The 48,902-nt window shown below is 63.7% G+C and carries 46 protein-coding genes and 2 pseudogenes; 33 read left to right on the top strand and 15 right to left on the bottom strand.

Going from position 1 to position 48,902, the window contains the following annotated elements; all coding sequences use genetic code 11:
• Positions 1-32: 32 nt before the first annotated feature.
• Positions 33-221: a hypothetical protein gene (locus tag ACGLHR_RS28975; protein WP_400097847.1), complete on the bottom strand. Its 189-nt coding sequence runs from the start codon at positions 219-221 to the stop codon at positions 33-35.
• Between the two features lie 88 nt (positions 222-309).
• On the opposite strand from ACGLHR_RS28975, the pseudogene ACGLHR_RS28970 reads away from it, so the two are divergent.
• Positions 310-461, top strand: a pseudogene (locus ACGLHR_RS28970) (ABC transporter substrate-binding protein); the annotation flags it as partial.
• Positions 462-508: 47 nt separating this feature from the next.
• Here the strand turns inward: ACGLHR_RS28970 and ACGLHR_RS28965 are convergent.
• The 3 genes from ACGLHR_RS28965 to ACGLHR_RS28955 form a co-directional block, all read right to left on the bottom strand.
• A complete protein-coding gene (locus tag ACGLHR_RS28965) occupies positions 509-718 on the bottom strand; it encodes an alpha-hydroxy-acid oxidizing protein (protein WP_400097853.1) in 210 nt (69 codons plus the stop codon).
• Between the two features lie 118 nt (positions 719-836).
• Positions 837-1,151 (bottom strand): alpha-hydroxy-acid oxidizing protein, encoded by a 315-nt coding sequence (locus tag ACGLHR_RS28960; RefSeq protein ID WP_400097845.1) that lies wholly within the window; start codon positions 1,149-1,151, stop codon positions 837-839.
• Between the two features lie 442 nt (positions 1,152-1,593).
• Positions 1,594-2,379 carry an HpcH/HpaI aldolase/citrate lyase family protein gene (locus ACGLHR_RS28955; protein WP_400097843.1) on the bottom strand — a complete coding sequence of 262 codons (786 nt, stop codon included), beginning with the start codon at positions 2,377-2,379 and terminating at the stop codon, positions 1,594-1,596.
• A gap of 287 nt (positions 2,380-2,666) precedes the next feature.
• Between ACGLHR_RS28955 and ACGLHR_RS28950 the strand changes: the two are divergent.
• A pseudogene (locus ACGLHR_RS28950) lies at positions 2,667-2,759 on the top strand (integrase); the annotation flags it as partial.
• A 214-nt stretch (positions 2,760-2,973) separates the two neighbouring features.
• Positions 2,974-4,698, top strand: a complete 1,725-nt coding sequence (locus ACGLHR_RS28945; RefSeq protein WP_400097841.1) for a hypothetical protein — start codon at positions 2,974-2,976, stop codon at positions 4,696-4,698.
• A 494-nt stretch (positions 4,699-5,192) separates the two neighbouring features.
• Here ACGLHR_RS28945 and ACGLHR_RS28940 read toward each other — a convergent pair whose 3' ends face one another.
• Positions 5,193-5,912, bottom strand: coding sequence for a GntR family transcriptional regulator (locus ACGLHR_RS28940; protein WP_400097839.1), 720 nt, complete (start codon positions 5,910-5,912; stop codon positions 5,193-5,195).
• Positions 5,913-6,088: 176 nt separating this feature from the next.
• Here ACGLHR_RS28940 and ACGLHR_RS28935 point away from each other — a divergent pair, with 176 nt between their 5' ends.
• From ACGLHR_RS28935 to ACGLHR_RS28910, 6 genes are all read left to right on the top strand, one after another.
• The gene (locus ACGLHR_RS28935; protein ID WP_400097838.1) at positions 6,089-7,309 is read left to right on the top strand and encodes a pyridoxal-phosphate-dependent aminotransferase family protein; all 1,221 of its coding nucleotides are present in this window, start codon (positions 6,089-6,091) and stop codon (positions 7,307-7,309) included.
• Between the two features lie 144 nt (positions 7,310-7,453).
• Entirely contained in the window at positions 7,454-8,758 is a 1,305-nt protein-coding gene (locus tag ACGLHR_RS28930; RefSeq protein WP_400097836.1) for an MFS transporter, read from the top strand.
• A gap of 86 nt (positions 8,759-8,844) precedes the next feature.
• Complete coding sequence (locus ACGLHR_RS28925; RefSeq protein ID WP_400097834.1) at positions 8,845-10,371, top strand: amidase family protein; 1,527 nt, start codon at positions 8,845-8,847, stop codon at positions 10,369-10,371.
• A gap of 108 nt (positions 10,372-10,479) precedes the next feature.
• Positions 10,480-11,928: an MFS transporter gene (locus ACGLHR_RS28920; RefSeq protein ID WP_400097832.1), complete on the top strand. Its 1,449-nt coding sequence runs from the start codon at positions 10,480-10,482 to the stop codon at positions 11,926-11,928.
• A gap of 13 nt (positions 11,929-11,941) precedes the next feature.
• Positions 11,942-12,655, top strand: a complete 714-nt coding sequence (locus ACGLHR_RS28915) for an aspartate/glutamate racemase family protein (RefSeq protein WP_400097830.1) — start codon at positions 11,942-11,944, stop codon at positions 12,653-12,655.
• Entirely contained in the window at positions 12,652-13,416 is a 765-nt protein-coding gene (locus ACGLHR_RS28910) for a fumarylacetoacetate hydrolase family protein (RefSeq protein WP_400097828.1), read from the top strand. Before ACGLHR_RS28915 ends, ACGLHR_RS28910 begins: the two co-directional genes overlap by 4 nt.
• Before the next feature lie 422 nt (positions 13,417-13,838).
• On the opposite strand, the gene ACGLHR_RS28905 is transcribed toward ACGLHR_RS28910, so the two are convergent.
• The gene (locus tag ACGLHR_RS28905) at positions 13,839-14,090 is read right to left on the bottom strand and encodes a hypothetical protein (protein ID WP_400097827.1); all 252 of its coding nucleotides are present in this window, start codon (positions 14,088-14,090) and stop codon (positions 13,839-13,841) included.
• A 59-nt stretch (positions 14,091-14,149) separates the two neighbouring features.
• Between ACGLHR_RS28905 and ACGLHR_RS28900 the strand changes: the two genes are divergently transcribed.
• Positions 14,150-14,557: a PPC domain-containing DNA-binding protein gene (locus tag ACGLHR_RS28900; protein WP_400097825.1), complete on the top strand. Its 408-nt coding sequence runs from the start codon at positions 14,150-14,152 to the stop codon at positions 14,555-14,557.
• A gap of 1,061 nt (positions 14,558-15,618) precedes the next feature.
• On the opposite strand, the gene ACGLHR_RS28895 is transcribed toward ACGLHR_RS28900, so the two are convergent.
• The 3 genes from ACGLHR_RS28895 to ACGLHR_RS28885 are packed head-to-tail and all read right to left on the bottom strand — an operon-like array spanning position 15,619 to position 19,575.
• On the bottom strand, positions 15,619-16,122 hold the full coding sequence (locus ACGLHR_RS28895; protein WP_400097823.1) for a TlpA family protein disulfide reductase: 504 nt from the start codon (positions 16,120-16,122) through the stop codon (positions 15,619-15,621).
• Positions 16,119-17,318 (bottom strand): sialidase family protein, encoded by a 1,200-nt coding sequence (locus ACGLHR_RS28890; RefSeq protein WP_400097821.1) that lies wholly within the window; start codon positions 17,316-17,318, stop codon positions 16,119-16,121. The genes ACGLHR_RS28895 and ACGLHR_RS28890 overlap by 4 nt, the downstream gene beginning before the upstream one ends.
• Positions 17,319-17,343: 25 nt before the next feature.
• Positions 17,344-19,575, bottom strand: coding sequence for a TonB-dependent receptor (locus ACGLHR_RS28885; protein WP_400097851.1), 2,232 nt, complete (start codon positions 19,573-19,575; stop codon positions 17,344-17,346).
• A 591-nt stretch (positions 19,576-20,166) separates the two neighbouring features.
• Between ACGLHR_RS28885 and ACGLHR_RS28880 the strand changes: the two genes are divergently transcribed.
• The 9 genes from ACGLHR_RS28880 (at position 20,167) to ACGLHR_RS28840 (ending at position 27,041) form a co-directional block, all read left to right on the top strand.
• Positions 20,167-20,448 carry a hypothetical protein gene (locus ACGLHR_RS28880; RefSeq protein WP_400097819.1) on the top strand — a complete coding sequence of 94 codons (282 nt, stop codon included), beginning with the start codon at positions 20,167-20,169 and terminating at the stop codon, positions 20,446-20,448.
• 221 nt (positions 20,449-20,669) lie between these two features.
• A complete protein-coding gene (locus ACGLHR_RS28875; protein WP_400097817.1) occupies positions 20,670-21,632 on the top strand; it encodes a hypothetical protein in 963 nt (320 codons plus the stop codon).
• 32 nt (positions 21,633-21,664) lie between these two features.
• Positions 21,665-22,012: a copper resistance protein CopC gene (locus tag ACGLHR_RS28870; RefSeq protein ID WP_400097815.1), complete on the top strand. Its 348-nt coding sequence runs from the start codon at positions 21,665-21,667 to the stop codon at positions 22,010-22,012.
• A gap of 6 nt (positions 22,013-22,018) precedes the next feature.
• Positions 22,019-23,089: a copper resistance D family protein gene (locus tag ACGLHR_RS28865; protein ID WP_400097813.1), complete on the top strand. Its 1,071-nt coding sequence runs from the start codon at positions 22,019-22,021 to the stop codon at positions 23,087-23,089.
• 320 nt (positions 23,090-23,409) lie between these two features.
• Complete coding sequence (locus tag ACGLHR_RS28860) at positions 23,410-23,862, top strand: DUF2000 domain-containing protein (RefSeq protein WP_400097811.1); 453 nt, start codon at positions 23,410-23,412, stop codon at positions 23,860-23,862.
• Complete coding sequence (locus ACGLHR_RS28855) at positions 23,859-24,593, top strand: enoyl-CoA hydratase/isomerase family protein (RefSeq protein WP_400097809.1); 735 nt, start codon at positions 23,859-23,861, stop codon at positions 24,591-24,593. Before ACGLHR_RS28860 ends, ACGLHR_RS28855 begins: the two co-directional genes overlap by 4 nt.
• Positions 24,586-25,308 (top strand): NAD(P)H-dependent oxidoreductase, encoded by a 723-nt coding sequence (locus ACGLHR_RS28850; protein WP_400097808.1) that lies wholly within the window; start codon positions 24,586-24,588, stop codon positions 25,306-25,308. The genes ACGLHR_RS28855 and ACGLHR_RS28850 overlap by 8 nt, the downstream gene beginning before the upstream one ends.
• 50 nt (positions 25,309-25,358) lie before the next feature.
• A complete protein-coding gene (locus ACGLHR_RS28845; RefSeq protein ID WP_400097806.1) occupies positions 25,359-26,159 on the top strand; it encodes an AraC family transcriptional regulator in 801 nt (266 codons plus the stop codon).
• A 105-nt stretch (positions 26,160-26,264) separates the two neighbouring features.
• Positions 26,265-27,041: an enoyl-CoA hydratase gene (locus ACGLHR_RS28840; RefSeq protein WP_400097804.1), complete on the top strand. Its 777-nt coding sequence runs from the start codon at positions 26,265-26,267 to the stop codon at positions 27,039-27,041.
• A 33-nt stretch (positions 27,042-27,074) separates the two neighbouring features.
• Here the strand turns inward: ACGLHR_RS28840 and ACGLHR_RS28835 are convergent, their stop codons facing one another.
• Complete coding sequence (locus tag ACGLHR_RS28835) at positions 27,075-27,509, bottom strand: MarR family winged helix-turn-helix transcriptional regulator (RefSeq protein ID WP_400097802.1); 435 nt, start codon at positions 27,507-27,509, stop codon at positions 27,075-27,077.
• Between the two features lie 477 nt (positions 27,510-27,986).
• Here ACGLHR_RS28835 and ACGLHR_RS28830 point away from each other — a divergent pair, with 477 nt between their 5' ends.
• The 3 genes from ACGLHR_RS28830 (at position 27,987) to ACGLHR_RS28820 (ending at position 30,462) form a co-directional block, all read left to right on the top strand.
• On the top strand, positions 27,987-29,651 hold the full coding sequence (locus tag ACGLHR_RS28830; protein WP_400097800.1) for an ABC-F family ATP-binding cassette domain-containing protein: 1,665 nt from the start codon (positions 27,987-27,989) through the stop codon (positions 29,649-29,651).
• Between the two features lie 58 nt (positions 29,652-29,709).
• Complete coding sequence (locus ACGLHR_RS28825) at positions 29,710-29,892, top strand: hypothetical protein (protein WP_400097798.1); 183 nt, start codon at positions 29,710-29,712, stop codon at positions 29,890-29,892.
• Between the two features lie 291 nt (positions 29,893-30,183).
• Positions 30,184-30,462 carry a DUF2269 family protein gene (locus ACGLHR_RS28820; RefSeq protein ID WP_400097797.1) on the top strand — a complete coding sequence of 93 codons (279 nt, stop codon included), beginning with the start codon at positions 30,184-30,186 and terminating at the stop codon, positions 30,460-30,462.
• Positions 30,463-30,472: 10 nt separating this feature from the next.
• On the opposite strand, the gene ACGLHR_RS28815 is transcribed toward ACGLHR_RS28820, so the two are convergent.
• On the bottom strand, positions 30,473-30,934 hold the full coding sequence (locus ACGLHR_RS28815; RefSeq protein WP_400097795.1) for a CopD family protein: 462 nt from the start codon (positions 30,932-30,934) through the stop codon (positions 30,473-30,475).
• Between the two features lie 276 nt (positions 30,935-31,210).
• Between ACGLHR_RS28815 and ACGLHR_RS28810 the strand changes: the two genes are divergently transcribed.
• Both ACGLHR_RS28810 and ACGLHR_RS28805 read left to right on the top strand, forming a co-directional pair.
• A complete protein-coding gene (locus tag ACGLHR_RS28810; protein WP_400097793.1) occupies positions 31,211-33,196 on the top strand; it encodes a diguanylate cyclase domain-containing protein in 1,986 nt (661 codons plus the stop codon).
• A gap of 28 nt (positions 33,197-33,224) precedes the next feature.
• Positions 33,225-33,686: a GNAT family N-acetyltransferase gene (locus tag ACGLHR_RS28805; protein ID WP_318238530.1), complete on the top strand. Its 462-nt coding sequence runs from the start codon at positions 33,225-33,227 to the stop codon at positions 33,684-33,686.
• Positions 33,687-33,896: 210 nt separating this feature from the next.
• Here the strand turns inward: ACGLHR_RS28805 and ACGLHR_RS28800 are convergent, their stop codons facing one another.
• Positions 33,897-34,502, bottom strand: a complete 606-nt coding sequence (locus ACGLHR_RS28800; RefSeq protein WP_400097849.1) for a hypothetical protein — start codon at positions 34,500-34,502, stop codon at positions 33,897-33,899.
• A gap of 893 nt (positions 34,503-35,395) precedes the next feature.
• Between ACGLHR_RS28800 and ACGLHR_RS28795 the strand changes: the two genes are divergently transcribed.
• Complete coding sequence (locus ACGLHR_RS28795) at positions 35,396-35,830, top strand: hypothetical protein (protein ID WP_400097791.1); 435 nt, start codon at positions 35,396-35,398, stop codon at positions 35,828-35,830.
• Between the two features lie 215 nt (positions 35,831-36,045).
• Positions 36,046-37,119 carry an alpha/beta fold hydrolase gene (locus ACGLHR_RS28790; protein ID WP_400097789.1) on the top strand — a complete coding sequence of 358 codons (1,074 nt, stop codon included), beginning with the start codon at positions 36,046-36,048 and terminating at the stop codon, positions 37,117-37,119.
• Positions 37,120-37,208: 89 nt separating this feature from the next.
• On the opposite strand, the gene ACGLHR_RS28785 is transcribed toward ACGLHR_RS28790, so the two are convergent.
• Entirely contained in the window at positions 37,209-37,910 is a 702-nt protein-coding gene (locus ACGLHR_RS28785; protein ID WP_400097787.1) for a GntR family transcriptional regulator, read from the bottom strand.
• 223 nt (positions 37,911-38,133) lie between these two features.
• Between ACGLHR_RS28785 and araD the strand changes: the two genes are divergently transcribed.
• The 7 genes from araD (at position 38,134) to ACGLHR_RS28750 (ending at position 46,065) form a co-directional block, all read left to right on the top strand.
• Positions 38,134-39,873, top strand: coding sequence for an L-arabinonate dehydratase (gene araD, locus ACGLHR_RS28780; RefSeq protein ID WP_400097785.1), 1,740 nt, complete (start codon positions 38,134-38,136; stop codon positions 39,871-39,873).
• A gap of 39 nt (positions 39,874-39,912) precedes the next feature.
• On the top strand, positions 39,913-40,650 hold the full coding sequence (locus ACGLHR_RS28775) for a ribonuclease activity regulator RraA (RefSeq protein WP_400097783.1): 738 nt from the start codon (positions 39,913-39,915) through the stop codon (positions 40,648-40,650).
• Positions 40,651-40,767: 117 nt separating this feature from the next.
• Positions 40,768-41,766 (top strand): Bug family tripartite tricarboxylate transporter substrate binding protein, encoded by a 999-nt coding sequence (locus tag ACGLHR_RS28770; RefSeq protein ID WP_400097781.1) that lies wholly within the window; start codon positions 40,768-40,770, stop codon positions 41,764-41,766.
• 243 nt (positions 41,767-42,009) lie between these two features.
• Positions 42,010-42,999, top strand: coding sequence for a tripartite tricarboxylate transporter substrate binding protein (locus ACGLHR_RS28765; protein WP_400097779.1), 990 nt, complete (start codon positions 42,010-42,012; stop codon positions 42,997-42,999).
• Between the two features lie 82 nt (positions 43,000-43,081).
• A complete protein-coding gene (locus tag ACGLHR_RS28760) occupies positions 43,082-44,077 on the top strand; it encodes a Bug family tripartite tricarboxylate transporter substrate binding protein (protein ID WP_400097777.1) in 996 nt (331 codons plus the stop codon).
• 43 nt (positions 44,078-44,120) lie between these two features.
• A complete protein-coding gene (locus ACGLHR_RS28755) occupies positions 44,121-45,059 on the top strand; it encodes a 2-hydroxyacid dehydrogenase (protein WP_400097775.1) in 939 nt (312 codons plus the stop codon).
• A 187-nt stretch (positions 45,060-45,246) separates the two neighbouring features.
• Positions 45,247-46,065 (top strand): hypothetical protein, encoded by an 819-nt coding sequence (locus tag ACGLHR_RS28750; protein ID WP_400097773.1) that lies wholly within the window; start codon positions 45,247-45,249, stop codon positions 46,063-46,065.
• A 13-nt stretch (positions 46,066-46,078) separates the two neighbouring features.
• Here ACGLHR_RS28750 and ACGLHR_RS28745 read toward each other — a convergent pair whose 3' ends face one another.
• Positions 46,079-48,259, bottom strand: coding sequence for a TonB-dependent receptor (locus ACGLHR_RS28745; RefSeq protein ID WP_400097771.1), 2,181 nt, complete (start codon positions 48,257-48,259; stop codon positions 46,079-46,081).
• A 59-nt stretch (positions 48,260-48,318) separates the two neighbouring features.
• The gene (locus ACGLHR_RS28740) at positions 48,319-48,645 is read right to left on the bottom strand and encodes a hypothetical protein (protein ID WP_400097769.1); all 327 of its coding nucleotides are present in this window, start codon (positions 48,643-48,645) and stop codon (positions 48,319-48,321) included.
• Positions 48,646-48,902: the final 257 nt, after the last annotated feature.

The raw sequence follows: 48,902 nt of genomic DNA, 5'->3' as shown, positions 1-48,902 counted from the left end.
GCCGCGGTAAACATGCAGTCGCCGCGTAAACATCACTCCACTCGACCCATGAGGTGCATTGTGAAGCGTAGTCCTTGTGTCTGGCTCATGTTGGCGCACAGGCTTTCGATGTTCAGCTCGAGCAAGGTCCAGTCAAGCTGCGCGTACCCGCGGCCTTCACCGCTGTCCCCGGCGTTGACCCGGAAGATCCCGGCCCTATCGAAATAGAACGTCTTGTCCATTATTGACTGATTTACAAGAGATCGGTCGGGCTTAGAGGATGATGTCCGTTTGGCATCGCATTAACGCATTCAAACAGGGTTCACAGATATGAAGAAACTATTCTTCATCCCCACTTTTTCGGCATTGTTCGCGTTTGGCGGTGCGGTGTGCGCGCAGGTCGATGACCAGTCGGATTCGCAGGCGCGCTGATCGGGACCGCGACGCAGCAGGTGCTCGACGAGGTGCGCACCCGAGCGATCGCAGTGTGGACGGCCTGATCCAGTTTTTCAACGAACGGAGCTTGCAGCTAGCCTCGGGCAAGCGCAACTGAGCCCGTCGCAGGCGACAGGCGGACGCGATATCGCAAGATAAGATGCGCGGAAAGCTCTGTCCCCGAACGGGTGCCGGAATCGAACCAGACCGGCGTATCTCCACACGCGGCAACAAGCGCGGGAAGGAGATCGATCGTGGCGATTCCGCCATTCGCGTGACGGCCGCCGTGACTAGAGCAGAGGATGGCGTCGACGCCGACATCGATCGCCCGCTTCGCATCGTTGAGGATGCTGGATGCCCTTGACGGTCAACAGCAGGGCTGGTGAGCGAGCGCAGCCAGACCAGATCGTCCCAAATCACGGTCATCCCGAAGATGGATGCCCAATGCCGCACGACTGCGGCGACATCGTTTTCCGGCGGACTGCGAGCTTGGTGTGGAAATGCAGGTTGGATAGTAGTTCGCCAGAGCGACGCCGCGCAACTGGGGAAAGTTGCTGTCGTTGAGGTCCCTCGCGCCAACCTGTGTGCCAGGTGTACAGGGTCACGACGATGCCTTTGTAACCGGCCGCCTCGGCCCGGCGGACGAAGCTTGCAGCAAGATCAAGATCATTGGGCGTGTAGAGCCGAAAGAAGGCATCGCCGTCACCCGGTTTCCGCGACAGCTTCGAGCGGGTCATTCATCAGCGTGGACGCCATCATCGGCACGACGGCCTCTGCTGCCGCCTTCGCCGTGGCGCCGGAATCCGGCCCGTCCGCCTAGGACACCAACGATAAGCCGGAACCCGTCCGGTCTCCTGTCTGCAAGTCGAATGGCCGTTCATCGGGGCGCAACCGACGTGAGGACGTCCAACCGATGACACGTACGAACGGCCGCTTCTGGCCGGTTACAGCCGTCCAATCCGGCGGCCGTGCTCGACCCGTTCCCGCCAGTCGACCCAAGGCTGCCCAGACGGCGGCTTTCAAGGTACAAGAGACCCTCGCTAAGGAACGTTGGCCGGCACGTAATCGGCCGTCACGGTCACTCGATAACCCACGGCTGAGACGCCGATTACAGCGGCTTCGCGAAGCGATTGGCGATGACCCGCGGCTTAGGAAGGATTTGTTGGTTGCGACGACCTTCTACCGACTTATGCCGTCAACGACTGATGCTAGCCCCCTTTGGAGCAGGGACCAGTCCATGCCGATGACGACCGCGCGGTAGCCGCGTGCGATCATGGCATTGGCCAAGTCGGTAGTCGGCGCGACGCCGCCGAGCAAAACCCGGCTCTTTAGAATTGGGGCCTCAAGTTGTGCGATTGCCGCTTGCACCTCTGGCAGATCCGTCTGGCCCCGGCATCCCATGCTGGTGGCAAGGTCCCCGGGGCCGATGAAAACAAGGTCAAGTCCGCGCGTTGCGACAATGCCTTCAATATTGTCGATGGCATCGACGTGTTCAATCGTGCCAATGGCAAGCACCTCCTCGTCTGCGCAATCCAGATATTCGCGCATGGATAGACCCCATCGTGGCGGGGCGTAGAACGGGCCCCAGAAGCGATCTCCTTTGGGCGGGTAGCGGACAGCCCGCACTGCCGCCTCTGCAGCGGCTTGGGTCGTCGTCATCGGAAAGCAGATTCCCAAAGCGCCGAGGTCAAGAGGGACCTTGGCCTGCCACGCATTCGTTGCCGCAACCCGGACCAGCGGCACGAGCGGGGTGCCAGAGGTCGCGCAAATCATCGCGTGCGCAGTGCCGGCATCGATTGCGCCGTGCTCCATGTCGATGAGGACCCAATCGAGGCCAGCGCGAGCCATGATCTGGATCGTCTGAACCGAAGGTATGGTCGCGATGGCGCCGAGCGTTGCCTGGCCACTTCGCCACATCGATTTCAGCCGGTTAATTCCATTGGCGGCAGGGACGGCAGTTGTCATGATGGCTCCTGGCACGGGCGCCATCGTAGTCTATGCATCTCGTGCCGGCCTTGCAAAGGGGACGTGTTGGGTCAAGAGCGGATACATTGGGAAGCTGCAGTTTTCCGGGAAAGGGTGGAGGTCGGATATGGCCGGGCTTCAGCCGTTCAGCGCGTTGCCTCCAACGCCTCTTTGGGGTCGGTCAGCGACCGCCAAAAGAAGTGCAGACTTGGGCTCCCTTCGTAACAAAGGAGATCGTCATGGAATCACTGCACTCCTCTCCCGGAAATCGCATCCCTTGGAACAATCTCCTGGGACACACCAAACTTGAAAGCACGGCGAGATATCTGGGCATTGAAGCAGACGACGCGCTCGAAATGGCAGAGCAAACGGAGGCGTGAGGACCTGATGGCCGGCGGTCGCTTGCCGGCCAGTTTGAGTCAGCCGATCTTGAACCGTCAATGACGGAAACGGCCGATGGACGGCCGATCACTCTCTGACGGGGACCGTCGGTCCCAGAGCCGTCGATTGGCGAACGCAGCCTTGGGATAAGGCTGGTGGGCCAGTATATTCAAATGTCACGGGCAGGCGAGGGAGCGGAACATGGAGCAAAAAATGGTTCGACTCAGGATGTGGACCTCCGGCGCCTACGCGCTGGCCTCTGCCGGCGCGGACGGCACAGCCAGCGTCGTCGAGCATGACGGACGAGGCGCCCTGCACACGATCGATATCGGCCCGGACGGCTTCGAGGAAACGGTTATCCGGCGCCACATGGAGGCCCGCGGCGTGGTCATGCGCAGGTCCCGGCTGCGTGGCGATTCACGCGGCAATGTCGAGTGGGAGCGGCGACTCGACAGCCCCCGCATCACCCGCACCGAGGTCTGGTCGGCGCCTGCTGTGGGACCGGGCAGATGGACGCGCGAGGACGTCCGGCCGGACCGCACCACGCGCTATATCCGACACAGCAACGGCAGCTTCCGCGCCGTAGCGACCGCGCCGGATGGCACGGAACTCTGGACGGCCGATTGGCAACGCAAGCGGGGCCGGCTGCACGGCGCCTTCTTCCGCAGCGACGGCAAGGCCCTGGGCGATGCCAGCGTGAAAGGCGGTGGCCAGCAGACGATGCAATGGACCGGGCCCGACTCGCAAGGCACCTCGTCCCGGACCTACAAGGGCGCGGACGATACGGTGGTGGAGGTCAAGGACTACACCCAGAGCGACGGCGCGCACGTCCACATCGTCCGCACGTACGAGCCGACTCCGGGGCGCGGCCACGAAACGGGAAGCAGCACCAGGGGCGTGTCGGACGAAGGGATCAATCCCGCGAAGTCGTGGATCAAGATCGACGTCAACGACGACAAGGACAATCCGATGGGGCAGCACGACGACGGGCACAGCTCGGTGGGGTTCGGCACCGAGTCCAATCCCGACGGCACAAGCACGGAATACACCATCAGCAGGCACGAGAAGCCCGACGGTTCGTCGTCCATGGACAGGACGGACTGGTCATCCAACGGCGACACCGGGTCCGCCGCTAGTTCGACCGACGTCAATGGAAACACCTCCACGACTGAAGTGGCCAGGCACGCGGACGGGAGCTACACCATCAAGACGCGTACCGTCGACAAGAACGGCGACGGCACGGAGCAGACGGACTCGGTGGACAAGGACGGCAAGATCACGAACGGCGAGCCGAAGACCGTCAAGGGCGGCAAGATCGTGGCCGGCCCCACCGCCGGCAATGCCGATGGCTCGGAGAACTCGGGTGACTCCGGCGACGGCGATGACAACGCTAATAGCAATGTGGCGGACAACGCCAACGACTCCGCCCCCCCCGACGACGACGACCATCCCGACCCGGATGCGGATGCCCAGACCGGCCTGCCGGCGGGCGACGGGGACGACGGTGGCCAGGAGGGCAATCCGGACGGCCGCCTGGCGGGGATGGACCGGGACACGCTGCTCGCCCTGGTCGGACGTGCGTGGCGCGGCGAGGAAGGGATCGACAGCCTGGGCGATACGAATGCCCGCTACGGACGCTGGCTCGATGCACTTAGGGCCGTCGTGGAGGCAGGCGGCACGGTCGGAAGTACGGGAGAGGAGCTGGACAGCCTGGGCGCGCCGATCCCCGGATTCGACTTTTCCGGCGGCGGGGGTGGCCACCAGGACGAAGACCTCGACAGCCTTGGCCGCCCGGTGATCGACCTCGACATCGTGCCCCGGCCACGTCCGGGTCCGGACGACATGACGCGGCTGGGGTCGCTGCTTGACCTCTGTGCGCAACTCGCCGCGAGCTCCGCCACCGTGGCGGCGTCCGTGAGCCTGCTCAGGCAGGCCTGAGAGGGCCGCGTGGCTGCCTCAATGACCGGAAAGGAACTGATACCGTGAGTTGAGCGCTGACCGACTGGACTCATTGCCTTTCCAGACGTTCGCAAGCGCAAGCTTGAGGGACTGTAACGGGTCGGGAAGAGGCGTCCGCCGCCGTGCCGGCCAATGGCGGCTCATCGGCCGTAACGGACATGCATGCGTCAGATGGTGGCAACGGCGGAGCAAACGAACAAGCCAACGAAGAAAAGAATCACGCCCCACAATAGCCATGTCGGGATGCGCGGGCTGTTTCTCGCGTCAGTTGGTGTGGGCAAAACGGCAATCGCAACCACCTTGCGGGAAGGTACCGTAGGCGGCAAATCCCGAGGATGACCGAGCACCAGCGAGTGCGCACGAGCGACGGGGAACCGACTAGCGAAACCCATCAGGGGCGCTGGCTCTGGCCAAACTGAACAGCCTCGCTCTACTCAAGCCGCAGTGGGATGCGGGTGCTTCGGCCCGCTGCTCTATGTGCCTGACGTGTCGCCGGCCTCACTCGACTGGATGAGTAGCACGGCGTCGCGCTTGTCCAGCAGATGTTGGCGCAGGATCGCGGCAAGCCGCTTGCCATCGCGTGCTTCGAGCGCCGTCAGCATCTCCTCGTGGTCATGGATGGCGCTGTCCCATTTCGGCTTCTGATAGTTCGACCGGTAGCGCAGGGCCTGCAACCTCCGATTCACCGATAGATAGGTCTGACGCAGCGCGACATTGCTGGCCGCTTCGTTGATACGGTCATGAATCTGATGGTTGAAGCTGTAATAGCCGGGCAAGTCATCCTTTGCCCGGCATGCCAGCATCGCGTAGTGCAGCGCTTTGATCTCCGCCAGCTCGACGGCCGTGATGCGCTCGCAGGCCAGCTCCCCGGATAACGCTTCCAGGCCGCTCATCAATTCGAATGTGTCCCGAATCTCCGTCTCCGACAGGCGCGATACCGTCGCGCCCCGGTTGGGCGTGCTTTCGATCAGCCCTTCCGCCGCCAGCACCTTCATGGCTTCGCGCAGCGGCGTGCGGGAGATGCCCAGCGTCTCGCATAACTCGCGTTCGTTGAGTTTCGTACCCGCTTTCAAGACGCCCTCGACGATGAACGTCCGCAGGTGATCCACCACCGTGTCGTGCAAGCGTTGCCGTTCAACCTTGGGTAGCACGGATATGGGAGAATCCGCGCCAGGAGAAATTGAATTTTGCATTCAAAGCTCTAGAAGCATCATTGTGAACATTTTAGCAGACACTTAACACCGTTCCAAAATTTAGCTGGATCCATTTGTATGGGGTAAACACTGCGCAATTTCACCAAAAACCCTCCTGTCTTCACGCCGCTCCTCTGCTACAGTATTTTGTATTCAAAACTCAACAGGAGGAGACTATGCTGAAACTCGACTTCCACCCCGCGGGCCGCCACTTCCTTCAGATCCCCGGGCCGAGCCCCGTTCCCGATCGCATCCTGCGAGCCATGAGCTACCCGACCATCGACCATCGCGGCCCCGAGTTCGGGGCACTTGGCCTCAAGGTGCTGGCCGGGATCAAGCAGGTATTCAAGACGGAGCAACCGGTCGTGATCTATCCCGCTTCCGGTACGGGCGCATGGGAAGCCGCATTGACGAACACCCTGAGTCCTGGCGACACGGTCTTGATGTTCGAGACTGGTCACTTCGCCACGCTCTGGAAGAAGATGGCCGAGAATCTTGGCATCCGGCCCGAGTTTCTCGGCTTGCCGGGTATCGAGGGCTGGCGCCGCGGTGTGCAGGCCGACATGATCGAAGCACGCCTGCGCGCTGACACCGAGCATGCCATCAAGGCGGTTTGCGTGGTCCATAACGAAACCTCGACCGGTGTTACCTCGGACATCGCGGCCGTGCGCAAGGCGATCGATGCCGCGCGGCACCCTGCACTGCTGTTGGTCGACACGATTTCCGGCCTGGCGTCCGCCGATTACCGGCACGACGAATGGGGCGTGGATGTGACCGTCTCCGGTTCGCAGAAAGGACTCATGTTGCCGCCGGGCATCAGTTTCAATGCGGTGTCGCCCAAGGCCATCGAAGCCGCCAGGACGGCGCGGCTGCCGCGCAGCTTCTGGAGCTGGGACGAGATCATCGAGATGAACCGCACCGGCTACTGGCCCTATACACCCAGCACAAATCTGCTCTATGGCCTGTCCGAAGCACTAGACATGATTCTCGACGAGGGGCTGGACAATGTGTTCGCGCGCCATCAGCGGCTGGCCGAGGCATGCCGCCGGGCAGTGCGCGCCTGGGGCCTGGAGATCCAGTGCGCCGACCCTGCCGTGTACAGCCCGGTTCTCACTGGCGTGATGATGCCCGAGGGGATCGATGCGGACGTTGTGCGCAGGAATATCTATGAGCGCTTCAACATGTCGCTGGGCGCGGCGCTGGGCAAGATGAAAGGCCGCATGTTCCGCATCGGCCATCTCGGCGACTGCAACGACCTGACGCTGGTGGCGACGCTCGCCGGCTGCGAAATGGGCTTGAAGATCTCGGGCGTGCCGGTCGCGGCAAGCGGGACATCCGCCGCGATGGACTACCTGGCCGCCCATGCCACGCCCTTGCCGCTCAAAGCTGCGGCCTGACGCCGTCCGACGCAACTGTAGTTCCCATCCGAAGCGAGGAATTCCGCGCGGCTGCGCCGCAGTGGCGCTAATTCCCGCACCGCACTGATCGGGCCAGGATCAGTGCAGCAGCACAGACATACCTGAAAAAACAAAGGAGACGCTGTGGATACTACCCTGCAGGCCGGGACAAAAGTGAGGACGTTCGAGGACGCGGTTTATCGCAAGGTAAGCTGGCGGCTCATACCGTTCCTGATGCTGTGCTTCCTGATCGCTTATCTCGATCGTGTCAACGTTGGTTTCGCCAAGCTTCAGATGTCGCAGCAGTTGGGCTTCAGCGAAACGGTTTACGGCCTGGGCGCCGGCATCTTCTTCATCGGCTACTTCCTGTTCGAAGTGCCAAGCAACCTGGCCCTGCACCGGTTCGGCGCCAAGGTATGGATCGGGCGCATCATGGTCACATGGGGTCTGCTCTCCGCGTGTTTCGTGTTCGTGGAGACGCCTACCGCCTTCTACACGCTACGCTTCCTGCTCGGCCTGGCCGAAGCCGGTTTTACGCCGGGCATCGTATATTACCTGTCCTGCTGGTACCCGGCGCACCGGCGCGCCAAGATCATGGCCATCTACTGCATGGGCTCGCCGCTGTCCGGCATCATTGGCAATCCGTTGTCCGGCTTCCTGATGGGCAGCATGGGCGGTATCGCAGGCTGGGCCGGATGGCAGTGGATGTTCTTCATCGAGGCCGTTCCCGCAGTCCTGCTGGGCCTCTTCTGCTTCTACTACCTCGACAACTCGATTGCCAAGGCCAAATGGCTCAGCGGCGAGGAGAAACGCGTGCTGGAGCTGGCCAAGGCGGAGGATGTCAGGTCGGCAGACCCGCAGGCCCGTGTCGGCAACGTCTTCACCGACCCACGCGTCTGGCTCATCAGCCTGATCTGCTTTTGCTATGTCACCGGCCAGTACGGCATCACGCTTTGGTTGCCGACCTTCATCAAGTCCACGGGCGTCACCGATCCCATCCATATCGGCTTGCTGAGCGCGATCCCCTATGTGGCGGCGATTGTCACGATGTACTTCTTCGCAAAGAGCGCCGACAAGCATCGCGAACGGCGCTGGCACCTGATCGTGCCCTGCATGATGGGGGCGATCGGCTTCCTGGCGCTGCCCTGGGTCATGCACAGTACCGCGCTGTCGCTGGTGTTCCTGTCGATTGCCGCGGCCGGCATCCTGACCTGCACGCCGCTGTTCTGGTCGCTGCCGACCGCTTTCCTGAGCGGTGCCGCGGCGGCCACGGCAATCGCCATGAGCAACTCGATCGGCAACCTCGCCGGCTTCACCAGCGGCTACATGATCGGCTATCTCAGGGACGTGACGCAGAGTGGCACTAGCGCCTATTACATGATCGCGGCAATGCTGATCATTGGTGCCTTTGCCATCTGGACCCTGCCTGCCAAGCTGGTCAACCGATAACAACGGGAAGCGGTGCGCCGGCGCCGCACCGCTTCCCCGCACCCCCAACGCCTCGGGCGCCCGTAGCGGGCGCATGGAAGACTCTCATGAACAGTGCATTCGAATCGAAAACGAACGGCCCCGGCAGTCAAGCGCCGTTCAACCTGATGGAGGCCACCGTTGCCACCACACATGCCGCGATGCGTGACGGCCGGCTGACGGCGCGGCACTTGGTGCGCGGCTACTTGGACCGGATCTCAGCCTACGATCAAAGCGGCCCCCGCATCAACAGCATCCTCCGCCTCAACCCGCAGGCGCTGGCAGAGGCAGAACGCATGGACGCCCAGGCCGCCGGGAAGCCGGCGCAGGCCCTGGCGCCTCTCCACGGCATCCCGGTGCTGATCAAGGACAATATCGAATGCGGTGGCATCGAAACCACCGCAGGCTCGCCTTGCCTTCGGGGCAATATGGCCGCGCAGGATGCGTTTATTGTCCAGCGGCTGCGCCGGGCAGGCGCCATCGTCCTGGCAAAGACCAACCTGCACGAGCTTGCCTCCGGGGGCGAGACCGTTAGCACGGAGCTTGGCCAGACCTTGAACCCCTACGACCTGACGCGAACGCCTGGCGGGTCCAGCGGCGGCACCGGCGCTGGCATCGCAGCCAACTTCGGTTTGCTCGGAATCGGAACCGACGGGGTCAACTCGATCAGGTCGCCGGCCTCGGCTAACAATCTCGTCGGCCTGCGTCCCACCACGGGCCTGGTCAGCCGAACGGGGCTCGTTCCCTGCGGCCTCACGCAGGACACCATCGGGCCGATCACACGGACCGTTGCGGATACCGCTGTACTGCTCGACGCAATTGTCGGGCATGACCCGGCCGATCCTATCTCGAGCCAAGGCGCCTCCCACATCCCCGCAAGCTATACGGCCTTTCTCGAACGCGACGGGCTCAAGGGCGCGCGCATCGGCGTACTGCGCCATTTCTTCGGCGATGGGCCCGAGCATCGGCCCGTCAACGCCGTCATGCAGCAAGCACTGGCCGTCATCGAAGCGCAGGGCGCGGAGTTGGTCGCGGTGGACGACGCCATCAGCCCCGAGGAACTCCTGGCGTCAACGCTCGTGCATCACTACGAGATGGAGCACGATCTCGATGCGTACCTGGCCCGGCTCGCCCCGGACGTGAAGGTGCGGTCGCTGAAAGACATCATCGCATCAGGAGACGTGCACGCAAGCGTGGCTGGAACGCTGACCATGGCCGTGGCGCTGGCGGGCAAGGAGGCCGAATACCGCGAGCGCCTGCAACGCCAGGAGGCGTTGCGCCAGCGGCTACTGGATCTGATGCAAGCGCATCGGATCGATGCACTGGCCTTTCCGCATCAGCGCCGCCTGGTGGCGCCGATCGGCGAGCCGCAAGCCGAACGTAACGGCGTGCTTGCATCTGCCACCGGCTTTCCGGCGATCGTGATTCCAGCGGGGTTTTCCGCCGCGGACCGCAATGCGCCGCAGGGCGTGCCGGTCGGGCTGGAGTTCTTCGGCCGTCCGTTTTCAGAACCCGTGCTGATACGGCTGGCCTATGCGGCCGAGCAGGCCCTGCACGCGCGCCGGACGCCGCACGCGGCACCGGCGCTCGAATAGGCCAGGAGCGGAACGAATCTTCATTGCTGCTCTACAAACGCCAGCCGATCCAGGCGGCGAGAAGTTTGCGGATACACCGTGACGACCTCAAACGAGGAGGAGACAAAGATGGGCGCAGAAGTGGTAGTTCAATCATCGAGTTCCCCACAGCAGCACGAGCTCGACCGGGCGATGGATGGCATCGGCGTGACGGCTTCGCACAAGAAGATCATCTTCATGATCATGCTGGGTGTGATGTTCGATGTCTTCGAGCAGAATGCGGTCGGCCTGGTTGGCCCCATGTTGCGGGAGCAATGGGGCATCTCGGTGGCGCAGATCGGCTTTCTAAACACACTGACATTCAGTGCCGCCGCGCTCGGACGCATCGGCTCGGGCTATATCGCAGATCGCTACGGCCGGCGTACGATGCTGAGCGCAAACCTGCTGCTGTTCACGCTGGGCGCCATCATCTGCGCGCTGGCGCCGAACTATGCGGTGCTGGCCGCGGGCCGCTTTATCGTTGGCATCGGCCTGGGCGGGGAGATCTCCATTGCTGTGACGATGCTGGCCGAGTTGTGCTCGACCCGCTTCCGGGGTACGGCAGTTGGCATGGTTAGCGTGGGCAGCGGTGGTCTTGGCAATATGCTGGCGCCCGCCTTTGGCCTGGCCGTGTTCGCCATGTTTCCGGGACCGGACAATTGGCGCTGGCTGTTCGCCTGCCTGGTGGTTCCCGCGTTCTTTGTCGTGTTCTATCGACGTTTTATTCCGGAGACACCGCGGTTCCTGTTATCCAAGGGACGGGTAGACGAGGCCAACCGCGTGCTGTCGATCCTGGCGTCGGGCCGGCTGGGCAAGCTCGCAGGTGAGCCGACGCCGTACATCAAGGCATCGACGCAGGATGAGGCGCCGCACGTCAAGGTACGGCTGAGCGACGTATTCAAAGGCCGTCTGGGCCGGCGCACGATCGCGCTCGGGATTGCGGTTTCCATGACATACGGGGCGCAGATTTCCGTACTGACGCTGATGCCGACGATTCTGATGTCACAGGGCTACACCATTTCCAAGAGCTTGCTCTTTACCATGGTGATGCAGAGCGGCAGCCTGTTCGGCGCGCTCGCGGCTTCGTACTGCGGCTATCACATCCCGCGCAAGCGCGTGCTGACGGTAGGCGCTGGGCTCGCCTGCACGGCCGGACTGTGCTTCGGTTTCCTGACGTATAACGTGGCCCTGGTACTGCTCTTCGGCGCAGCCTTCACGTTCTGCGTCGTGTTGCTCAACACCTCGATCTGGATCTTCGCGCCGGAGCAATATCCCACCCACGTTCGCGCGTTCGGCACTTCCCTGATCCTGGCGCTCGGCACGCTGGCCGGGGCACTGACACCGCTGATCAGTGGCCGCGTGTTCGAAACCTATGGCGTCGGCGGCATGTTCAGCATGCTGGCAGCGATGTACGCTGTTTTCGCTCTGAGTGTCCAGTTTGCGCCGGAAACCTTCGGCCGCGCCATGGGCGAGACAGCCGCCGACGACGAAGCCGATCTCGCGGTCGGTGCTAGTGCTGCCAGCGCAAGCGGCTCCTGATCGGCGCATCGCGATGAACCACATCCTGCTGATCAATCCGAATACGTCGCAGTCGACCACGCAGATGATGGTTGACATCGCGCGTGCCGCTCTTGCCCACGATCTGGAGATCCGCGGCGTGACGATGGCACGCGGTGTGCCGATGATCGTCGACGAGGCAGATCTGCGCGCCGCCGCGGACGCGGTCGGCGCCATGGATCTGCTCGGCGCCGGTCCGGAGCGCGCAGGCGTGCGCGCTGTCATCGTCGCCGCTTTCGGCGATCCCGGCGCGGACGCGCTTCGGCGCAGGCTAGCCGTGCCGGTGGTGGGTATCGGCGAAGCCGCCATGCGAGAAGCGGCGCAGCATGGGCGTCGATTCGGTATTGCCACGACGACGCCGTTCCTGGCGTCCTCGATTGAAGCCAATGTGCGGCGCTACGGACTCGATGCTAGCTTCACCGGTGTGCGTTTCACCCGCGGCGACCCTCGCATGCTTGGTCTTGACCCGGCGGCGCTGGAAGCCGCGCTGGCAGACGCGGTCCAGGCCTGCGTGGAAGCTGACGGAGCACAAGCGGTGGTGATAGGAGGTGGCCCGCTGGGCCAGGCGGCCCAGGCCTTGAGCATGCGTTTTGCCATTCCCGTGATCGGTCCGGTGCCGGCAGCGTGCCGCAGCGTGCTGCGTGCGCTTGCCGCGAGCGAGTCACGGAGTCATTTTGATCCTTCATTCAAGGAATTGCCCGAAGCATGACATTAACCAACATCGATACGGTCGCACAGGCGCTGCTTTGCGCACGGCGCGAGCACCGTTGTGCCGACGCGGAGCGCTTCGCCACCGCGCTTGACAATCCGGAGCAGGCCTACGCCGTGCAGTCGGTCGTGGCTCGCTCGCTTGGCTGGCAAAAGATAGGCGCCGGGTACTGGAAATCCGGGGGGCCTTCACGCGAGGCGCAACTGACACACGCCGAACTCCCGTCCGACGGGGTGTGGGCCAGCCCCGCGCATGCCGGCGACTGGCCCTTCACGTGGCGCGGCATTGAGGCCGAGATCGCGCTGCGACTCGGGCGTGGGGTGGACGCAGCGCAGGCGGCCGCCCTCGATGGCCCGGGCGCGGCTGCGCTGATCGACGCGATGGCGGTCTCCATTGAAGTCGTCGACTCACGCTGGCAGCAGTACGTCGCCGCACCTGCGCTACTGAAGCTGGCTGACCTACAGGCCCACGGGGCGCTTGTGCTTGGCGAGTGGCGTGACTATGAAGCGCGAGACTGGGCGGCACAGCGTTGCCGGGTGCAAATTGGCATGGAGTCGATCGAGCGCTGTGGCACCCATGCCCTGGGCGATCCGGCCTATGGACTGGTGGCCTGGCTACGCCACGCCACGCGCGCGGGCCGAAGCGTGGAAGCCGGCACCGTCGTCACCACGGGTACCTGGGTCGGCATTCTGAACGCGTCGGCTGGCGACCTTGTGACAGCGGAATTCGAAGGCATTGGCCGGGCCTCGATCCAGTTCTGAGAGGATGGCGCTGATCGCCCGCGATCTTCTTCACTTGCTGGATAGTGACCGGCCGCTATGGACAGATAGTGTTGAAAAACGCGTCGGGGACGGACTTTGTGCAGATTCTTTTGTTTGGGGGGGGGCGACCCTCAACCGATCGACGATCGTTCAATACAGGCCGTTCCAAGAGGCCGGGCTTCCACCGTCCCGGTCGGAGCACCAGTCAGATTGAGTTTTTCGACACTATCGCCGATGAGGGGACGATCGCCAGTCTCGACTTGGATGACCGCTTGCCGGCCCTCATCGGGCCTTCGCCACTGCGTTGCCGATCGTCTCTTCATCGGCCATCACTGCCACGCGCGCGGATACGGCTCGACGAAATCCCAGCCTCTACCCCGGCACCGGCGTAGCTGAAGGTTTTGCCAGCGCGTACCACATAGTCAATCTACGCCTTTAAAGACGACGGGATTCCGAAATTCCACATGGGGGCAAGCAATGACCAAAAGGTCCGACATCATCAGTTCATCCACGAGCTGATGGGACCGGTGTGCGGCTTCCTTAAGTGATTCTGTCTCCACCAGGTCTTTCGTAGAAATTGCTTTCAGGGTCACTTGATCCAGGTGAAGAAGCTGGTCCTTCACAAGATCACTGTCGCCCGTACGACGGCTGTTCTGGCGAGAGCTGGCGCTCAATTGCGATCGACCTCAATTCGCCTTAACCTGTCACGGAACCCCCAACCTGGAACCGCGCGATGCAAGCACATCCTCTGCGCCTCTCTCCCGGCGACGATCTGCGTGTCGCACTCGAAGACGTGCTGCGTCAGCTCAAATTGCGTGCGGCCTTCGTAATCCAGGGCATCGGGAGCCTCAGCGTTGCCCAATTGCGATTTGCCGGGGACGAGGATCCTACCGAGCTGCGTGACAATCTGGAAATACTGACGCTCGCCGGGTCCATATCATCTGATGGAGCGCACCTGCACATGTCGGTTGCCGACCCGCGCGGTCGAGTGTTCGGTGGTCATGTGGCACGCGGTTGCACGGTCCGTACAACCGCGGAGATATTGCTGGCGCTACTCCCCGAACATCGTTTCTCCCGGGAGTACGACCTAAGTTCAGGGTTCATGGAACTGGTCATACGAGACGAACCGCCCCTGGAGTAGCCTCGAGGCATACACCCGGGCCGCTACCATACGCTTGATCCGCGAAGTCACCGTGAACGTTCACCGGGGACTGGGTGGCATCTGAGTGCATGGTCGGGTTCGTGAACGCAACGCAGAAGCAGTTCCCCAGAGTGTCGGTGCACCTGCTGGTCGGTTTTGGCGATGTCCATATAGTACATCGCGCTGACCGCTCCGATGCCACCAACGAAGGCTGGCCAAAGCGGGCGGTCCAGCAATACGCGCAACAGGCGCTCGCGAGCGGGGCGCAAACGGTTCCAGAGGGAAATGTTGTGCTGCTCACCCCCCTGTTCCGGTGGCCGGGTCGTGGTCATATCGGTCCCGCCAAAGCCAGAGCGCGAATCTGTTCCACCAGCCCATGATGGTTCCTCAATTGACGGAATCGGGTGTGTAGCAAGTTCGATTCTACGGACGGCAGGAACCATTGCCCTACCCCTTTAGCAGGGAGGCACCCTCCTTGGCGGCCGAGACCATAACCCTCACTCATCCGGACGCGCAAGGGGCGGCGACCGGCATCGAAAAACATGGACTGCGCCGCTAGGCTAGGGAATCCATGAAATCGAACGTCTTGCAAGCTTAAGCTTGCGTCGGCCGACACGACACTACAAGAGCTCCCAAATACGCACGTCCCTTGCACACCGTCATCTTACGCCGCATTTCCCTGCGCTCTGTGCGTTACGTCACAATCATTGGCGAAGCCAACGCGACGTTGGCGTTGGCTCGACAAGCGGCCAACTAGGACATCGAAAGCCGACGTCACGCGAGACTCGTCAACTATAAGTTGCACTACCCTAATGGCTGCCGCGGCAGTAGCGGTTGGCCGAGGATAGCGTGCGACTGGCCTCCGAAAAAGGATGAAAGGAATAGACGCGTTCCTGGACACTGGCTCGTCCTCGGGACGGATCGCGTCCTGCGATCCGGAGGTAAGCGAGGAGATTCTGTCAGGCGCGCCGCGCGCACCGGCATGAGGCCAGCGCCCCGGTTCGGGGTGGCTGCGGGCATGGATATCACCTTTGGGCACGCCTGTCCTGCCCACGCAAAACTCAGCTTGCGATACCGGCCCAGCGCAGGTGCTTGCTCCAGTCCGACGAACTGATCACGCCGGACACGCCTTGCCTCTGCCCGTCGGCGCGATAGAAATAAGTGCGTGGCATCTCGCCCATCCAGTCAGGGTCGACTGCGTAGCGCAGGCGTTCTTGCGGCTCGCGGCCGAACACCCAGGCATTGCGCGTCAGGCTGACGCGTTGGAGGAGTTGCTGAACCTGTGGCAGCGCTTCGGTGCTGTCCATCGCCAGCGTGACGATGCGCAGCGCCGGATAGCGCGCCTGCAGCTTGCCGATCGCCTCGAAATTGCGCTTGCAATAGACGCAGTCGAGCGACCAGACCAGCAGCACGAAGGGCTTGCCCTTGTGGCCGGCGGTCAGTTGCGCGGCGGTGGCGGAATCGAATACGGCCACGCGTTCGGCCTGCGGGCCGCTTGCATTTGCGGTGCCCGTGACCAGTAGAGCGGCGGCGGCGGCCAGCAACTTGCGGCGGGAGAGCTTCATGCGGCCTCCTTTGCCAGCGGGAAAACCTGGAAGCCTTCGGCTTCGGTACGCCACAAAACGTAGGCGCGGCCTGCGTGCTGCAGCAGATGCGGTTGGTCGGAGTCGCGTTCGGTGCGGGCCACCTGCCGCGTATGCCAGGTCTTGCCGCCGTCGTGCGAGAGCATGGCGGACAGGCTCGTCTGCTGCCCGTCGAACGACTTCCACGCCACCGCGATCTCATTGTCGTCCAGAGCGACGATGTCGGCATGCTGCGCGCGCGGATCGTCAAGCGGGCGCTGCGCCAGCAACTTGCCGGCCTTCCAGCGACCCACCGAGACCGTCGGCTTGCCCTCGCGCACGGCGAACCAGACCAGGTGCAGGGTGCCGTCCGGCGCTACCGAGGCGCCCGGGCCGTGATGCGGGCAGGCATCGATGCGCCAATCGTCGAAGGTGGCGCGCTGGAAGCGCGTGGGGGTGCCGTTGGCGCTTAGCAAAGCCAGCGCATGGTCACGCGCGTTGGGCGGGAACACATGGCGCCACAGTGCCAGCATCTTGCCGTCGGGCGTGGCCGACATGGCGATGCGGCAGCATTCGCACGACTGGTCCGCGATCTTGTAGTCGCCCTGGAAGGTCGCGCCATGGTCCGTCGATACCGCGTAGTAGATGGCTGCGCCCGCGTATGGCTGCTTGCGCGCCTCGGCGGCTACCACGTCACGCTTGTCGATCCAGCTCACGAATATCCGGCCCGCGCGGTCCACCGCGATGGCGTCGAAGCGATGCGTGATCTCGTCGCGGTTGGCGTGTACCGTCAGCGGCGCGGCGAAGGACTTGCCGCCGTCGGTGGAGCGGGCGAAACGGATAAAGCCGGTGTAGGGCTTGGCCAGCGGCTGGGTCCAGGTGACGAAGATCTCGCCGTCGCGGCCGGTGGCGACCTTGGGGCGGCTGTCGTGATCGGCCGCGACTTGTTCCGGCGCGTTGTTGACGCGCTGCGCCGGGCCGAAGCTGCGGCCGAAGTCGGCCGACGATTGCAGCGCAACATAAGGGCCGTCCTTGTAGGCAACCCACAGCCGCCCTTCCCGGTCGAACGCAGCGCCGCTGCCGAGTTCGCTCATCTTTTGGGTAGGGGTATGGGTATGGGTGTGGGTGTGGGTCTGGGCCGTGCCCGCCATGGTAGCGAAGGCCATCAGGCCGGCGAGGATAAGGCGGGAGCCTTTCATGGTTGTTATCGCTCTCGTCAGACGCTTAAAAGGAGACCTTCGCCTCGGCGTAGAACGTCCGGCCCGGATACGGGTGATAGACGTAATAGCGCTGGTCGGTCAGGTTATCGATGCCAAGCCCTAGACGCACATTCCTGGCGGGCCGGTAGGTCAGCTTGACGTCGAAGGTCAGGAAACTGCTGGTACCGCCAAAGGTGTCGGGATTGACATCCGAATTGTCGAGCGTATTGTACTGCCGCCCGGAATAGGTCATGGCCAGCGTGCCCGCCCAGGCCGGTGTGATGCGATAGGTGCCGACCAGGTTGGCGCGCCATTGCGGGATACGATAGAAGTACTTGCCCACCGAGGCCGGGTTCTTGGCGTTCTCCAGCGTCTTGGAATGATTGTATGCGCCGCTGGCGGCCAAGTCGAAGCCGCTGATGAAAAGGTCGCGCGTATCGTAGGCCAGTTCGATGCCGCGGGTACGCACGCGATCGACGTTCTGGAAACTGGTCACGGTCGGGAACACGGTGGTATTGGTCTGGCTCACCAGCGCGTCGTGGATGTCGTCCTCGTACAGCGACAAGCGTAAATGCGATGCGTCCAGCGTGCGTTCGAAGGTCAGGTCCTTGGAGAACGAGCGCTCGGGCTTCAGGTTCGGATCGTTGTTGATCAGCGAGGTGCCGGTGATTCTGCCCTGGAACAGCTCGCTGACGGTCGGGTAGCGATAGGCCTGGCCCAGCGAGAGGCGGGCCAGCCAGTCCTGGCCGAAGGCTTTCTCCAGCGCCAGCTTGGGCGACCAGTTGGATTTGCTGCGCTCCGGGTAGCCCAGGTTCGCGCCGGGCTGGCTGCGGCTGCCGTCATAGGCGCGCCAGTGTTCATAGCGCACGCCCGGGATCAGCTTCCAGTCCTCGGCAAAATACCAGGCGTCCTGCGCATAGAGCGCCTGCGTCTCGGTCTTGCCGGCAAAGGCATTGTTGAAGGCAGTAAGGGTGGCCGCCTGCCAGTCCGAGGTGTTGTAGGTCGTATTGCTCAGGCGGTAGTTGTCATAGTGATAGCCGAAGGTGAACCAGTGCCCGCCCGGCAGATTTTCCGGGCGGTGATCGGCTTTCAGGTCCAAGGTGCGCCAGCCGGTGCCATCGCCGAAGGTCACCGTGCCCGGCCCGCTGCCGGCGGCATTGGCGGTGCGGCTGATGTCCTTGCTCACGTCGAACAGGGAGGCTATACCGGAGAAGTTCCAGCCAGTCTGGTTGCGCGTACGCAGCGACAGGCCGTAGAGCCAGCGCGCGTCCTCGCCGTTGCTGGGTGCAAAGGCATTGGCAGGGATCACATAGCGATTGCCGCCGATATTCACGTTGCCGTTCGATACCACGTTGCCAGCGGCATCGCGCAGGTAACTGCCGGTGGTGCTGGAGCGGTTCTGCTGCCAGTAGGCGGCGGTGAACTGGGCCTGCAGGGTCTTGGTAATGTCGTAGCCGAGCTTGACCTTGAGCTGGTCCTGGATGGTGTGCGTGACGCCCTCGCTGTTCACGCCCATCACGACCCGGTCGGCGCCTGTCTGGTCCTTGTCGAAGAACGCACCGGTGACCGGCTTGTCGGCGGAGCCGGCGCGGGTGGTCGAACGCGCCGCGGTATAGAAGCTCAGCGGCTGGCTCGTGCTGCCTTGCCGGTCCACGCTCACCAGGTAGGAGAGCGCGCCGACGCGGTCACCCACGTAGGCATTGGCGTGAAACCCGTTGAAATTCTCGTGCGTTCCGTACAGGCCGAAACGCTGGGTAAATAGTTGGACGCTGGCATCGCCCTCGAATTTTTCAGGGCTGCGCGTGGAAATCAACACCGTCGCGCCCAGCGAATTGCCCGGATACAGCGCCGAGTACGGGCCATACAGCACGTCGACACGCTCGATCTCGGCGGCGTTGACCAGCGACCAGCGCGGCGGGAAGGTGAAATCCGAACCCAGCAGGTTGGACAGGAGCAGCCCGTCCGCATAGACCAGGCCTCGCGCCGACTGGCGCGAGCTGGTGCTGCGCACCGAGATGATCGAATTGATATCCCCGATGAAGCGCTTGCGCACCGCGAGATTGGGCGCGTATTTCAGCGCGTCCTCCGGGTTCACCACATTGAAGTCCGCCATCCGGGCGCTGCTGATGCCGTAGGCCGGCGACGGCGTATTGGGCGGCGTGCCCGGCGTCTCACTGCGGTCGGACTTGGCCGAGACCACTACCTCTTGCAGCGGCTCGGGAGCGGCGACCTGCGCGCCGGCAAGGCCAGGACCCATCAGCGCTGCCGAGGCGGCAAGCGCAATGCGATTTCTCTTCACGGGAACACCCTATTATCGTTTTTTTGGCTCTCCCGCCCGTGCGCACCCCCATCTTGGGCCTCCCGCGCCACGAGCGAGCGTTTTCATTCTAAGCACCGGCCCGCCGCAGGCGGGTGCGACATAGCGCCGCGGCGCGCAGATTTGAGTCGACTGCCACCATCGGCAGGCATGACCTGCAAGTCAGCACGCGAGGGCAGCAAAAATCACTTCGCTGATGAATCCATCTTCATTTTCCCGTCACGTTGTGGGCGAGGTTCCGGTGAAAACCCGCGCCGGACTGTGCCGATGGCATGAGGCATGCGGTGTGCCTGTGCGTCTTGACGTCCGACAGTACCTGCGTCACGAGATTGTCATTGCGTATTGTCATTGCGGATTGTCATTGCGGATTGTGAAATTTACCTCACATTTAACTTGCGCGATGTTAGGCGTCGCCTAGACTGTAACGCAGCGCAAGCCGGTCGGACTGCGCGTTAGTTCCCCATGCCGATGCACTGCGCCATGTGTGTTCATGTGTAACGTATTTACTGAGTGGATTGGAGAGAAACTTTTATGAAGAAGGCTCTGTTTCCCGTCATCGCGGCGATGTTGATCGCTATTCCGGCAATATCCGCTTTTGCCCATAAAGATACCCCTGGCCTCTTAGGTGAGCACGACATGACCGGAACCGTGACCCAGATTGATCACAAGAAGGGGACGCTTGCTCTCAAGACCAAGGGAGGGGGTCCCACTCTGCACTTGCATTTCCCTGCAGACGACGTCAAAGACGTCAAAGACGGCGATACCATCACCGTTCATCTGGGCTTTACCAAGGGCGCGGCCGAAAGTAAGTAGTTATTCTCTGCCGGAAGGCTCCTCGCCTGGGAATTCTCCGAAATGCGCACCGCGACAGGGCGATTTCGGAGATCCCTTTAACATAAAGGTCACGAAGAATTTTTTATTTGCGTGACATCCAAATAGGATAGGCCGCCGCAAATCACAGCAGACAATCTTCAATGGAAGACATAGTTAATTAACTACGCCCTGGGGCCCCGGTAGTGAATGGTGGACTAAACATGATAGATGCCATCAGACCCAAACTCATCGGCAGTTTGATAATTGCGGTGGTCACCCAGGTGTTAGTCAGTTCTCCCTCTCACGCCCATGGCGTCGTCGGCAAGCGCTTCTTGCCCGCCACCATCACGGTGGACGACCCGTTTGTGGCCGATGAGATGAGTTTCGTGGTCGGGCACCGCAAGCTGCCACAGGACGAAAAGAGCGGCGCGACCTCAGGTGGCGGCGACGCGGGGCAACCTACCGGTACACCAGGCGTTCATACCACGAGGTTTTCCACCGAGCTCAGCAAGCGGATTACACCGGACTTCGGCATATCACTGGGCGCCGCCTATCAACGCGTCAGGCCCACCGACGATACGGTCGCCCAACATGGTTTCGACAACCTTGGGCTTGGACTCAAGTACCAGTTGATCAAGAATGCGGAGCATGAAGGGATTCTTTCCCTGGGACTCGATGCCGATCTTGGCGGCACTGGCAGCCACCGGGTCGGCGCCGAATCCTTCTCCACCATTTCCCCCGCGCTCTTCTACGGCAAGGGCTTTGGCGATCTGCCGGACGGAGTGAAATATCTGCGGCCGCTGGCAATCACCGGCATTCTCTCGCCGGAGCTCCCCACGCGGCGCTCGGAACCTGACCGGCTGAACTGGGGCTTCACGATACAGTACAGCCTGCAGTATCTGCAGTCCTACGTAAAGGACGTCGGGCTCGGCGCCCCATTCGACCGCCTCATCGCGCTGGTTGAGGTCGCGGTGAAAACCTGCATCAGCAAAGATTGTTCCGGTCAGGCAACCGGCACAGTGAATCCGGGCTTCATGTGGTTTGGCAAAACCATGCAGGTGGGCCTGGAGGCGGCTATTCCGGTCAATAAACGATCGGGCCACGACATCGGGATATTCATCCAGCTTCACCTGTTTCTCGACGACATGTTTCCCAAGAGCTATGGGAAGCCATTCCTCCCCTGACACGAGCGGACCTACAGGCTATGAGAACCCGCTTGGCCGCTGCTGCACTGTGGGGGCTGCTCTGGTCCCAAACGGTTGCGGCACATGCATTTCCCGAGCGGGCGGAGCCCCGCGTGGGGGCGGTTACCGAGAGTTTGCCCAGCTACGTTCGCATCTGGTTTGATGCGGACCTCGAGCCGGCCTTCAGCACCTTGCGCGTGCTCGACGCCCAGGGGCGACAAGTCAATCGGGAATCCGGGCAGGTCAATGCCGAGCACTCGCGTCTGCTCGAGGCACGCCTGCCACCGCTGGCGCCAGGCGCCTACCATGTCTTCTGGCGCGTGATCGCCCGTGACGGGCACGCGACAGAAGGAGACTATTCTTTTACCGTTGGGCGATAGACCACCATGGACCACACGATGATGGCGACAAACGTTGGCAGCATGGTTGTCACTGCCGCTGATTTGCTCGCACTGACCACGTGTATCGGGGTTCTGGGCTTTCGCATCTGGGTTGTCTCGTTCAAGGACGGGACGTCATATCCTTCGCCTGATTTCCTGATGCCATTATGGTGGACCCTGGGCATCTGCCTGGCGGTGCTCACACTCAGCAGCATCGGCGAACTGCTTCGGCGCGCGTTGGAGATGAGCGGCCGTCCGATTGGAGAACTCGCGCTGGCACTGCCTGCCGTACTGTCCAAGACTCACTTTGGGCGAGTCTGGCTGCTACGTCCTGTCGCGCTGGTGGTGTTGTGGCTTGGCTGGCGACGCAGGCGTGGCCTCGATTCACCCGGCGTTGCGGCCGCGATGTTGGCGGCGGCTTGCCTGATTGCGACCAGCAGAAGTTTGTCTGGCCACGCGGCCGACTGGGGCGACATCACGCTCCCCGAGCTGATGGACTGGATGCATCTACTGGCCGTATCCCTCTGGGGCGGCAGCCTGATCGCGCTTACCGTCACTGGATTTCACACCCTTACCGAACGCGCCGATGAGCGACGCCAGGTCGTGGCTGCCATGGTGAGCCGCTGGTCGGCGCTCGCCGGCGCAGCGCTGGCCGTGGTCATCCTGACCGGCATGTACAACGCCTGGCTTGAGGTGCAGCGTGTCGAGGCATTGTTGACAACGGCGTATGGACGGCTTTTGCTGGTCAAGCTGTCGTTGGTCGCGATCATCGTCACACTGGGCGCTGCGAATCGCTATCTCTGCATCCCGTCGTTGCACGCCTGGGCGACCGGCGCAACCAGCATCGACAAGCCGTCGGGTCTATTGGCGACGATACTCTCTGTCCTTACTCTCGAGTGGAGTCGGCAGGGGGCGCACCTCCCACTGAAGCGATTTGTGCGCAGTGCAATGTTGGAAGGAATCCTCATCATCGGCACAATCATCTGCGTAGCCGTGCTCGTCAGCCAGATGCCCGCCAGGCATGTCAATCGCATGCCTGCCGGTCACCCCACGCATAGCAGCGGCGTGGCTCACTGAGTCTCAGGAGGATTGAGGATCACGAGAAGGAGCAGGCGCACCTGCTTCATCAACCGACCAAACTACGTGGCGACGCCGCGTTGCTTCTGCGCAAGAAAGTGGCGTAGCGTACAAGGTGCAGAGAAATCCCGGCGTAGGCTCACAATAACCAAGGGCGCGGGACATTTGATTTGAATTGACGGCGGACGCAAGTACTTGACCCGGTGTCACTGGGCGCGACTCAAGTGCAATCTACCTCTGCTCGCTGCAAAATCGTCCAATATTTTTGGCCCGAACCTACCTAGCATTGTCTCCATGGCTTGAATTTCTGGAGAGATGCATTGTTACTGCAAGACGAAGCAAACACCTCTAACGACGCAGCGGCTCCGCGGGAGCCAGTGCGCTGCATCATCGTCGTGGACGAAGCGCTGGCGCCCGGCAAAGCCTCGAATGCCGCCGCCGTGGTGGCATTCACGTTGGGTCAACGTCACAGCCATCTCGTGGGAGATCCTCTGCGGGAACAGGACGGCACCGCGCATCCCGGTCTCATTCCCATTGGCATCCCTGTCCTTAAAGCCGCGGCTGAGCAGTTGGTGGCGCTGCGCCAGAAGTCACTGGCGCACTGTGACGTGGTTGACTTTCCAGTGCAAGGACAGGCCACGACCGACTACGATGCCTTCTTAGGCGCGGTGCGCGCGCTGCCGGGCGAGTCGCTCCAGTACCTGGCGGTCGGCCTGGTGGGACCCAGGAAGAAGGTTGGCAAACTGGTCGGCGGCTTCGCGCTGTTCGCATGATGGAAGCTAACATCACATCGGAACTCAGCGGCCAGGTCTGGTCCGTGGGTATTGACCGTCCGGCCAAGCGCAACGCGCTTAACAGCGTTCTGTTCGAAGCGCTAGCGAACACCTTGCGCCTGGCGCAGGCTGACGTCCGCGTTCATTGCGTCTTACTGCACGGAACCAGCAGTTGTTTCTGCTCGGGCCACGACACAGCCGAGTTCGGCACCCTGTGGCCGCAGGCTGCCGACGGCGCCGTTACACGCTGCATCGAGGCCTTCGCGGAACAGCCCAAGCCACTCGTGGCCGCGGTCAACGGCGCGGCGGTCGGGTTCGGCGCAACGATGCTGCTCCACGCCGACTACGTGGTCGCCGGCGAGGGGGCCATGTTCTGCTTCCCGTTTGCGGATCTCGGCATTGTCCCCGAGGCCGGGGCCACAGCATTGCTTGCGCGCCGGGTGGGCGACCTGATTGCGCGCGACTGGCTGATGAGCGGCCGCCCGATAACGGCCGCAGAGGCATTGCGGCAGGGCTTTGTTTCGTGCGTGGTGCCGGACACTGACGTGCGTGCAGTTGCCAACGAATACGCCACTCGCCTATCTGCCAAGCCGCCGACCGCGCTACAGGCTATGCGGCGCCTGTTGCTGGAGGGTGCTACCTTGCCAGCCAGCAAAGCGATAGAGGGCGAGCTTTCCTATCTGAACGCTTTCATTCCTGCTGTCACCCGCCGGTCTATCCCTCATGCATAAAGTTCACGTCGTTCATGCCCACCCGGAGCCGCGCTCCTTCTGCACGGCAATGGCCCACGAAGCCCGACGCCTGCTGGAGGTGCGCGGCGACGATGTGAGCTTTTCGGACCTGTACGCGCTCAACTTCGATCCTGTGGTGCGCGGCAGCGATTTCACCGAACGCGCCAACAGCGACTACCTTGTCTACGCGAAGGAGCAGCGCCACGCGCTCGAGCACAACGCCCTTGCGCCCGACATTCAGCGAGAGGTCGACGCGCTGTTGGCCAGCGACACGTTGATATTGGTGTTTCCACTCTACTGGTTCTCGGTGCCCGCGCTCATCAAGGGGTGGATCGACCGCTGCTTCCTGTCCGGCGCACTGTACGGCGGCAAGCGCATCTACGGGCGCGGGGGCATGGTCGGCAAGCGTGCGGTTGTCGGCGTAAGCTTGGGGGGCCGGGAGCACATGTTCGGTCCGCAAGGCATACATGGAGAGCTGGCAGGCGCCATGCTGCGTCATCTCCTGCAAGGCACCTTGGGATATGTCGGCTATGAAGTGCTTGAGCCGTTCTTCGCCTGGCATATTCCTTACTGCTCGCACGCTCAGCGAGTGGACACGCTCACGCGTTGGGGCGACTTCATCGAGCGGCTCGACGAGCAGCCGCGCATACCGATGCCAAAGCTTGAGGAATATGATGACATTTTCCAGCCGCTTTCACGGGCCGCCTCATCATGAACACCACTGCGCCTACCAAGTCGATCAAGCTCTGGCATGCGCCGGACGTCATGGACGCCGTCATGCTCAAGGGCCAGTTCGTCGGCCACCGGTATCCGCCGCACGCGCACGACACGCATTGCCTTGCGGTGATCACGGGCGGAGTGCTGGCGGTCGAGGTTCAGCACCAGCGGCGCTTGTGCCGCCGCGGCGACGTGATCGTCATCGAAGCCGACGTGGTACATGCCGGCCTGGCCGCCGGCGATGGGCAATGGAAGATGCGCGTGGAACATGTGCAGCCCGCGGCCCTCGCCGCCTACTGCGAGAGGCTTGGCATTCCCCGACGCGAGCGATTCGACATACCGAGTCCGTTCATCGTCGACGCAGAGCTGTCGCAACAACTCTACGGGGTGAACTGGTGTTCCGAGATGGACGATGATCGCTTCAAGCGCAGTGAAGTGCTTGCCAGTGCAATCATCGGCCTGTATGCCCGACACGCGGGCCGGTCCGTCGACCTGCCCGTAGTGCACAGCGAGCGTGCGCTGGTGCGCGCGGTCAAGGCCCGTCTGCGCGACGACCTGCACGTACGCCTGACCCTGTCTACGCTTGCGTGCGAATTCGGTGTGACACCCTTCGTGCTGCTGCGCGCCTTTGTACGCGAAGCGGGCCTGAGTCCGCATGCCTTTCAGCAGCAGGAGCGCGTACGCAGCGCGATGCCCTTGCTGCGCGGCGGCAGGCCCATCGCGGAGGTAAGCGCGCTGACCGGCTTTTCGGACCAGTCACACTTTACACGCGTGTTCAAGCAGCAGACCGGCGTGACGCCGAAGGTGTATCAGGCCGCCTTCTCATGCAGGACGCTCTCGACGCACTGACTCGGCCCAGTGGTTTACTTCGCATACGAATTATCGTATATACTTCGCATACGAACTAACACTGGATGCCTGCACGGCATCACGCAACCCATCTGGAGACCGACCATGACCTCGGAAATTCGCGTTGACGTTACCAGCGGCGTTTTGACCATTACGCTTGCCCGGGCGGACAAGAAGAATGCCTTGACGAACGAGATGTACGGCGCACTTGCCGACACTATCGAGCAGGCACAGCAGGACCGCAATATCCGGGTATTGCTGCTGCAGGGGGACGGGGACATTTTTACGGCGGGCAATGATGTGGGAGAATTCGCAGCGATAGCGGCGGGAAATGGCCCCAGCGAACGCCACGTGCACCGCTTTCTGCGCGCCCTTGCCAACTCGACCGTACCGATTGTCGCCGCGGTCAACGGCAAGGCCGTCGGCGTCGGCACCACCATGCTGCTGCATTGCGATTACGTCGTGCTCGCGCAGGACGCTCAACTGATCACGCCCTTCGTGAACCTTGCCCTTGTTCCCGAGGCGGCTTCGAGTTACCTGCTTCCCCTGCGCATCGGGCACGTCAGGGCCTTCGAGATGTTCGCGCTGGGCGAGCCGCTTGACGCGCAAACCGCCGTGGCATGGGGCATCGCGAACAAAGTTTGCGCTAATGACCAACTGCGGGCGGACGCGCGCCTGATGGCCGAAAAGATTGCGGCCAGGCCCGCCGGCTCGCTTAGCGCAATGAAAAAGCTCATGCGCGACGCGGAGAAACTGGTTTCGCAGATGAACAGCGAAGGCGCCAGGTTCGAGGAGCGGCTGGCCAGTGCCGAAGCCAAGGAAGCATTCTCGGCCTTCGCCGAGAAGCGCAAACCGGACTTCACCAAGGTCGCCCTGCAGTAAGTCGAGTGTCTCGCTGTCCGGCCGCTGTCCAGGTTACACCTCGCCCTCGTCGGCGGCCGGAAACTTCGCCTGCAGGCTGGTCAGCCACCGCGCTACCACGTTAATCTCGGCCGCGGTGAAACCTTCGGTCAGTCTGGCATTCAATTCCTTCATACCAGCCTTGGAGCGCTGGCGAGCCGAGCGTCCTGCCTGCGTCAGCCATAGGCGCGATGCACGGCGATCGGTCTCGTCCGGCCGGCGCTCGATAAGGCCCGCCCTTTCGGTCCGGTCAGCCAGACCGCTCATCCCGGGTGCGCCCAGATCCAGCGCTGCGGCAGCCTCGCTCATCGGCGCGCCGTCGTTCCTGCCCAGAAAGAAAAGCAGCCCAGCCTGGGCCGCTGTCGCGCCACCCGTAGCCGTGCGCGCTTGTGACCACCGATGCAGTCGACGCTGGCCGACATTCAATAGATAGACGAGGCGATGCTCCATGTCTGTGACGGATAAAGGATGCCATTTAGTTCACATGCGAATTTTATCACGTGCTCGGTGTCAGCATTAGCCTGACTTTGGTCGGTCACGGCAATGAACCTCTGTCGACTCCGTCGGCACACCACCTCGAAGGAACATAGCGCGTGGCTCTGGCACGGTCGCGCTGTCTGTACAAACTTATATCCAAGATATGTATGGACTGGCTCCGAGGGGTGAGCTACGCGAGAGTCGAGTCTGCATCTTGCCAAAGCCGCCAGTCGGCGACCCTAGCTCGGACGGCCGCGGCCGGCCAGGAGCCGTCATTCACCGCTATGTTCGCTGGCCCCGCAGCCGGAACACCCCGTGCGCCCGGGGGCCGCCTTGCTTTGTGGCCGGTGGGCGCCGCAAAGCGCAAGCGGGTCTTCACGCGTGCCAGAAAAGCGACAGCCCTGCACGTCCGATCGGCTATCATGCCAATCCTCTCCGAAGTGGCCCCCTATGATTTCCGTCCGTAATGTTACGCTGCGTCGTGGCGTCAATGTCGTACTCGACCGCGCGTCCGTCACCTTCAACCCCGGTGAAAAGATTGGTCTTGTCGGCCGCAATGGCGCCGGCAAGTCGTCCTTCTTCAGCCTTCTCAACGGCACGCTGCACGAAGACGGCGGCGAGTTCTCGATTCCCGCTGCATGGAAGATGGGCCAGGTCGCGCAGGAGATGCCGGAGACCGAGCAGAGCGCGACCGACTTCGTAGTCGAGGGTGACACCGCGCTGTTGGCCGCACAGGCCGAAGTAGCCGCCGCCGAGGCCAGCGACGACGGCATGCGCATGGCGCACGCCTACATGGCCCTGCACGACGCCGGTGCACACGATGCCCCCGCACGTGCCCAAGCGCTGATCCTGGGCCTTGGCTTCAGTGCCGCGCAGCTTAGTCAGCCGGTCAACAGTTTCTCCGGCGGCTGGCGCATGCGACTGCAACTGGCGCGCGCGCTCATGTGTCCGTCCGACCTGCTGCTGCTCGACGAGCCGACCAATCACCTCGACCTCGACGCGCTGGTCTGGCTGGAAGCCTGGCTCAAGCGCTATCCAGGAACCCTCGTCGTGATCAGCCACGACCGCGAATTCCTCGACGCGGTGACGCAGGTGACGGTGCACGTCGACAACGCCAAGCTCGTGCGTTATGGCGGCAACTACAGCAAGTTCGAAGACATGCGCGCTGAGCAACTCATATTGCAGCAGGCCGCGGTGGCCAAGCAGGCAGACAAGATCGCCCACCTGCAGAAATTCATCGACCGTTTCAAGGCCAAGGCCTCGAAGGCGAAGCAGGCGCAGAGCCGGGTCAAGGCGCTCGAACGCATGGAGAAGATCGCACCGGTGCTTGCCGACGCAGAGTTCAACTTCGAGTTCAAGGAGCCACTCAACGTCCCGAACCCGCTGTTGTCGATGCTGGACGCGAGCTTCGGCTACCCGGCGCCGACCGGCGCACTGCCGGGCACGCCGCCCACGGTCATCGTGCGGGGCATCAATCGTTCCGTGCTGGCCGGGCAGCGCATCGGCATTCTCGGTGCCAACGGCCAAGGCAAGTCCACGCTGGTGAAGACGGTGGCGCACGCGCTGGCGCCGATTTCCGGCGAAATCAGCGAAGGCAAAGGCCTGAATATCGGCTACTTCGCACAGCAGGAACTCGACGTGCTGCGCCCGCTCGACACGCCGATGGAACACATGATCCGCCTTGCCAAGGACACGCCGGCGCACATGCGCGCCCCCGGCCAGAGTGGCACCGAACAATCCCTTCGCACCTTTCTCGGCACATTCAGCTTCAGCGGCGACATGGTCCATCAGGCGGTTGGCACGATGAGCGGCGGCGAAAAGGCGCGGCTCGTGTTGTGCATGATCGTGTGGCAGCGCCCCAACCTGCTGCTGCTCGACGAGCCTACCAACCACCTCGACCTGGCCACACGCGAAGCGCTAGGCATGGCGCTCAACGAATTCGAAGGCACAGTGATGCTGGTCAGTCACGACCGGGCCCTGCTGCGCGCCGTATGCGACGAGTTCTGGCTGGTCACCAAGGGCGGCGTCGAGCCCTTCGACGGGGATCTGGACGATTACCAGCAGTTCCTGCGCGACGAAGCCCGTCGCATGCGCGAGCAGCCCGCCGAAGAGTAGAAGGGCATCGCCTGAAATGGTGAGACAAAGGGCGGGCGCGAGCTTCACAGGATTCAGCGTGAAGGTCGCCATTGAGCGCCTCGAGACTGATACGAACTTCGGCGTCGAGATCGATCACGAGGGTCCGCTGTCCGAATCCAATAAAGAACTTTTGCGGGGCGCGGTGCGGGAATTGCCCCTTGCCAAGACCTTATCCAAGCAGGTACGTGTGAAACTAGCCCACACCTCATTCGATCTTTGAATGGGCGCTTCCTGAGATATTCACCGGCCGCTTTGGGTCGTACTGAGACGCCCATGGCCTCCCCCGAAACTCGGCGATGAACCATTTAAATTCCATCTAGTTGGTCATCAAATTGAGGTAGCCCGGGCTAGTTCTTGCCCGACTAACGTCACGCTGGGCCAGCTTAGCCGCGACTAGCCTTTGCGCGTCAGCCTGTGCAGGCCATGGCGGTGGTGACCCGCTGGGTGGTGCGGGCCGACACCTGGATCACCGCGCCGGCAGTGGTCTTCCCAGCCGCTGAGCGGGCTTTACATGATGCATGCGGCCGGGTATCCGCCATCGGCGTCCTGGCTGTGGATGTCGCTTTCGCTGTATGCGCTGGCGGGGGCTTGCTGGCTGCCGGTGCTCTGGCTGCAATGGCGGATGCGCGATATGGCCGTGCAGGCTGCGCAGGCATCGCGCGGCGCCACGGATACCGGTGGGCTTGCACCGCGCTACTGGCTGTATGAGCGCATCTGGGTGGCGCTGGGGTTTCCGGCGTTCGGCGGCTTGCTGGTGGTGTACTGGCTGATGGTGAGCAAGCCGGCCTGACCCGCAGCCCTCAGGCGAGCAGCCGGCCGAGCGTTGCTACCGCGATGGTGAGTGCGCCAAGCAGCAGGTTCAGGCCGACGGCCTGCCTGATGCGGCCCAGCGCGGCGCCCGCGGCCTTCCAGTCCTGCGCATCGACGCCGCGCCGCAGCGCACCATAGGGGCCGAAGTACACATAGGCAAAGATGCCGATCATGATCAGGCCAAGGCCGAGCATCATGTGCCAGTGGATGGGCGCGGCGGCAAACCCGAGCGCGCCGAGCATGGACATGCCGCTGATGGCGATCAGGGCGACGGCGCCCCAGACCCAGGCCAGGAACCGCGCGAATACGGCGCGCCACAGGCGCAACCGCTGCGGCGGCTCCAGCAGGGTGGCCGCTGCCGGACGCAGGCAGACATAGGCGAAGAACATGCCGCCCACCCAGAGCGTGACGCCAGCGATGTGCAGGAAGTGGAGAACGGGATCGAGGGTCATGGATTGTCGGAGGACGGGAAGGGGGCAGGCTCCAGCCGGCGGGCCGCCGCTGGACTGTTGGGGGACTGCCGCATTCTAGCCCCCCGAAAGCCACTTGTGCCGGCCAAAGCCACGGTTAAGACACGCATGCCAGAGCAATGGCGTCGGCATATGCAGAGCGGCCGCCCCGCTTCTGCTAACCTACTAACCGGGTCAGTCGCCTGCGATGGAGGTCGGGCAGCCGGGACGGCAGGGCCGGCGGTCAGGCTGATCCGCAACGCCAAGAACAAGATACTTATGCGGCACTCCTTAAAGTACCGGGTAGCCATAGCCACGGCGCTCGTGGTGACGTTCATCATCCTGGCGCGCGCGCTGTTCGCCCAGTTCTACGCGTACCAGGGCCTGAAAGCGCTACGCCAGGCCCAGCAAGAAACGCTGGTCAAGCTGATTGCCGAACAACTCGACGAGAAATTCGAGACGCGGGCGATCGCCCTGCGCCGCCTGGCGCACCAGCTGGCGCCCATGCTCGGGCAGCCGCCCGCCGACATGCGGCGCTTCGCGGCCCAGGCCGTGTCCATGCCGGAGATCTTCAATGCCGTGTTCCTGGCATTGCCCAACGGCGACATGGTGTTCAGTACCGCCGTACCCATCGGGCAACGCATCCACCTGGCGGACCGCGACTACTTCCGCGAAATCGTCAATGGTTCGGAGTTTGCCGTGTCGGACCTGCTGCGGGGCCGGATGAGCGATTCGCCTGGCGCCGTGCTTGCCGTGCCCTTGCGCGGCCCGGACGGCAAGCTGCTGGCCGTGGTTGGCGGCGCGCTGAATTTCTCCGAGAGCAACTTCCTTGGCCGGCTGGCGCACAGCCGGATTGGCCTGACCGGCAGCTATTGCCTGGTCTCCTCCGGCACGAACCCGCGCTACGCCATGCACCCCGATCCGGCGAAGGTGATGGCGCCGGCGAAGGCCCTTGGCGAGGCCTGCGGCCTTGAAACGCCCCCTTCCCAGTGGGAGATCGTCAACCCGACGCAGCCCATCGTGGCGCGCTACCTGCTCGAATCCAATGGTTGGGAGGTGGTTTCGGTCCTGCCCGCCAAGGAAGCGTTCGCCCCTCTGATGGAGGCTCGCCGCAAGACGATCATGGCCGCCGGCATGTCGTTGCTGCTGGCCGCGCTGCTGATGTGGCTGGTGATACGGCGCATGCTGGCGCCGCTGGAGCTGCTGCATCGCGTGGTTGGCGAGGTGCCCAAGGATCCTGCCGCGCTGGATGCGCTGGCTGCGCTGCCAACCGGGCGCAATGACGAGATCGGCGAACTGGCCACCACCTTCGGCGCGGTCATGCACCAGCTCTCCGAGCGGGAAGCCGCGCTCAGCGCCGCCAAGGATCGCGCCGCAGAAAGCGAGAAGCGCATCGAGGCCATTGCCAACCACGTACCCGACTTTGTCTCGTTCATCGACATGGGTGAGCGCTATGTCTTCGTCAACGAGGCCTACGCGCAGCGGTTCGGCCTGCCGGTGCGGCAAATTGTCGGGCTCACGGTGCGCGAGCTTTGGGGCACCCCCGCCTACGTGGCATCGAAGCCTTACCTGGAACAGGCTTACCTGGGCGCGTCGGTTACCTTCAGCCTGGAAGGCAAGGATGGCGCCGAGTGCATGGAAGTCACGTACCAGCCCGCCTGGAATGACGATCGGGACACGGTCCAGGGACTGTACATGTTCGCGCGCAACGTGACCAGCGAGCGCCAGAAAATGCGCAGCCTGGAAGCGCAGACGCTCACGGACCACCTCACGGGCCTGCTTAACCGCAAGGGGTTCGACCGGCGCATGGCGGACGCCATGGCCCGGGCTGGCGCGAACCACGCCAGCGCCGCCCTCTTGCTCGTGGACGTCGACGATTTCAAGACCATCAACGACACGTTTGGGCACGCCGTTGGCGACCATCTGCTGGCTGCCTTTGGCGAGCGCCTTTCCGCCTGCGTGCGCACCGGCGACGCGGTGGCCCGGATCGGCGGCGACGAATTCGGCATCGTGCTGGACGACGCACTCAACATCGCAACGCTGGAGCGCATCGCCCAGGCCATCGTGCACGCAGCCAGGCAGGCGCATTTCATCGAGGGCCATACCATCGTGGCGACAGCCAGCGTGGGCATGGCCATCCATTACCCAGACGACGGCCAGACCGTGAACGAGCTCTTCATGCGCGCCGACATGGCGCTCTACGAAGCCAAGCGCAGCGGCAAGGCACGGTACACGCCGCCGCCCGCATCGAGCAGCCGCACCTAGCACCGCACACCCGCCCCGAGGAAGCCCCGTGACCGACCCGATTCTGATCCGCCCCGCCGAGCCAAGAGATTTCGAAGCATGGAAGGTGCTATGGGATGGCTACAACGCCTTCTATGGCCGCAAGGCAGAGACGGCGCTGCCGGCCGAGATCACCCGCACGACCTGGACGCGCTTCTTCGACGCGTATGAGCCCATGCACGCGCTGGTGGCGGAGCGCTCCGGCGAGTTGCTTGGCCTGGTGCATTTCCTGTTTCATCGCAGCACCATCCAGATCGGCCCGAGCTGCTACCTGCAGGACCTCTTTACTTCAGAGGCGGCGCGCGGCACCGGCGTGGGCCGCGCGTTGATCGAGGCTGTCTACCAGCGCGCCGAAGCCGCCGGCGCCAAGCGGGTCTACTGGCAAACGCACGAGACCAACGCAACGGCGATGAAACTCTATGACAAGGTCGCGGAGAACTCGGGGTTCGTGGTTTATCGCAAGCCGGTTTAGATCGCGGGCTTCATCGGACTTCCGTGTGGGGCGATCCATCGCTGGACTGGTACCTGCGCTGCCGTAGCTCGCCTCTCCCGCTTCCGGGAGAGGCGAGCAAACCAGCGTAGTGCATCTGCTTCTGCATCTGCCTCTGCCCCCCCTCACTCCGGCTCGATCCCGGCCGCCTTGATCACCTTCGTTGCAGGCCAACCCGCCCCCCGGCGTCGGCTATTTTTTTATGTCTGCCCCAGAAGGAACCAGGTCGCCCTCAAGAATGAAATTACGGTCCGTTGGTGAAACCCGGTCGATGTGAAGCATTCCCGCACCCTGCAAGCCCTTGAATTTCCCGCTGGCACCGACTATTTCCCAGACACCGTTGTCAACCAGCGCAGGCTTGCCGTCGGGGCCCGGAAGGAAGACCGCGCGCATCGACCACTTCACGTAGGCGACGTCGCCCTCTGCCGCCGTAAACACTAAATAGCCACTTGGGTCGCCGCCGACACCAGGCACAATGTCATGCCGACCGTATTCCGTCACCGCAGTCCCGGCCAGCGGACCTTGCCCGATGGCTTTACCCTCGCGCTTAACCATCAAAACGAAGTGCTTGCTACCATCCGCGAAATCAAGGCGGATTTGCTCCTTTGGCGTTAGGACTGCCTCGATTTTCATGGGGGCGGCAAATGTCATTGGCGCTGTCGCTCCGAGCAATGCGGCCGCAGCGAGCGCCAAACGCAGCGCATATCTTCGCTTATCGCACTTCATGATTCTCTCCATTTGTTGTTGACGGTGCACGAACGAACAAGGAAAAAACGGAACGAACGAGCGCTTTTCCATGTTCAAGGGGGTCAGCTCACGAAACGGGTAGAGTCGAGATGTGACGCGGTGGCGTTAGGTTCTGCATATCTGTATCCGCCCCTTTCGTTTGGCGGTGCCTCACTAGCCGAACCGTGGCTCCGTTTTCACATCCCGCTCATCGAACCGGACGTGCGCTACTAACGCATCCGGCTCTCGGACAGAACATCATGCCTTCGCGCACGGAAGGCGGATGAGTCCAAACTGCTGGTAAAGATACTCATCAGGATAGCGCGCTACTCCCCCACTGCGCTGCTTATGCTTCTTGCACAACCATCGGCGAAGCCGAACTCGCTGGCGCGGCGGCCCCCACCAAAACCCGCTCGGGAAATCGTTGCCGCCACCCGTTCGAGGAAGCACTCTAATGACTTGACAACGCCAGCCTGTTTGTGCAGAAACACCCGTTTCAATGGGTCGTGTTATCCACAAATACTGTGGATAACAGGCACCTTGCTTCCCGCCAACCGGCTTGCAGCCGCCAATCCGGTCGGACTGCCTATTGTTTCAGCAACTTGACGATTTTGTGGCACATTCGTGGCGGCAGCGCCGCTGCGCCGCCCTGATCCGCTCCCCTTGCCACACAGCTTGCCGCCGCGCTCGCCACCTGTTCCGGGACCCTCGTCCCGGTACCGGGACCGACCCCAGGCTGCCAACCGGGACGCTGGCCTCATGGCTGGCGCAGGGACCGCGCCCGACAATACCCCCTCGAGCACGCCCCTCATGGATGGGATGGATGCCGGTTCGCGTTGCGTGTGCGGCCATGGCACGTTCAGGGCGGTCACGTGCGCATCTGGCTTCCTGCCCAATGGGATTGCCCATGAAAGGCCTAGCCGGCCTTGGCCACGCCAGTGCCGGTATTCATGCTGGAGTTCGATATGCATACGAATCTTGCGAAGACCCTGCTCACAGCTTGCGCGCTGGTGACTGGCGTCCCGGCCTCGGCCCTGGCGCACGCCGGTGCGCGCGGCCAGGCGCCGGTTGCCATCAGCGCGCCCGCGCACACCGGCCCGCGTGACGGCCATGCCTTCGCCGCGCCAGGCCGCCAGGGCTTGTCGGCTTGTGCCTCACGCAACTTCGACCCCTTCCAGGACGGCATGCGCAAGGGGCCGCGCGATCCCTTTGCCGATGGCGGGCATACCGGACCCCGGGATCCGTTCGGCGAGGGGGCGCGCGGTACTCAGGCGGATCCGAATTCAAGCGGAGCCGAATGCCTGTCCGCCCTGCCGGGCGAGATTGGCAGCGGGCTGGGAAGTGGACTGGGAAGCGGCCCGGCATCAGCGAGCGCGGTCGCAATAGCCGCGGCAGCGTAGCTCGCGCTTTTCGGTCAGCCGTGATGGGGCGGCCAGCCCGGAGCCGCCTCACGATGAAAGCCTATGAAAGCCGCTTAAAGACACCGAAAGCAGAATGAAAGCATTGCCCTCCTCCCGGGTTTCCTTTGCTAATCTACATGCAGCACGCGGTACGTCTCCCGCGGCAGCCGTGCCTAGGCATGCCGCGCCTGCACTTTTTGCCCGCGTGCTCGCCCATGCCGACGCGCAAACAACAGATCCGCCTTTGCACCACCACGGATGGCGTGCGCCTGGCGTATGCCATCAGCGGCCAGGGCCCGCCGCTGGTCAAGGCGGCGAACTGGATGAGCCACCTGGAGTTCGACGTGGAAAGCCCGGTGTGGAGCCATCTCCTCAACGAGCTCTCCCACTGCCATACGCTGGTGCGCTACGACGAGCGCGGCTGTGGCCTATCAGACCGCGATGTGGAGTTGTCCTTCGAGTCCTGGGTGCGCGACCTGGAGACCATCGTGGAAGCCACGGGTGTCGATCACTTCCCTTTGCTGGGCATCTCGCAAGGCGCCTCGATTGCCGTGGCCTTCGCGGTGGCGCATAGCGAGCGCGTGAGCCACCTGATCCTGCATGGCGGCTACGCACGCGGCCGGCTCAAGCGCCAGTTCGATCCGCGCCTGCGCGAAGAAGCGGAGCTGATGAACCGGCTCGCCGAGATCGGCTGGGGCCAGGAAAACCCGGCCTTTCGACAGTTCTTCACCACCCAGTTCATCCCGGGCGGCAGCGCCGAGCAGCACCGCTGGTTCAACGAGCTGGAGCGCGTCTCCACCTCGCCCGCCAACGCAGCGCGCTTCATGCGCATCTTCAACGATATCGATGTGGTGTCCTTGCTGCCCCTGGTGACTTGTCCCACCCTGGTGCTGCACGCGGTACGCGATGCGCGGGTACCCTTTGACGAAGGACGGCTGATCGCCAGCCTGATTCCCGGCGCGCACTTTGTACCGCTCGAGAGCGACAACCACCTGCTGCTGGAAAACGAGCCGGCGTGGCAACGCTGGCTGGACGAGGTGCATGCCTTCCTGCCCGCCCCGCCGCCCAGCACCGACCTGGTCTTTACCACGCTGACCCGGCGCGAGCGCGATATCGTGGAGCTGATCGCGCAAGGCCGCGACAACGCGCAGATCGCCGCGCACCTCGGGCTTTCTGAGAAGACGGTGCGCAATCACATCACCAGCGTGTTCTCCAAGCTCGAAGTGGAGAACCGCGCGCAGGCTATCGTGCTGGCGCGCACGTCGGGCTTTGGCCAGCCAGGCGCCTAGCGCACAGCCAGCACCTCAGGCCCAGTGGCGCGGGACCGCGCCGTCGTCATCATCAAAATTGATGATGACGGCGCCAAGCGTTACTGCTGCTACTGCAGGAAGTTTCCGTAGCGAGCGCGGATCTCTTCGAGATTGGCGAGCGTGCCGGAGAGATGGCGGCGCAGGCAGGCCTGCGCGGCGTCGGCGTCGCCGCTGGCGATCGCATCGACGATGGCCGTGTGATCCGCTACCACCGCGTTGGCCTTGCCGGCGATCGGCAGGTGCAGGCGGCGCAAGCGGTCCAGGTGGCCGCTCTGGCGGCGCACCAGCATCCACAGGTCCGGCACGCGGGCGGCTTCGTACATCTGGCGGTGGAAGGCCTGGTCGAACAGGGAGAACTCGGCAAAGTCCTGGGCGGCCAGCATGGCCTGCTGCCGCGCCACGCAAAGGCGCAGCCGCTCCACCAGCGCGGGGTCCGGTTCTTCGGCCAGCGTGCGCACGATTTCCACTTCCACGGAGCGGCGCAGGAAATGCGCCTGCTGGGCCAGCGCGATGCTGATGGGGCTGACCACCGTGGCGTGCTGCGGGAAGATATCGACCAGCCCTTCTTCGGCGAGCCGCATCAGGGCGTCGCGCACCGGCGTCTGGCTGATGCCGTACTGCGCGGCGAGATCGGTGCGCGACAGCACCGTGCCGGGGGTCAGCGTCATGGAGATGATCATGTCCCGCATATGCTCGAACACCTGCGGCGCGGCATGCCGGGTGCGGTCGAACTGGAATTGAATCTGCAGGGCGGACAAGGTGGCTTCCATCGGGTGGTCTGGTTTTGCTGCATAGGCGTGGCTTATCACGCACAAAGACGCTTCGTTGCGTCCCATGGCTGCAGTTTAATGGAAAGTTTTCCGGTTTGACACACTAATATATTAGTGCTTTAATACTTCCGACGATATCAGATGTCGTACCTCCAACGCCTCGCTCTGGCACTTTCAGGCACCGGAGGTCCGGCCCGATGACAACACCCGTGGAAGAGACAACATGACGTCACGAAAGAAGACGCCCGAGACCCTGCGCAGCGCGCGCTGGTTTGCCCCCGACGACCTGCGCTCCTCCGGGCACCGCTCGCGCATCATGCAGATGGGCTACTCGCCCGACGAATGGCTGGACCGCCCGATCATCGCGATCATCAACACATGGTCCGACATCAACCCCTGCCACTCCCACTTCAAGCAGCGCGTCGACGACGTCAAGCGCGGCATCCTGCAGGCCGGCGGCTTCCCCATTGAGCTCCCCGCCATCTCGCTGTCTGAGAGTGCGGTCAAGCCGACCACCATGCTGTACCGGAACATGCTGGCGATGGAAGCCGAGGAGCTGATCCGCTCCCACCCCATCGACGGCGCGGTGCTGATGGGCGGCTGCGACAAGACCACGCCCGGCTTGCTGATGGGGGCGTCCAGCGCGGGCGTGCCGGCCATCTACGTGCCGGCTGGCCCGATGCTGCGCGGCAACTGGAAGGGCAATGTGCTGGGCTCCGGGTCGGACGCGTGGAAATTCTGGGACGAGCGCCGCGCCGGCAATATCAGCAAGACCGAGTGGATCGGCATCGAGGGCGGTATCGCCCGCAGCCACGGCACCTGCATGACGATGGGCACCGCCAGCACCATGACTGCGATTGCCGAAGCCATCGGCATGACGCTGCCGGGCGCCTCGTCCATCCCCGCTGCCGATGCCAACCACATCCGCATGTGCTCCGATGCCGGACGGCGCATCGTGGACATGGTGTGGGAAGACCTGACCCCGCAACAGATCCAGACGCGCGCCTCGTTTGAAAACGCGATTGCCGTGGCCATGGCGATGGGCTGCTCCACCAACGCCATCATCCACGTGATCGCCATGGCGCGCCGCGCCGGGCATGACATCGGGCTGGAGGATTTCGACAAGACCAGCCGCCACGTGCCGGTGATCGCCAATATCCGGCCCAGCGGCGACAAATACCTGATGGAAGATTTCTTCTACGCCGGCGGCCTGCCCGCGCTGATGAACCGCATCAGCGACAAGCTGCACCTGGATGCGCTGACCGTCACCGGCCGCACACTGGGCGAGAACATCGCGGGCGCGGAGGTCTACAACGACGACGTGATCCGCACCAAGGAAAACGCGCTCTACCAGGAAGGTGCTCTCGCCGTGCTCAAGGGCAATATCGCGCCGGACGGCTGCGTGATCAAGCCCAGCGCCTGCGAGAAACGGTTCTTCAAGCACACCGGCCCGGCGCTGGTGTTCGACGACTACCCGTCGATGAAGGAAGCGGTGGAGCGCGACGACCTTGATGTTACCGCCGACCACATCCTGATCCTGCGCAATGCCGGCCCGCAGGGCGGCCCGGGGATGCCAGAATGGGGCATGCTGCCCATCCCCAAGAAGCTGGTCAAGCAAGGCGTGCGGGACATGCTGCGCATGTCGGACGCACGCATGAGCGGCACCAGCTACGGCGCGTGCATCCTGCACGTATCGCCGGAATCGTATATCGGCGGCCCGTTGGCACTGGTGCGCACCGGCGACATGATCTCCGTCGACATCGACCGCCGCAGCATCCACCTCGAAGTGTCCGACGAAGAACTGGCGCGCCGCAAGGCCGAGTGGACGCCGCCGCCGCCGCGCTTCGGGCGTGGCTATGGCTGGATGTTCTCCAAGCACATCCGGCAAGCCAACGACGGCTGCGACTTCGACTTCCTGCAAACCGACTTCGGCGCGCCCACGGGCGAACCCAGCATCTACTGATCACCCAGATATCCAGATATCCAAAAAAGCGGACCAGCCATGACCGAGACCACCCAAGCCAGCCAGCTCAGCCAGCAGACCATCGACCAGTTCAAGACCGTCAGCACGGCCACGCTGTGCACGGCGCTGTTCAAGCGCGGCCTGCGCAACCAGTTCATCCAGGACGTGCATCCGCTCAATCCCGAGCACGGCAATATGGTTGGCGAGGCCTTTACGCTGCGCTACATCCCGGCGCGCGAAGACCTGAACCCGATCACGGTCTTCCAGGATCCGAACCACCCGCAACGCCAGGCGGTTGAGCAGTGCCCATCCGGCGCGGTGCTGGTGATCGACAGCCGCAAGGACGCGCGCGCGGCTTCCGCCGGCTCGATCCTGATCACGCGCCTGATGCAGCGCGGCGCGGCGGGCGTCGTCACCGACGGCGGCTTTCGCGATTCGCCGGAGATTGCCCGGCTGGCCATGCCGGCCTATCACCACCGCCCCTCCGCGCCGACCAACCTGACGCTGCACCAGGCCATCGAGATCAATGGCCCCATCGGCTGCGGCGACGTGGCGGTGTTCCCGGGCGACGTGGTGGTTGGCGATGCCGAAGGCGTGATCATCGTGCCGCGGCACCTGGCCGAAGAGATCGCGGCGGAGGCGGTGGAGATGACCGCGTTCGAGGACTTCGTCACGGAGGAAGTGATGAAGGGCCGCTCGATCATCGGCCTGTATCCGCCGACCCAGGAGCAAAGCCGGCTGGACTTTGCCGCATGGCGCGAAGCCAAGGGCCGCTGAGCCGCCTCGCCTGCCAGACACGAACAAGCACGAGCAAGCACAAACAAGCCACAAGCAAGCACATGAGCCGGCCGGCTCCCGACGCACGGGGGCAAGGCGGCCACGGATGGAGACAAGATGAATCACAACAAGCGAGGCACGCTGCGCCGCGTTGCCGCCCTCGGCATGCTGGCTGCCGCCAGCGCCGTGTTCAGCGCCGGCGCGCAGGCCGAGGACAAATGGCCGTCGCGCCCGGTCACCTGGGTGGTGCCGTTCGCGGCGGGCGGCTCCACCGATATCGTCGCCCGCACCATCGGGCAGGAAATCTCGAAGGCGCTGGGCCAGCCGGTGGTGGTCGAGAACCGGCCCGGTGCGGCCGGCGCGGTGGGCGCGGGCTACGTGGCACGCGCCAAGCCGGATGGCTACACGCTGTTTGGCGGCACCATCAGCACGCATGCCATCAATGCGAGCCTGTACAAGAATCTATCCTACGACCCGGTCAAGGATTTCGAGCCGGTCTGCCTGATCGCCTACGTGCCCAACGTGCTGATGGTCGACGCCAAGCTGCCGATCAACAACGTGAAGGAGCTGATCGCCTATGCGAAAAGCCATCCGGGCCTGAGCTTCGCGTCTTCGGGCGCGGGCACTTCGACGCATCTGGCCGGCGAACTGTTCGCCGACATGATCAAGGTGCCGATGACCCACGTGCCCTACAAGGGCAGCCCGCAGGCGATCCAGGACGTGGCCGCCGGCCTCGTTCCGTTTCTCTTCGACCAGCTGACCGCGGGCGACGCCATGATCAAGGCCGGCAAGCTGCGCGCGCTGGCCGTGACCTCGCCCAAGCGATCGGCGCTGGCGCCCAACGTGCCAACCATGGCCGAGGCCGGCGTGCCGGGCTTCGAGATGGTGTCATGGCAGGCGCTATACGCGCCGCACGGCACGCCGAAGGAAGTGGTGCAGCGGCTGAATGCCGAAGTGGTGCGCGCGCTCAAGCAGCCCGCCGTGCAGCAACGGATGACGCAGCAGCTTGGCATGGAAGTGGTGGGCAGCAGCCCCGCCGAACTGGCCGCGTTCATGGGCAAGGAGATTCCGCGCTGGGCTGAATTTGTGAAGAAGTCGGGTGCTACGGCCAATTGATGGCTCGTCCGGCGTTGCCATGGTTTGCTCCCCTCTCCCACGAAATGGGAGAGGGGCCGGGGGAGAGGGCGGGCGCTTGCTCGATGTGAGACGCCTCGTTCTTGCGCGCGCCCGCCCTCTCCCCTAACCCCTCTCCCGCCGTGCGGGAGAGGGGAACCGCGCAGTTGCGAAATTATGCGTTAGCGCTATTGCTGCGCGTTGGATGGAAAGCATTAAGCCGAATCAAATCGCGCAGGAGACAACATGCATTTCAACACCAAGCCCCTTGCCACAGCACTCGCAGGCGTCGCCGCCGCAATCGCCTTGACTGTGCCGAGCACCCACGCCGCCGAAACCAGCTACCCCACCAAGACCATCACCATCATCGTCCCCGCCTCCCCCGGCGGCGCCATCGACCTGGTGGCGCGGCTGGTGGGCCAGAAGATGACCGAAGCCTGGGGCCAGTCGGTAGTGGTGGATAACCGCCCCGGCGCCACCGGCATCATCGGCACGGACCTCGTTGCCAAGAGCCCGCCGGACGGCTACATGCTGGCGCTGGTGGCCAGCAGCCACGCCATCAATCCCAGCATGGTGAAGAAGCTGCCCTTCGACACCATCAAGAGCTTCGAGCCGGTGGCGCTGACCCACGTGGTGCCGCTGATGCTGGTGGTGTCCCCTTCCCTGCCGGTTACGTCCGTCAAGGAACTGATCGCCTATGGCAAGGCCAACCCGGGCAAGCTGTCGTTCGCGTCCAGCGGCTCGGGCGGCGCGCCGCATTTCTCGGGCGAGCTGTTCAAGAGCATGACCGGCATCGACATGATCCACATCCCGTACAAGGGCAGCACGCTGGCGCACCCGGACCTTACCAGCGGCCGCGTGTCGCTGATGTTCGACACCGTTGCCGCCATCGGCCCGCAGGTCAAGGGCGGCAAGGTGCGCCCGCTCGCGGTGACCACCACCAAACGCTCATCGACCGCGCCGCAAGTGCCGACCATGGCGCAAGCCGGGCTGCCCGGCTATGAGACCAGCACCTGGGGCGGCGTGCTGGCCCCGGCCGGCACCCCCAAGGCGGTGGTGGACAAGCTCAACGCCGAGATCAACAAGGCGCTGGCTTCGCCCGACGTGCGCGAGCGCCTGCAGAACGCCGGTATCGAACCCGCAGGCGGCACGCCCGCGCAATTCGCCAGTTTCCTGCAGGTGGAGATGGGCAAATGGGCCAAGGTGGCCAAGGACGCCGGCATCCAGCCCGAGTGAGTTGCCCCCGGGCAGCCACCAACCAATGCGTGCCGGCGCGCCATGGCGCCCGGCCATCAAGCCGTACTTCCGGAGACAAGACATGCGCTCGTTCAACACCCCCACGCTTAGCCGCCGCGCGGCACTCATCGCCCTGGCCATCGGCGCCTGGATCCCCTGCGCGCAGGCCCAGCCCGGCGTTGCCTGGCCGACCAAGCCGGTGACCATCATCCTGCCGTTCGCCCCCGGCGGCGGCACGGATGTGGGCACCCGCCTGGTGGCGCTGCGGCTCTCGCAGCTCTGGGGCCAGCCGGTACTGGTGGACAACCGCCCCGGCGCGGCCGGCAATGTCGGGCTGGACATCGTGTCCCGCGCCAAGCCGGACGGCTACACGCTGGTGGCCGGCAATGTCGGCACGCAATCGATCAATCCCTCGCTCTACAAGAAGCTCAGCTATGACCCGGCCGCGTTCGTACCGGTCAGCCTGATGGCGGAGTTGCCGTTTGCCCTGGTGGTGACGCCCAAGCTGCCGGCCAAAAACCCGAAGGAGCTGGTGGCGCTGGCCAAGACGCAACCCGGCAAGCTGACCTATGCCAGCTCGGGCAGCGGCGGCTCGCCGCATTTGTCCGCCGAGATCTTCAAGGTAGCTACCGGCACCGACCTGCTGCATGTGCCCTACAAGGGCGGTGGCGCGGCCATGACGGACCTGATGTCGGGCAATGTCGACATGCTGTTCGCCTCCATCCTGGAGACCGCCGGCCATGTGAAATCCGGCAAGCTGCGCGCGCTGGCCGTGACCAGCAAGGTCCGCTCGCCCGCGCTGCCGAACGTGCCGACGCTGGCAGAGGCCGGCATCACCGGCGCCGAGTCGGGATCGTGGGTCGGCCTGCTGGCGCCGGCTGGCACGCCCAAGGACATCGTCGACAAGATCGCCGCGGGCGTGAAGGAAGTCGTGGCGATGCCCGCGGTAAAGGAGCAACTGATCGCGCAAGGCGCCATTCCCGTGGGCAGCACGCCCGCGCAATTCGCCGACCTGATCGCCACGGACCGCAAGCGCTATGCCAAGATCATCCAGGACAACAAGCTCAGCGCAGACTGAAGCAAGCATCATCAGACAAACATAACCATACGGATCTCTTCTCATGAAACCACGCCTTCTCCAGCACGGACGCCTGCCTGCTCCCCTTGAAGCCAGCCTGGCCGAGCACTACGATGTCCACCCGCTGTGGGCCGAGACCGATCCCGCCGCCTTCCTCGCCAGCCACGGCGGCGAGTTCGCCGCGCTGACCACGCGCGCCGCGATCGGCGTCGACGCTGCGATGATCAAAGCCATGCCAAAGCTGAAGGTCATCTCCAGCTTTGGCGTTGGCCTGGACAAGATCGATCTCGACGCCGCGCGCGCGCGCGGCATCGCCGTTGGCTATACGCCGGACGTGCTCAACGATTGCGTAGCCGACACGGCCTTTGGCCTGCTGATGGATGTGGCGCGCGGCTTCAGCGCGGCCGACCGATTCGTGCGGCGCGGCGAATGGCCGAAGGCGCAGTTCCCGCTCGCCACCCGCGTCAGCGGCAAGCGCCTGGGCATCATCGGCATGGGCCGCATCGGCCGCGTGATTGCGCGGCGCGGCTCGGGCTTCGACATGGAGGTGAGCTACCACAGCCGCCGCCCCGCGCAGGATGCCCCCTACCGCTACGAGCCCTCCCTGGCCGAGCTGGCCAGGTGGGCGGACTTCCTGGTCATCGCCACCGCCGGCGGCCCCGAAACCCGGCACCTGGTGTCCGCCGAGGTACTCGAAGCGCTGGGCCCGAAAGGCTTCCTGATCAATATCGCGCGCGGCACCGTGGTCGACGAAACCGCGCTGGTGGATGCGCTGGTGCATGGGCGCATTGCAGGCGCTGGCCTGGATGTGTTCGAGAATGAGCCGCAGGTCCCGCAGGCGCTCTTCGCGCTGGACAACGTCGTGCTGTTGCCGCACATCGCCAGCGCCACGCACGAGACCCGCAACGCGATGGCGGACCTGGTGTTTGAAAACCTGCAGCGCTTCTTTGCCAGCGGGGCGGTGAAAGCTTCAGCCCTGTAGATCAGCGTAGTGGCAGACGGCGTGGACTAAGGTCTCGCGCCCTACCCCGCCCCAATACTGCCCCGCCCCCCCCACTGAAGTGGGGGTCTGTGTATCCCAACGGCCGCTTGCGCGTTAGGAGGACCGCGGGGCGTGCGCCCGAGCCGGCAAAGACCCCGCGACTATAAAAAAACACCGGGGAAAATGCATGAGGTCATTCCAGTTGTCCGTGCTCGCTGCTTGCGCCATGACGAGCGGGTGCGCAGCCATCGTCAACGGCACGAACCAGGTCGTCAGCGTGGAAACGCGCAAGGACGACCAACCTGTCCAGGGCGCGACCTGCAAGCTGGCCAACAGCAAAGGCACCTACTACGTCGAGACCCCAGGCAAGGTCACTATCCATCGTGCCTACGGCGACCTCAGCGTGCGTTGCGACAAGGATGAGATGGAGGCTGGCCTGGCCACGGTCAAGTCCACCACCAAGGCCATGGCGTTCGGCAACATCCTGTTCGGCGGCGCGATCGGCGTCGCTGTGGATACCGCATCGGGCGCGGCCTACGACTATCCCGAGGTCATCATGGTACGCATGGGCACGAACTCCATCGTCAGCATTCCGACCGTGGCCGGCGGCCTGGGCCATACGGAAGTGTCCCTGCCGGCCGCCTCGGGCTATGCCGACATCAACAATGTCGATGCCGTGCCCTACGAGCGCGCGCGCCGTGGCTACACCGAATACCTGGCCCGCAAGGCACCCAAGGCCTTTGTGCTGGCGGACGATGGCCACTATGCCTTCTGGTCGAACAACAAGGATGCCATCGAGAAGGCAATGGGCCAGTGCCGGGACAAGAAGTTCACCGCTTGCCGCCTGTACGCCTACGACGACGTGGTCGTGTGGCCCCGGGATGCGGGCACGACGCAGCGGCTTGCCACGAAGGAAGCGTCGCCCGCCGTCGCCGGCAACGGCACGCCGCCTGCGGGCGCCACCCCCGCCCTCACAGGCGACGGGGGCCCGGCCCTGAGTCAGTGAGCGGCTCGCGCGCTCAGAAGGGCTTGGACAAGGCCACGTAAAAGCTGCGCCGCGGTGCATACTGCGGCGCGCCCACGCCGATACCCGTGCCATCGCGCAACTGGTAGGAGCGATCGAACAGGTTGATCACGGTGAATCGCACCTTGAATTTGCCGATGATCGGCGTATCGAACGTGCGCGCCACGCCAGCGTTGACCTGGAAATAGGCCGGCAGGTGGCTGGTATTGGCAAAGCCGTTGCGCAAGCCGCTGCCGAACAGGGCATCGGCGGTGAGCAGCGTGCCGCGCCACAAGTACGAGGTACCGAAGGAGCCGGCCACCGTCTGGTCATGGTCGAGGTGCACCCAGTTACTGGCGATAAAGGCTAGTTCATCCGGGCCGAAATGGAACTGTCCGGTCTCGACACCCTTGGCCATAGCGCGCGAGACACTCAGGTTGGCATAGGCGGCAAAACTTCCCTGGCGGTAGTTTGCGGAGCCTTCCAACCCGTAGATCTTGCCGTCGTCATAATTGAACGAGGAGAAGATCAGTGCATTGCCGAACTGCCCTTCGTCCTGCAAATGGCGCACCTTGCGGTAGTAGGCATCCAGGCCCAGCGTCAGGTTGCGCGTGGCCTGGTGGGAGATGCCCACGTCGAAGTAGTCCGAGCGCTCCGAGCGCACACTGGTATTGGCGTCCGATGGCAACGCGTTGGTCGTACCCTGGAACCTGGCCACCGACGTGGTATCGATCTTCTCCGTCGCCGGGGGCGTGAAATAGCGCGCGTAGCCGGCATGCAAGCGGGTGACGTTGGTGAGATCGTAGGTCAGCCCCAGGCGCGGGCTCACTTGCTGCTCGCTGACCACGGTATTGATGTGATCGTAGCGTGCGCCGTAGTTGACCGTCAGCTTGTCGGTGGCCTTCCATTCGTCCTGCAGGTACACGCCTAACGTCGTGCCCGTGTTGCTGGTGTTGTCCACGATGGAGAACGGTACGCCGCTGGTCTGGTTGCCATCGGCATCGGCAGGCAGCACGCTGGAGGTATTGTTGACGGCGAACCGCTCGCGCTGCACGAACAGGCCGCTGCGAAGCGTATGGCTCGGGCTCAGCACATAGCTCCCGTCGGCCTGCACGCCATAGGCTTCGTTCTTGCGGGTGAGATTGGCGGCGACGCCGTTATAGGCCAGGTCGCCGATCGGGTCCGGGTTGTAGTCGACGCGGCTGGTGCGATGGAAGAGCGACACCTGGAAATCGAGCGCGGACGATACCTTGTTCTGGTACGAGAGGATCTGGAAATCGGTCTTCTCGCGCTGGTTGGCATTGAGCTGGTCGGAGGGTGGCGTGGCCACGCCATCGATGCTGAACGAGGGCGACAGGCCCGGCCGGTTCGGAATCTGGAAGCGGTTGTCGGCGCTGCCAAACATGAAGCTCACCCGGCTGTCCGGATTGATCAGGTAAGACAGCATGCCGAATGCCTTGCCCTGGTCGGTGTGGTCGTGGATGGCATTGCGCCCAGTGGCGGGGTTCTCGATGCCGAGGTTGTTTTCGACAAAGGAGCCGCTCAGGAAATAGCTCCACGGCCCTTTTGCGCCCTGCACGTATCCGTTGAGCTCATGGTCGGCGTGACTGCCGATGACCGTACCGATCTCGCCGCCGAAGGCCTTGGGCTGCCCTTCCTCATCGGCGGCCGCGCCCCTGGTGCGGATGTCCACGATGCCCGCCGTGCGAAAGCCGTACTGCGCCGGCAGCGCTCCGGTGATCAGCTTGATCTCGTCCGCGAAACGCGTATCCAGCATTTGCCCGAAGCCGCTGATCGGCTCGGGAATGATGACGCCGTTGATGCGGTATTGCAGGTTGGCGTGGTCGCCGCGCACGTGCAACTGGCCAAAGGAGTCCTGCACCACGCCGGGGGCCTGCAGCAGGACCTGGTTCAGCGGCGTGTTCTCTCCCTGGGGCAGCGTGTTGATGTCCTCGCTGTCGAAACGGTAGACCGAGCTGCCGGTCTCGGGCGACAAGGCGTTGCGCGCCTCGTCGAGCCGCTTGGCGGTGACGACGACGGCGTTCAGCGCCTTGGCGCTGGCTGCCGGCGCAGGTGCCGAGGAGGGCGAGGATGGGGCGGAGGAAGACGGGTCGGTTGGCGACGACTGTGCGTGGGCGGACAAGGCGAGCGCCGACGCGGCGCCGGCCGCGATGGCTCGAAGCGGGAAACGGGACATGGAAATGCCTCTGATGGTATCGGGATGTCGCGCACGGCCATCTGGCCCGCGCGAATGCACTAAGCGAACATTCCGCCGGTCAGAGGGGGGCCACGGCTGCGGGGCCGTGGCGAGAAGATGGGAGCGATGTGCCGCTCGGCGAGCAGCGGGTAATGCCAGCGCCTGGCACTGACAAGCAGCAGCCAGCAAGCCACCGACGGCATGGCCACCGCGGCGGCCGCAAAGGCCAGGCATTGCAGGCAGGCGTCGTGGCCGGGCCCGCACTGCTCAAGGTCGGCCGGTGCCGCGCACGGATTGCTCTGCTGGGATGCGTGGAGATGGGAAAGCGCGTGGACGACGCCGCCCGCCTGCCCCAAGAGCAGGAAGGCACAGAGCAGAAGGACCAACGGGCGTCGCCACATGGGATGGCTGCGAGGGCAAGGGCGCGGGCCCTGCTTTCTATTTTTGCAACAGTGTTGCAAGTGTGCCATCGGGGCACAAGCGAACACAAGCGAAGTAAACACGAATGTAGCCGGGCTGCCTATACGACAAACGGCTAGTGATTTGGCTAGTGACTTGTGCCGCACCCGTTCTGTCAAACCTACTCAAATCTGCCTAAACAGATCCAAAGCTGACTTCCTACTTCGTTGAGGCTGGTTTCGTC

This window comes from Cupriavidus sp. CuC1 (assembly GCF_044627735.1).
GTDB classification, from domain to species: domain Bacteria; phylum Pseudomonadota; class Gammaproteobacteria; order Burkholderiales; family Burkholderiaceae; genus Cupriavidus; species Cupriavidus ulmosensis.
The sequence above is the reverse complement of the archived record's forward strand: the minus strand, read 5'-3'. Positions and strand labels throughout refer to the sequence as shown.

Excerpts from the sequence above, each read along its gene's own strand:
- ACGLHR_RS28835 (WP_400097802.1), bottom strand. The coding sequence starts at position 27,509 with ATGGAGCATCGCCTCGTCTATCTATTGAATGTCGGCCAGCGTCGACTG.
- ACGLHR_RS28855 (WP_400097809.1), top strand. The coding sequence starts at position 23,859 with ATGATGGAAGCTAACATCACATCGGAACTCAGCGGCCAGGTCTGGTCC.
- ACGLHR_RS28975 (WP_400097847.1), bottom strand. The coding sequence starts at position 221 with ATGGACAAGACGTTCTATTTCGATAGGGCCGGGATCTTCCGGGTCAAC.
- ACGLHR_RS28785 (WP_400097787.1), bottom strand. The coding sequence starts at position 37,910 with ATGGAAGCCACCTTGTCCGCCCTGCAGATTCAATTCCAGTTCGACCGC.
- ACGLHR_RS28955 (WP_400097843.1), bottom strand. The coding sequence starts at position 2,379 with ATGACAACTGCCGTCCCTGCCGCCAATGGAATTAACCGGCTGAAATCG.
- ACGLHR_RS28815 (WP_400097795.1), bottom strand. The coding sequence starts at position 30,934 with ATGACCCTCGATCCCGTTCTCCACTTCCTGCACATCGCTGGCGTCACG.
- araD (WP_400097785.1), top strand. The coding sequence starts at position 38,134 with ATGACGTCACGAAAGAAGACGCCCGAGACCCTGCGCAGCGCGCGCTGG.
- ACGLHR_RS28875 (WP_400097817.1), top strand. The coding sequence starts at position 20,670 with ATGATAGATGCCATCAGACCCAAACTCATCGGCAGTTTGATAATTGCG.
- ACGLHR_RS28925 (WP_400097834.1), top strand. The coding sequence starts at position 8,845 with ATGAACAGTGCATTCGAATCGAAAACGAACGGCCCCGGCAGTCAAGCG.
- ACGLHR_RS28795 (WP_400097791.1), top strand. The coding sequence starts at position 35,396 with ATGCATACGAATCTTGCGAAGACCCTGCTCACAGCTTGCGCGCTGGTG.
- ACGLHR_RS28745 (WP_400097771.1), bottom strand. The coding sequence starts at position 48,259 with ATGTCCCGTTTCCCGCTTCGAGCCATCGCGGCCGGCGCCGCGTCGGCG.
- ACGLHR_RS28960 (WP_400097845.1), bottom strand. The coding sequence starts at position 1,151 with ATGACCCGCTCGAAGCTGTCGCGGAAACCGGGTGACGGCGATGCCTTC.
- ACGLHR_RS28755 (WP_400097775.1), top strand. The coding sequence starts at position 44,121 with ATGAAACCACGCCTTCTCCAGCACGGACGCCTGCCTGCTCCCCTTGAA.
- ACGLHR_RS28840 (WP_400097804.1), top strand. The coding sequence starts at position 26,265 with ATGACCTCGGAAATTCGCGTTGACGTTACCAGCGGCGTTTTGACCATT.
- ACGLHR_RS28895 (WP_400097823.1), bottom strand. The coding sequence starts at position 16,122 with ATGAAGCTCTCCCGCCGCAAGTTGCTGGCCGCCGCCGCCGCTCTACTG.
- ACGLHR_RS28885 (WP_400097851.1), bottom strand. The coding sequence starts at position 19,575 with ATGGGTCCTGGCCTTGCCGGCGCGCAGGTCGCCGCTCCCGAGCCGCTG.
- ACGLHR_RS28945 (WP_400097841.1), top strand. The coding sequence starts at position 2,974 with ATGGTTCGACTCAGGATGTGGACCTCCGGCGCCTACGCGCTGGCCTCT.
- ACGLHR_RS28810 (WP_400097793.1), top strand. The coding sequence starts at position 31,211 with ATGCGGCACTCCTTAAAGTACCGGGTAGCCATAGCCACGGCGCTCGTG.
- ACGLHR_RS28770 (WP_400097781.1), top strand. The coding sequence starts at position 40,768 with ATGAATCACAACAAGCGAGGCACGCTGCGCCGCGTTGCCGCCCTCGGC.
- ACGLHR_RS28830 (WP_400097800.1), top strand. The coding sequence starts at position 27,987 with ATGATTTCCGTCCGTAATGTTACGCTGCGTCGTGGCGTCAATGTCGTA.
- ACGLHR_RS28775 (WP_400097783.1), top strand. The coding sequence starts at position 39,913 with ATGACCGAGACCACCCAAGCCAGCCAGCTCAGCCAGCAGACCATCGAC.
- ACGLHR_RS28900 (WP_400097825.1), top strand. The coding sequence starts at position 14,150 with ATGCAAGCACATCCTCTGCGCCTCTCTCCCGGCGACGATCTGCGTGTC.
- ACGLHR_RS28850 (WP_400097808.1), top strand. The coding sequence starts at position 24,586 with ATGCATAAAGTTCACGTCGTTCATGCCCACCCGGAGCCGCGCTCCTTC.
- ACGLHR_RS28915 (WP_400097830.1), top strand. The coding sequence starts at position 11,942 with ATGAACCACATCCTGCTGATCAATCCGAATACGTCGCAGTCGACCACG.
- ACGLHR_RS28920 (WP_400097832.1), top strand. The coding sequence starts at position 10,480 with ATGGGCGCAGAAGTGGTAGTTCAATCATCGAGTTCCCCACAGCAGCAC.
- ACGLHR_RS28880 (WP_400097819.1), top strand. The coding sequence starts at position 20,167 with ATGAAGAAGGCTCTGTTTCCCGTCATCGCGGCGATGTTGATCGCTATT.
- ACGLHR_RS28750 (WP_400097773.1), top strand. The coding sequence starts at position 45,247 with ATGAGGTCATTCCAGTTGTCCGTGCTCGCTGCTTGCGCCATGACGAGC.
- ACGLHR_RS28765 (WP_400097779.1), top strand. The coding sequence starts at position 42,010 with ATGCATTTCAACACCAAGCCCCTTGCCACAGCACTCGCAGGCGTCGCC.
- ACGLHR_RS28910 (WP_400097828.1), top strand. The coding sequence starts at position 12,652 with ATGACATTAACCAACATCGATACGGTCGCACAGGCGCTGCTTTGCGCA.
- ACGLHR_RS28800 (WP_400097849.1), bottom strand. The coding sequence starts at position 34,502 with ATGGAAAAGCGCTCGTTCGTTCCGTTTTTTCCTTGTTCGTTCGTGCAC.
- ACGLHR_RS28820 (WP_400097797.1), top strand. The coding sequence starts at position 30,184 with ATGATGCATGCGGCCGGGTATCCGCCATCGGCGTCCTGGCTGTGGATG.
- ACGLHR_RS28935 (WP_400097838.1), top strand. The coding sequence starts at position 6,089 with ATGCTGAAACTCGACTTCCACCCCGCGGGCCGCCACTTCCTTCAGATC.
- ACGLHR_RS28790 (WP_400097789.1), top strand. The coding sequence starts at position 36,046 with ATGCCGACGCGCAAACAACAGATCCGCCTTTGCACCACCACGGATGGC.
- ACGLHR_RS28865 (WP_400097813.1), top strand. The coding sequence starts at position 22,019 with ATGGACCACACGATGATGGCGACAAACGTTGGCAGCATGGTTGTCACT.
- ACGLHR_RS28760 (WP_400097777.1), top strand. The coding sequence starts at position 43,082 with ATGCGCTCGTTCAACACCCCCACGCTTAGCCGCCGCGCGGCACTCATC.
- ACGLHR_RS28845 (WP_400097806.1), top strand. The coding sequence starts at position 25,359 with ATGGACGCCGTCATGCTCAAGGGCCAGTTCGTCGGCCACCGGTATCCG.
- ACGLHR_RS28890 (WP_400097821.1), bottom strand. The coding sequence starts at position 17,318 with ATGAAAGGCTCCCGCCTTATCCTCGCCGGCCTGATGGCCTTCGCTACC.
- ACGLHR_RS28940 (WP_400097839.1), bottom strand. The coding sequence starts at position 5,912 with ATGCAAAATTCAATTTCTCCTGGCGCGGATTCTCCCATATCCGTGCTA.